The 57671-nt window shown below is 42.0% G+C and carries 51 protein-coding genes (1 of these 51 running past the window's edge); 22 read left to right on the forward strand and 29 right to left on the reverse strand.

What is annotated here, in order from left to right; genetic code table 11:
- Positions 1–134: 134 nt before the first annotated feature.
- Entirely contained in the window at positions 135–1331 is a 1197-nt protein-coding gene (gene gltS / locus ACHUGF_RS11715; RefSeq protein WP_394131388.1) for a sodium/glutamate symporter, read from the reverse strand.
- A 172-nt stretch (positions 1332–1503) separates the two neighbouring features.
- Here gltS and ACHUGF_RS11720 point away from each other — a divergent pair, with 172 nt between their 5' ends.
- Both ACHUGF_RS11720 and ACHUGF_RS11725 read left to right on the forward strand, forming a co-directional pair.
- Positions 1504–2436 carry a LysR family transcriptional regulator gene (locus ACHUGF_RS11720; RefSeq protein ID WP_394131389.1) on the forward strand — a complete coding sequence of 311 codons (933 nt, stop codon included), beginning with the start codon at positions 1504–1506 and terminating at the stop codon, positions 2434–2436.
- Between the two features lie 217 nt (positions 2437–2653).
- Positions 2654–3040: a hypothetical protein gene (locus ACHUGF_RS11725; protein ID WP_394131391.1), complete on the forward strand. Its 387-nt coding sequence runs from the start codon at positions 2654–2656 to the stop codon at positions 3038–3040.
- Between the two features lie 119 nt (positions 3041–3159).
- Here ACHUGF_RS11725 and ACHUGF_RS11730 read toward each other — a convergent pair whose 3' ends face one another.
- The 3 genes from ACHUGF_RS11730 to ACHUGF_RS11740 form a co-directional block, all read right to left on the reverse strand.
- Positions 3160–4407 (reverse strand): NADH:flavin oxidoreductase/NADH oxidase family protein, encoded by a 1248-nt coding sequence (locus tag ACHUGF_RS11730; protein WP_394131393.1) that lies wholly within the window; start codon positions 4405–4407, stop codon positions 3160–3162.
- A 131-nt stretch (positions 4408–4538) separates the two neighbouring features.
- Positions 4539–5207 carry a TetR/AcrR family transcriptional regulator gene (locus ACHUGF_RS11735; protein WP_394131395.1) on the reverse strand — a complete coding sequence of 223 codons (669 nt, stop codon included), beginning with the start codon at positions 5205–5207 and terminating at the stop codon, positions 4539–4541.
- A gap of 340 nt (positions 5208–5547) precedes the next feature.
- Positions 5548–8163, reverse strand: coding sequence for a TonB-dependent receptor plug domain-containing protein (locus ACHUGF_RS11740; RefSeq protein WP_394131397.1), 2616 nt, complete (start codon positions 8161–8163; stop codon positions 5548–5550).
- 458 nt (positions 8164–8621) lie between these two features.
- Here ACHUGF_RS11740 and ACHUGF_RS11745 point away from each other — a divergent pair, with 458 nt between their 5' ends.
- Positions 8622–10220, forward strand: coding sequence for an AMP-binding protein (locus tag ACHUGF_RS11745; RefSeq protein WP_394131399.1), 1599 nt, complete (start codon positions 8622–8624; stop codon positions 10218–10220).
- Positions 10221–10259: 39 nt separating this feature from the next.
- Here the strand turns inward: ACHUGF_RS11745 and ACHUGF_RS11750 are convergent, their stop codons facing one another.
- Together ACHUGF_RS11750 and ACHUGF_RS11755 are read right to left on the reverse strand one after the other, a co-directional pair.
- Entirely contained in the window at positions 10260–12143 is a 1884-nt protein-coding gene (locus tag ACHUGF_RS11750) for an ABC transporter transmembrane domain-containing protein (protein ID WP_394131400.1), read from the reverse strand.
- A gap of 81 nt (positions 12144–12224) precedes the next feature.
- The gene (locus ACHUGF_RS11755) at positions 12225–12638 is read right to left on the reverse strand and encodes a hypothetical protein (RefSeq protein WP_394131402.1); all 414 of its coding nucleotides are present in this window, start codon (positions 12636–12638) and stop codon (positions 12225–12227) included.
- A gap of 149 nt (positions 12639–12787) precedes the next feature.
- Between ACHUGF_RS11755 and ACHUGF_RS11760 the strand changes: the two genes are divergently transcribed.
- Positions 12788–13942, forward strand: a complete 1155-nt coding sequence (locus tag ACHUGF_RS11760; protein WP_394131404.1) for a methyltransferase — start codon at positions 12788–12790, stop codon at positions 13940–13942.
- A gap of 546 nt (positions 13943–14488) precedes the next feature.
- Here the strand turns inward: ACHUGF_RS11760 and ACHUGF_RS11765 are convergent.
- Positions 14489–15229 carry a FadR/GntR family transcriptional regulator gene (locus ACHUGF_RS11765; protein WP_394131405.1) on the reverse strand — a complete coding sequence of 247 codons (741 nt, stop codon included), beginning with the start codon at positions 15227–15229 and terminating at the stop codon, positions 14489–14491.
- Between the two features lie 455 nt (positions 15230–15684).
- Between ACHUGF_RS11765 and ACHUGF_RS11770 the strand changes: the two genes are divergently transcribed.
- Positions 15685–16956, forward strand: coding sequence for an MFS transporter (locus ACHUGF_RS11770; RefSeq protein WP_394131407.1), 1272 nt, complete (start codon positions 15685–15687; stop codon positions 16954–16956).
- Positions 16957–17005: 49 nt separating this feature from the next.
- Here ACHUGF_RS11770 and ACHUGF_RS11775 read toward each other — a convergent pair whose 3' ends face one another.
- Entirely contained in the window at positions 17006–17902 is an 897-nt protein-coding gene (locus tag ACHUGF_RS11775; RefSeq protein WP_394131409.1) for a sterol desaturase family protein, read from the reverse strand.
- Positions 17903–17938: 36 nt separating this feature from the next.
- Complete coding sequence (locus tag ACHUGF_RS11780) at positions 17939–18973, reverse strand: DUF2804 domain-containing protein (RefSeq protein WP_394131410.1); 1035 nt, start codon at positions 18971–18973, stop codon at positions 17939–17941.
- A gap of 203 nt (positions 18974–19176) precedes the next feature.
- On the opposite strand from ACHUGF_RS11780, the gene ACHUGF_RS11785 reads away from it, so the two are divergent.
- The 5 genes from ACHUGF_RS11785 to ACHUGF_RS11805 all read left to right on the forward strand — a co-directional run bounded on the left by ACHUGF_RS11785 (position 19177) and on the right by ACHUGF_RS11805 (position 23009).
- A complete protein-coding gene (locus tag ACHUGF_RS11785) occupies positions 19177–19749 on the forward strand; it encodes a YajG family lipoprotein (protein WP_394131412.1) in 573 nt (190 codons plus the stop codon).
- An 80-nt stretch (positions 19750–19829) separates the two neighbouring features.
- The gene (locus tag ACHUGF_RS11790) at positions 19830–20363 is read left to right on the forward strand and encodes a peptidylprolyl isomerase (RefSeq protein ID WP_394131579.1); all 534 of its coding nucleotides are present in this window, start codon (positions 19830–19832) and stop codon (positions 20361–20363) included.
- Positions 20364–20755: 392 nt separating this feature from the next.
- The gene (locus tag ACHUGF_RS11795; protein ID WP_394131581.1) at positions 20756–21088 is read left to right on the forward strand and encodes a hypothetical protein; all 333 of its coding nucleotides are present in this window, start codon (positions 20756–20758) and stop codon (positions 21086–21088) included.
- Positions 21089–21168: 80 nt separating this feature from the next.
- On the forward strand, positions 21169–22581 hold the full coding sequence (locus ACHUGF_RS11800; protein ID WP_394131414.1) for an AmpG family muropeptide MFS transporter: 1413 nt from the start codon (positions 21169–21171) through the stop codon (positions 22579–22581).
- Between the two features lie 194 nt (positions 22582–22775).
- Complete coding sequence (locus ACHUGF_RS11805; RefSeq protein WP_394131416.1) at positions 22776–23009, forward strand: hypothetical protein; 234 nt, start codon at positions 22776–22778, stop codon at positions 23007–23009.
- A 131-nt stretch (positions 23010–23140) separates the two neighbouring features.
- Here ACHUGF_RS11805 and ACHUGF_RS11810 read toward each other — a convergent pair whose 3' ends face one another.
- A complete protein-coding gene (locus tag ACHUGF_RS11810) occupies positions 23141–23626 on the reverse strand; it encodes a YajQ family cyclic di-GMP-binding protein (protein ID WP_394131418.1) in 486 nt (161 codons plus the stop codon).
- Positions 23627–24086: 460 nt separating this feature from the next.
- Between ACHUGF_RS11810 and ACHUGF_RS11815 the strand changes: the two genes are divergently transcribed.
- The 3 genes from ACHUGF_RS11815 (at position 24087) to ACHUGF_RS11825 (ending at position 26329) form a co-directional block, all read left to right on the forward strand.
- Positions 24087–24455, forward strand: coding sequence for a VanZ family protein (locus ACHUGF_RS11815; RefSeq protein WP_394131419.1), 369 nt, complete (start codon positions 24087–24089; stop codon positions 24453–24455).
- 79 nt (positions 24456–24534) lie between these two features.
- The gene (locus tag ACHUGF_RS11820; RefSeq protein WP_394131421.1) at positions 24535–25572 is read left to right on the forward strand and encodes a 2-dehydropantoate 2-reductase; all 1038 of its coding nucleotides are present in this window, start codon (positions 24535–24537) and stop codon (positions 25570–25572) included.
- Between the two features lie 79 nt (positions 25573–25651).
- A complete protein-coding gene (locus ACHUGF_RS11825; RefSeq protein WP_394131422.1) occupies positions 25652–26329 on the forward strand; it encodes a phosphatase PAP2 family protein in 678 nt (225 codons plus the stop codon).
- 82 nt (positions 26330–26411) lie between these two features.
- Here ACHUGF_RS11825 and ACHUGF_RS11830 read toward each other — a convergent pair whose 3' ends face one another.
- The 10 genes from ACHUGF_RS11830 to hemA all read right to left on the reverse strand — a co-directional run bounded on the left by ACHUGF_RS11830 (position 26412) and on the right by hemA (position 38125).
- Positions 26412–27284 (reverse strand): multidrug transporter, encoded by an 873-nt coding sequence (locus tag ACHUGF_RS11830; RefSeq protein ID WP_394131423.1) that lies wholly within the window; start codon positions 27282–27284, stop codon positions 26412–26414.
- Positions 27285–27557: 273 nt separating this feature from the next.
- Entirely contained in the window at positions 27558–28706 is a 1149-nt protein-coding gene (locus ACHUGF_RS11835) for an acetyltransferase domain-containing protein (RefSeq protein WP_394131425.1), read from the reverse strand.
- A 72-nt stretch (positions 28707–28778) separates the two neighbouring features.
- Entirely contained in the window at positions 28779–30884 is a 2106-nt protein-coding gene (locus ACHUGF_RS11840) for a TonB-dependent siderophore receptor (RefSeq protein ID WP_394131427.1), read from the reverse strand.
- Positions 30885–31175: 291 nt separating this feature from the next.
- Positions 31176–32024, reverse strand: a complete 849-nt coding sequence (gene kdsA, locus ACHUGF_RS11845) for a 3-deoxy-8-phosphooctulonate synthase (RefSeq protein ID WP_394131429.1) — start codon at positions 32022–32024, stop codon at positions 31176–31178.
- Positions 32025–32114: 90 nt separating this feature from the next.
- The gene (locus tag ACHUGF_RS11850) at positions 32115–33368 is read right to left on the reverse strand and encodes a DUF819 family protein (RefSeq protein ID WP_394131431.1); all 1254 of its coding nucleotides are present in this window, start codon (positions 33366–33368) and stop codon (positions 32115–32117) included.
- A 242-nt stretch (positions 33369–33610) separates the two neighbouring features.
- Positions 33611–34402 carry a SirB1 family protein gene (locus ACHUGF_RS11855; RefSeq protein ID WP_394131432.1) on the reverse strand — a complete coding sequence of 264 codons (792 nt, stop codon included), beginning with the start codon at positions 34400–34402 and terminating at the stop codon, positions 33611–33613.
- Between the two features lie 11 nt (positions 34403–34413).
- A complete protein-coding gene (locus ACHUGF_RS11860) occupies positions 34414–34809 on the reverse strand; it encodes a SirB2 family protein (protein ID WP_394131434.1) in 396 nt (131 codons plus the stop codon).
- A 76-nt stretch (positions 34810–34885) separates the two neighbouring features.
- Positions 34886–35764: a peptide chain release factor N(5)-glutamine methyltransferase gene (gene prmC, locus ACHUGF_RS11865; protein WP_394131436.1), complete on the reverse strand. Its 879-nt coding sequence runs from the start codon at positions 35762–35764 to the stop codon at positions 34886–34888.
- Positions 35765–35773: 9 nt separating this feature from the next.
- Positions 35774–36859, reverse strand: coding sequence for a peptide chain release factor 1 (prfA, locus tag ACHUGF_RS11870; protein ID WP_394131438.1), 1086 nt, complete (start codon positions 36857–36859; stop codon positions 35774–35776).
- A 15-nt stretch (positions 36860–36874) separates the two neighbouring features.
- Entirely contained in the window at positions 36875–38125 is a 1251-nt protein-coding gene (hemA, locus tag ACHUGF_RS11875) for a glutamyl-tRNA reductase (protein ID WP_394131439.1), read from the reverse strand.
- A 176-nt stretch (positions 38126–38301) separates the two neighbouring features.
- Between hemA and lolB the strand changes: the two genes are divergently transcribed.
- The 5 genes from lolB (at position 38302) to ACHUGF_RS11900 (ending at position 42610) form a co-directional block, all read left to right on the forward strand.
- Complete coding sequence (gene lolB / locus ACHUGF_RS11880) at positions 38302–38964, forward strand: lipoprotein insertase outer membrane protein LolB (RefSeq protein WP_394131441.1); 663 nt, start codon at positions 38302–38304, stop codon at positions 38962–38964.
- Between the two features lie 11 nt (positions 38965–38975).
- The gene (ispE, locus tag ACHUGF_RS11885; protein ID WP_394131443.1) at positions 38976–39830 is read left to right on the forward strand and encodes a 4-(cytidine 5'-diphospho)-2-C-methyl-D-erythritol kinase; all 855 of its coding nucleotides are present in this window, start codon (positions 38976–38978) and stop codon (positions 39828–39830) included.
- 69 nt (positions 39831–39899) lie between these two features.
- On the forward strand, positions 39900–40847 hold the full coding sequence (locus tag ACHUGF_RS11890) for a ribose-phosphate pyrophosphokinase (protein ID WP_394131445.1): 948 nt from the start codon (positions 39900–39902) through the stop codon (positions 40845–40847).
- Between the two features lie 183 nt (positions 40848–41030).
- Positions 41031–41684 carry a DNA-J related domain-containing protein gene (locus ACHUGF_RS11895; RefSeq protein ID WP_394131446.1) on the forward strand — a complete coding sequence of 218 codons (654 nt, stop codon included), beginning with the start codon at positions 41031–41033 and terminating at the stop codon, positions 41682–41684.
- A gap of 269 nt (positions 41685–41953) precedes the next feature.
- Positions 41954–42610 (forward strand): thiol:disulfide interchange protein DsbA/DsbL, encoded by a 657-nt coding sequence (locus ACHUGF_RS11900; protein ID WP_394131448.1) that lies wholly within the window; start codon positions 41954–41956, stop codon positions 42608–42610.
- Positions 42611–42669: 59 nt separating this feature from the next.
- Here ACHUGF_RS11900 and ACHUGF_RS11905 read toward each other — a convergent pair whose 3' ends face one another.
- Together ACHUGF_RS11905 and hemG are read right to left on the reverse strand one after the other, a co-directional pair.
- A complete protein-coding gene (locus tag ACHUGF_RS11905; RefSeq protein WP_394131449.1) occupies positions 42670–43194 on the reverse strand; it encodes a cytochrome b/b6 domain-containing protein in 525 nt (174 codons plus the stop codon).
- 10 nt (positions 43195–43204) lie between these two features.
- Complete coding sequence (gene hemG, locus ACHUGF_RS11910) at positions 43205–43726, reverse strand: menaquinone-dependent protoporphyrinogen IX dehydrogenase (RefSeq protein WP_394131450.1); 522 nt, start codon at positions 43724–43726, stop codon at positions 43205–43207.
- Positions 43727–44099: 373 nt separating this feature from the next.
- Between hemG and ACHUGF_RS11915 the strand changes: the two genes are divergently transcribed.
- The gene (locus tag ACHUGF_RS11915; protein ID WP_394131452.1) at positions 44100–46550 is read left to right on the forward strand and encodes an Ig-like domain-containing protein; all 2451 of its coding nucleotides are present in this window, start codon (positions 44100–44102) and stop codon (positions 46548–46550) included.
- Positions 46551–46648: 98 nt separating this feature from the next.
- Here ACHUGF_RS11915 and ACHUGF_RS11920 read toward each other — a convergent pair whose 3' ends face one another.
- From ACHUGF_RS11920 to ACHUGF_RS11935, 4 genes are all read right to left on the reverse strand, one after another.
- Positions 46649–47752: an alpha/beta hydrolase gene (locus ACHUGF_RS11920; protein WP_394131454.1), complete on the reverse strand. Its 1104-nt coding sequence runs from the start codon at positions 47750–47752 to the stop codon at positions 46649–46651.
- A 125-nt stretch (positions 47753–47877) separates the two neighbouring features.
- Positions 47878–48582, reverse strand: a complete 705-nt coding sequence (locus ACHUGF_RS11925) for a hypothetical protein (protein ID WP_394131455.1) — start codon at positions 48580–48582, stop codon at positions 47878–47880.
- A 63-nt stretch (positions 48583–48645) separates the two neighbouring features.
- Entirely contained in the window at positions 48646–49689 is a 1044-nt protein-coding gene (locus ACHUGF_RS11930) for a hypothetical protein (RefSeq protein WP_394131457.1), read from the reverse strand.
- 59 nt (positions 49690–49748) lie between these two features.
- Positions 49749–50249: a hypothetical protein gene (locus tag ACHUGF_RS11935; RefSeq protein ID WP_394131459.1), complete on the reverse strand. Its 501-nt coding sequence runs from the start codon at positions 50247–50249 to the stop codon at positions 49749–49751.
- Positions 50250–50623: 374 nt separating this feature from the next.
- On the opposite strand from ACHUGF_RS11935, the gene ACHUGF_RS11940 reads away from it, so the two are divergent.
- Together ACHUGF_RS11940 and ACHUGF_RS11945 are read left to right on the forward strand one after the other, a co-directional pair.
- On the forward strand, positions 50624–52432 hold the full coding sequence (locus ACHUGF_RS11940; RefSeq protein ID WP_394131460.1) for a hypothetical protein: 1809 nt from the start codon (positions 50624–50626) through the stop codon (positions 52430–52432).
- 48 nt (positions 52433–52480) lie between these two features.
- Positions 52481–53929: an OmpA family protein gene (locus ACHUGF_RS11945; RefSeq protein WP_394131461.1), complete on the forward strand. Its 1449-nt coding sequence runs from the start codon at positions 52481–52483 to the stop codon at positions 53927–53929.
- Positions 53930–53993: 64 nt separating this feature from the next.
- Here the strand turns inward: ACHUGF_RS11945 and pyrC are convergent, their stop codons facing one another.
- A complete protein-coding gene (gene pyrC / locus ACHUGF_RS11950) occupies positions 53994–55028 on the reverse strand; it encodes a dihydroorotase (protein WP_394131463.1) in 1035 nt (344 codons plus the stop codon).
- A gap of 291 nt (positions 55029–55319) precedes the next feature.
- On the opposite strand from pyrC, the gene ACHUGF_RS11955 reads away from it, so the two are divergent.
- Complete coding sequence (locus ACHUGF_RS11955) at positions 55320–56447, forward strand: PQQ-dependent sugar dehydrogenase (RefSeq protein WP_394131465.1); 1128 nt, start codon at positions 55320–55322, stop codon at positions 56445–56447.
- Positions 56448–56534: 87 nt separating this feature from the next.
- On the opposite strand, the gene ACHUGF_RS11960 is transcribed toward ACHUGF_RS11955, so the two are convergent.
- Together ACHUGF_RS11960 and ACHUGF_RS11965 are read right to left on the reverse strand one after the other, a co-directional pair.
- Positions 56535–57080: a hypothetical protein gene (locus tag ACHUGF_RS11960; RefSeq protein ID WP_394131467.1), complete on the reverse strand. Its 546-nt coding sequence runs from the start codon at positions 57078–57080 to the stop codon at positions 56535–56537.
- A gap of 12 nt (positions 57081–57092) precedes the next feature.
- Positions 57093–57671 carry the 3' portion of a S1 family peptidase gene (locus tag ACHUGF_RS11965; RefSeq protein WP_394131469.1) on the reverse strand. Its footprint extends 642 nt past the window's final position, so the window shows 579 of its 1221 coding nt (coding positions 643–1221); the start codon falls outside the window, past its right edge; the stop codon is at positions 57093–57095.

Raw genomic sequence — 57671 nt, forward strand, 5'->3', positions numbered from 1 at the left:
CCATACAAACAAAGATACAGGCAAACCCTAATTGATGATAACCACCTACTGAAGTAGGTGGTTTAGGGCTGAAAACATAAAACGCCTTAGCGGTTATCCGCTAAGGCGTTTTATTATCTCGATTTTACTAATAATTACAGGTATTGAATAAAGCTATTAATAATTAATGCATTGGCAATATCAATAAAGAAACCACACACTAATGGCACAATAATAAAGGCTTTATGAGCCGCACCATATTGTTGAGTAACTGCAGTCATGTTCACAATCGCGGTCGCTGTGGAACCTAGTGTGATACCACCAAAACCAGAGCTTATTACTGCAGCTTCATAGTCTTTGCCCATCATTCGAAATACCACAAAGATGGTAAAAGCAATGGATATGCCTATTTGCAAGAACATCACAATACTTAGGAAAACTATAGAGCTTTGTAATTCCCAAAGCTTTAAGCCCATCAATGCCATGGTAAGGAACATTCCCAAACAAATATCGGAAATCAACGCCTGCCCCTGCTGCGCATTATGACTGGTTTCTTTCTTCAAAACTGCGGATTTAAAGTTACCGATTAAGATACCAGCAATTAAACAGGATACGAACATGGGTAGCTGTAACCCCATGCTGCTGATACCAATATCGATAAAATGGCCCAGAATCAAGCTTAAGTTGAGCATTAACCAAGCATAAAGGTAACCGAAATGATCCAATTTCAATGTTTCATCATGGCAAACACCAATATCAAGATCATGGTCCTGGTTGGCTTTAAGCTTATGTTTATTAATTAAGTAATTGGCTATCGGACCACCCACTAAACAGGCTGCTATCAAACCTATGGTGTTGCTGGCAATACCAATTTCTGCGGCGCCTTCAATACCCATTTCAGCAAAGGTCGGTGACCATGCCATCGTGGTACCTACGCCGCCGATCAAGGAAATCGAGCCAGACATTAAACCAATAATGGGTTCAAGTCCTAACATAGTCGCTACGCTCACGCCTACCACGTTTTGCAAAATGATATAAACAATCGCCAGTACTAGCAAAATCAATAACGGTTTTCCACCAGCTATTAATGTTTTAAAGCTTGCACTCAAACCAATGCCAGCAAAAAAATACAGCAATAAAGTATCACGTATTTCCAAATCAAAACTTATCGTGACATCGAAAATCCAATACACCAGCGCCACAGTCAATGCACAAACAAAACCACCGATCACAGGTTCTGGTATACTGTATTTTCTTAACATTTCGTAACGCATTGTGGCAAACTTACCGACGAACAGCAGCACTATGGCAAAGGTGAATGCTAAAAAAGCATCAATTTCTAATACTTGCATTGTGTATAAAACTCCTGAAGTTTTACGATTCAATTTAAAAAGTATCGTGAAATTTTCCATAGCTGCGGCATTTCACGAATATTGATCTTGTTTACATTTCACTTATTTAGACTATTAAATAGCTATGCTAAGATGAGTTCAAGTCTCTGATCCATTTGGAATTACCTACTTCATGTCAAATCAATTAGAACAGCTGGACTTAAATCTACTGAAACTGCTTAAAATTGTAGTTGAAACTCGCAACACCTCACAGGCTGCAGAAGTTTTAGGTGTCTCGCAAACCAGTGTTAGTCGAGGTATGGCAAAACTGCGCGAAACCTTCGGTGATCAACTATTTATTCGTAAAGCCCACGGCGTTGAGCCATCAGAGCTTGCTGAAAAACTGGCTGAAGCCGCTGAAAATATGCTCACACCTTTTGCTAATGTTTTAGCTTCTTACCAAAATTTTGATCCACTCAACTACAGTGACAAAATTGTTATTAGTGCTGAAATCAGCATAATTTCAACTTTCGGCAATGGCCTCTATCAAGCACTTGATGCAGCATTACCCAATGCTACGATAAAGCTGGTACATTGGCATTCTTCCTCACTTGAACAGGTAATTAACCGAGAAGTCGACTACATGATCCACTACTCGCTCTTACCATTACCTCAAGATATCTACACTCACCACTTATCAGATATAAAACTAAGCTTAGTCGCTCGAAAAGATCATCCCGTATTAAGTCAATCAAGTGAATGGCAAGATATTCATCAACTGCCACTGATTATTTTGGTGTCTGATAATTCTTCGCAATTGCACGAGCCATTTGAAGATATCTTTTTAGATAAAGGCTACAAAGCCAATACAATTTTAGTGACTCACAACGAAAACATTGCCATGTCAAAACTTGAATCGTCTGATGCAATTATGTTTAGCAGTAGCTACATGGTAAATAACAATGACAAGCTAGCTTGCTATCCACTACCGAAAACAATGCCAGTAGAACTTAAAAGGGTCAGTGTGTCTGGCGGCTATTTACAGTCTAAACGTGGGTACCCACTAAACCAGCAAATCCACCAAACTGTTCAATCATTTTTCAACTCAATCATTCAGCCAGATTAGCATTCACGAGGCAGTATTCATCAAGGTTTACTGCCATTTATTTCCACGGTTTTCACCATAAAAGCAGCAACTGAAAGCCACATTATTTAGCAGCAACACTGTAAACAAACCAGATCCACATATTTAGTGACCCATTCAAAAATGAATATCTCTAATTCATAGTTTCTCCACCATAAAATCACTACATTATCCTCATTCCAATACGAGGGTGAAGACATTGAATATCGAAAAATCATTAAAAGAAGATTACGGCCAAAAAAAGGTATACCTTCACGACCGCCCATACCACGTATTTGATGTGGGAGAAGGCCTTTGTAATGTAGTCTTGGTAAATAAAACCGGTGCGGAAGAAATCGAGCGTATCACTATCGAACTTAATGGTCGTCTGATTATCGTCGATATCGCTCCAGCATGGGGCAACAGCGTCCTAAATATGACCAAGGAGCAACTCGATCAATTGGCAGAAGATATTCACCTATTAGTTGATATTTTCTGGCTTGAAGAGGTCAACTTTGAAAATAGAGTATCAGATTTAGATGCTGAACCTATTTACCAAGTGTTAAAAGTGCGTGATTATTGCCTAGAGCAATCCCGCGCAAGTTAATCACTCTGCAGCCTTGTGTTGGGTGCTAGCATAAACAAAAAACGAATACCTAAGGTATTCGTTTTTTAGTTTAATCGTCATGACTGCCTACTGGTTTGTATATTCAATAAGCCAACAAATTAAGCTCGGCGCTTTTTAAACGCTGCACTGCCCATACCTGCAAAGGTGCGCATCACAGACAACCATGCACTCATATTCGGATTAGGCGACTTACCACGACCAATCAAGTGAAGTTGTTGTTCATACCAAGTGATATTTAGCATCGCCATAAAATCGAGGGCTTTCACCCCCGTAGATAACGGCTTTAATGCGACTTTGTAGTGAACATCAGCCAATAAACGATTTGATAAATCTGGATCAACCGCCAATGGACGAGCGATACCAATCATATCAGTCGCTTGACTGCTTAATGCATCTTCCATCGCCTGACTAGAACGAAACCCACCCGTTACCACTAGTGGAATTGACAATAACCGCTTAGCTTTCTCTGCATATTCTAAGAAATAAGCTTCACGGGCGATGGTTGATGATTTTACTTTGGCCCCCATCATGCTTGGGTTTTCGTAGTTTCCGCCAGAAATCTCTAACAAATTAATCCCATCTTTCTCAAGGGTTTGCATCACTTGCATCGAGTCATCTTCGCTAAAACCACCTTTTTGGAAGTCAGCTGAATTAAGCTTAATACCAATAGGAAAACTGTCTCCCACCCGCTGGCGAATAGCGTGATATATTTCACGCACAAAACGCATACGATTTTCTAGGCTACCGCCCCATTTGTCTTCACGGCGATTATGATGTGGCGACAAGAACTGGCTAACAAGGTAACCATGAGCGCCGTGGATTTGCACACCAGTGAAGCCGGCTTGCATAGCGCGTTCTGCAGCAACAGCAAATCGTTCAATAGTGGCTTCAATTTCTTGCTCAGTCATCGCTCTAGGAGTATTGAAACTACTTTGTAATGCTTTGGCTAATGGAACCGCTGAAGGTGCCACAGGTTCTGGACTTAAAAACTTAGGTGTTTGCTTTCCAGGATGATTAAGCTGCATCCATAACTGAGTGTTATTTTGTGTACCGGCTTTCGCCCACTTTTTAAAATCTGCTAAATCAGATTTATCGTCAAGCACCACATTTTTAGGCTCACCTAACGCCGTTCTGTCTATCATGACATTACCCGTCACTAGCAACCCGGTGCCACCTTGCGCCCAAACTTGATATAAGTGAGCAAGTTCAGCTGTTGGTTGGTAATTGGCATCACCCATTTGCTCACTCATCGCAGATTTAAATAAACGATTTTTACTGCTTGATTGCGCTGTAACCGCAATTGCTTGTGGCAAGTGCACTGATTTTACATTTTCCGTTGAAGACATATTTATCCTTGTAAGTCATGGTTACTGACTAAAATGAACTCATCCGCTACTGCTTCACTTATCGACCCAGCTTTTGGCTAAAGTTTGTCGTAGCAAAAATAACAATCTAACGTGGTAAAAGTGATGAGTACTTAAGTTATGGCTTTAGTTGGCTCTGTAACTTGAACCGCTACCCTAGTTTGCTTCAGATTAATTACCCCTTGCTCAGTGGCGACTAGGCATAAGAAGTCATCCAAAGCCGTGATGATCACCTGCACATCATCACATACCTGATAGTGCAATAAACTCCCCTGCCAATGGTTGTAAAACAGTCGCGCCAATTGTTCAGGGCGCATATCTTGTCGAACATCCAACTGCAGTTGTGCTTGCATGAATTGGCCGCTAAGTTGGCTTAGCCACTGGGACTCAATCTCAACCAGAGCTTGTTGGCACACTTGGCTCGACTGGGCAATCTCTGAAGACATTGCCCCAATTAAACAAGCGCAGGTTGGGCTATCTGCCTGACGCCGAGCCACTTTACTCTTAAAAATTAACTGCAGCTGGCTCAGCTCGGGCAAATGAGCAACGTCGGCTTTAAGCGATTGATACTCTGTTGAGATCTGCTCGCCATAATAACGAATAATCGCAGCGACAAAATCCGCTTTACTGTCGAAGAAGTTGTAAAACGAACCTTTAGGCACATTTACTTCATCTAAGATTTGTTTAATGCCAGTACCGTGATAGCCCTTGAGCGTCAGCAAAGCCATGCCAGCTTGCAAAAGCGCTAATCGCGTTGGTTCACTTTTACGTGGTCTTGCCATAATTCAACTACCGTTTCACCCATATATTTAATGAGACTTGCAGACGAACATCCGCTTTATGACCGATCGTCTTTTAATAAACAGAGTTTACAGACGGTCGTCTTTTAATGCAACTAATGATGCTGAACACAACGACAACAGGCTTGTTGAAAGCAAGGTGAATCGGTTTTTGAAAGCTAGTCAGTAGACAAGTTGAATGAGTTGTTGATGGCTTATTTTGAATCATATTCTTAAGGGCAGGCATGCTGACAACTGTCTGACTTACATGAGCCAGAATACCCATTGCAGGGCAAAGAAAAGGCTGCGAGTGCAGCCTTAAAAATACTACTAAATAAAAATATTAGAAGCGGTAACTTAGCTTGCCGTAGTAATAGCCTCCATTGAAACCATAAGGAGAGGTTTCGTAATACTTGCCACCCCAGTTATTGTTCGGAATACCGGTTTGCTCTTCAAACGCTAACTTTTCTGCCTGTTGGTCGAAAATGTTTTGCGCACCAATAGCAATAGTAAATGCATCATTAATAAAGTAGCTCAACTCCATATCAACAGTAACAGCAGGATCCGCCATAATAGCCGTTGCATCATAGTCCACATGCACGCCTTGGTATTCCCCAAAGTAGTTTAAGCGAGTGAACATGCCTACACTTTCCCAGCTCTGCCCCCATGTAAATGTCGCGCGATGATTCGGTAAATCTTTCTCTAAACGGGCAACTTTAAAATCACCTGTAATTTCAGAGTAGCGGTCTACCTTAGTTTCGTTCCAGTTGTATGCCAACGAGAAAGTCGCATCACCGGCTAGTATTTCAGCAGTATAGTTAGCGACGACATCGATACCTTGAGTGGTTGTATCAAAGTCATTGGTAAAGAAGCTCACTTGGGATAAACCATCAACATTGGGCACTCCCGCAGCCTTGAGCGCATCCTTGTCACTTTCTGACAATTCAATTTTCTCAGATTGAGAAATACGATCTTCCACCTCAATGTTGTAGTAGTCCGCCGTTAAGAAGAAGTCACCTTGAGTATAGACAGCCCCAAATGTATAACTCATTGACTCTTCAGGCGTTAACTCTGTACCGCCAAGCTGTTGTGATATTGGGTTTGTCGGAGGTAATAACGCAGAGTCCACTAAAGCACCGTTTGATAAGTTTGTCTGTACATTACTCACATTACTTTGACCAACCGTTGGCGCTCTAAAACCTGTATTGAATGAACCGCGTAAGGCAAACTCATCAATAATGTTCCAGTTAGCGGCGACTTTGTAGTTTGTGGTTGAACCAAACGAGTCATAATCTTCGAATCGAACTGCAAATTCGGCAAGGAAATTATCCGTAAACGGGACACTTGAGTCTAAATAAATGGCTTTGTTTTTACGTTTAAATTCACCTGCCGCAGAAGGTTGATAACCTGGGAAACCATTCGAACCGATGCCGAATCCTTGGTCAAACAAAGGACCCACTTTAAATGATGCCTCATCACCGGCTACAATTTCATAGGTTTCATCATGCCATTCTAAACCCGCTGCAAAACTCACATCACCAGATAAGCCCATATCAACATACTTGACGAAGTCGGCATTTACATTCCACTCAGTTTGAATCGCTTTTCCAGGGCTAAAATCTCTTGGGGTATCAGGGCCTAGTGATGCATTGACGGTATTATAAATAAAGTAACGAGAGGCATTACTACCGTATGAACCACTAAAATCATAGGTAATGCCTTGTAACCAATCAATTTGAAACTCACCCTTGGTTCCCGCGACCAATGAAGTATCAACAATTTCACCACCAAAATTAGGCGTAAAACCCGCTGGGAGCATTTCATTAAAAGCAAAACAATTTGGGTTATTTTGAATACCATCAATGTAGTTTTGCTGTGTGGTTACATTTGCCGATGTGATTGGAATGACCGGACAATCAATTCCGTCTCCTATACCTAAGCCATCATTGATTTGACCGACGGGGCCTGGCGTTAAATCTCCCACTAGCAAAGTTGCACCATCATCATTTGAGTAAACACCCCCACGATTGTGCGGGTTACGATAGTAAAAACCACCTTTTACATCGCGCTTAGAATAGTTACCAAACAAATAAGCTTGAGAATGCTCATCTAAATCTAAGCCGAGGTTAGCAAACAGTGAAATATCATCTTTAATTTCAGGTGAACCCCACACTTGCGCAGGGTTATCGACATTTAAACCTGCATTAGCAAAAGCTGCAGCATCAGGGCGCTGCTCACTGCGACTAGTCGCATCTGCATTTTTATATTGAAAACTGAGGTTAGCAAAACCATTTTGAGTCAAAGGCATCCCCACATACCCTGACACTTCTGTCGCCGTACCATCACCTTCATAATATTGGCCGGTTTTCACCTCAATAGCACCACCATCCGCATCATCGCGTAATACAAAGTTCATTACCCCCGCAATGGCATCTGAACCATATTGTGCAGCTGCACCATCGCGCAGTACTTCTACCTGCTTTAGCGCGATACTAGGAAAAACTGAGATATCTGGGCCATGGGCACCATCATTGATCCCACCACCAAGAAAAGTGATCACTGAAGAACGGTGACGGCGCTTGCCATTGAGTAAGATTAATGTGCTATCAGCAGAGAGACCACGTAAATTAGCTGGTCTGACAAGCGTGGCGGCATCACTAATTGGATTTGAATGAACATTTAAAGAAGGTACTGAGCCTTTCAATAGCTCTAGCATGTCTGAATTACCCGACTTACGGATCTCATCACCACTAATAATATCAATAGGTACGGGGGAATCACCAATGGATCGAGGAGCAGAACGCGAACCGACAACGGCAATTTTCTCGACATTATCATCAACTGCGACTTCTTCCTCTGCAGCATAAGATGACATGCTCAACATCGACCCGGTCAAGGCCATTGAAATAGCAATACTGATGCTATTCAGTCCAAACTTCCTGTTTGTTAATTTCGTCATTATTATTATCTCTAATCATTATATTTTATGTTTTGACATCCTTTTACTTCTCGTCCGGAATATCTCTAAGGCTGATCGCCTAAAAACATTTCTATAACAATAATGAAACAAAAACTATTAATTTATAAGAAAAACCTAATTTAGCCAATACTTACTAGCTAGCACTGGTACCACCACCACACCTGCAAAGGTGTAGTGGCGCGAGCAGCTCAGTAAAACAAACAACTGCAGCAACACCAAAAGCCAGCACTTTAATTCACCACAACTCGATTGGATAAAAGATATAACTAAAACACCCCCTTAAACACTGTACATTTAAACTACAACCTCATATGAATTACATGATTTGCACCCAGTACGATTTCATTTGACCTGCCCCTAATAAACTCACTAATCTAAACGGGCGTTTAATTTATAACCTATTTCCAAAATAATAATTCATAACGAAGGAACTCAGCATGGCATATGACAAGGATGCATCTCTCAACCTCAATCAATACAGTTCAGTTGTTGATTTACTAGACAAAGCGTGTAAGAAATTCCCCGATAATATTGCTTATGCCTGTTTAAGACATAACTCAACCTTTGCAGACATAGACAAAGCATCAACCCAGTTTGCCGCATTTTTGCAAGCAGACCCTAGGCTAGAGGCCGGTGATAGAGTGGCGATTCAATTGCCAAACATTACCCAATTTGTCATTGCCGCCTATGGTGTTATGCGTGCTGGGTTAGTACTGGTAAACACCAACCCGCTTTATACGGAACGTGAGCTTATCCATCAATTTAATGACTCAGGTGCTAAAGCCCTAGTGGTACTGTCAGATTTACTTCCCACCCTTGAAAATGTTGTCAAACAAACTGAGTTAGAGCTGGTCATTGCGACTCATCCAGCAGATTTATTGAGCCCACAAGCCCAACCGGAAGTGAGCTTTGACACAGTGCCCTTTTTACAAGTATTAGCGCAAGGTGATGCTCTGCCCTACCAAACTGTCACGCCAAATAAACAAGATATTGTTGCTCTGCAATATACGGGGGGTACCACTGGATTATCCAAAGGCGCGGTGCTTAGCCATGAGAACTTACTCGCCAATTCAGCTCAAGTGAAATCACGCATTGCCAGTACCATGACCGAAGGCAAAGATGTGTTCGTTGCCCCGCTGCCGATTTATCATATTTATGCTTTCATGGTTAACCTCGTGCTGTATTTTGAATCAGGAAGCTGCTCAGTGTTGATCCCAAACCCAAGGGATATTGCAGGACTTATCAACACCATGGCGAGTTACCCTTTTACTGGTTTCGCCGGTCTCAACACCTTGTTTGTTGGTTTATGTCATCAGCCAGAATTTAAAGCGCTTGATTTTAGTCGCATGACCATCACCATCTCTGGTGGTACGGCGCTCACGAGTGCAGCAGCCGAGCTATGGCAAACGACAACAGGTTGCATGATCTCTGAAGGTTATGGCCTTTCTGAAACCTCACCAGTGGTTAGCCTTAATGCACCAGGGCATCAACGCCTGGGCACGATAGGTAAGCCAGTGCTGGGCACTGACGTTAAAATTCTGGATATGGATGATAATGAAGTCGCCATTGGTCAAGCAGGTGAGCTGGCAGTGAAAGGACCTCAAGTCATGCAAGGTTACTGGAACAAACCAGAAGAAACAGCCAAGGTGATGACTCAAGACGGTTACTTTAAAACGGGCGATATCGCGGTGGCATCTGATGATGGCTTCCATACTATTGTTGACCGCAAAAAAGACATGATTATCGTTTCCGGCTTTAACGTTTATCCAAATGAAGTTGAAGATGTCCTCGCCAAGCATGACAATGTGATGGAGTGTGCCGTGGTTGGTATTGAAGATACGCACTCAGGAGAGGCGGTAAAAGCCGTGCTAGTGTTAACCCATGCCGTGGATGATGAAGATGCTGCTAAGGCTGAAATTCGCCAGTACTGTAAAGGGTTACTTACCGCGTATAAAGTACCCAAAATCATTGAGTTTACTGAACAATTACCCAAAAGTACCGTCGGTAAAATCCTGCGCCGCGAACTGAGAAAGTAATTTACAGGTAAACCAGTTATAACAGCGGCACAATCCTACCTAGTTTTGTGCCGTTGAGGTTTGTGCCGTTGAGGTTTGTGCCGTTACTGTTGGTGTAGTTGCGGTTTCAGCAGTGTCTGTATCAGTAGCAGTTATATCGGTAGTTGTTATATCAGCCCCAGATTCCGACTGCGCTAAATCTAACAGCTGCAAACTAGCAAATTTACGGTATAAAGCATTGTGCTGCATCAATTGCTGGTGACTACCACTGGCCACAACCTGTCCTTGATCCATCACTAAAATTCTATCTACATTCACCACAGTGGCTAAACGGTGGGCAATAATCAAGGTAGTACGCCCTTGCATTAACGTATCTAATGCCAGTTTCACTTTTTGCTCATTTACTGCATCTAATGCACTGGTCGCTTCATCAAGCAGGAGAATAGGTCTATCGGCCAGTATTGCTCTGGCAATGGCAATCCGTTGTTTTTGCCCACCAGACAGTTTCACCCCACGCTCGCCAAGGTAAGTATCATACCCTTCTGAAAGCTGTTCAATAAATTCATCGGCTTTAGCCGCTGCACACGCTTGCTTCACTTGCTCCAACGTCGCATCTGGTCGGCCATAACGCACATTTTCCTGCACGCTCAACGCAAAAATAACCGACTCTTGCGGCACTAATGCATATTGCTGACGTAACTGCGCTAAATCCAACTGGGCAATATCAATGTCATCTAGTAATATTTGACCGTGCTGAGGCTGATAAAAACGCATAAGCAATTCAAACAACGTACTTTTGCCAGCTCCACTTGGCCCAACCAACGCCACTCTCTCTCCACTTTTAATATGCAGGTTTAATCCATCAATGGCATTGCTATCTACTTCAGATGGATAATGGAAATCAAGCTGATTGATTTTCACTTCGCCAGTCATTGGTTTGGTAAAAGGCACCGGGTGGGCAGGGCTTGGAATATCAACAGGGGTGTTAATTAAATCGGCTAAACGTTCAGCGGCTCCAAGGGCTTGCTGGATTTCACTATAAACCTCACTGATAGTGGCAACAGAACCAGCTACCATTACGGCATAAAACATAAAGGCAGATAGTTCACCTGCGCTAATATTGCCTTGCATTACATCTTGTGCGCCCACCCAAGTGACGCCTGCAATTGCCACAATACTGAGAAACATAACTGAAGCAATTAATATTGATCGAAACAAGATCCTTGCTTTTGCTGCAGCCATAACGGCTTCAACACGTTGGAAGAACAAGCTTCTATCAGTAGATTCATGGGTATAGGCTTGTACAGTGTGAATTTCATGTAAGGTTTCATCAATATAAGCCCCTAAATCCCCTACTTTATCTTGGCTTTTTCGTGCAAGCGAGCGCACTCGTCTGCCAAAAAAGCTCACAGGAACTAATACAAGAGGGACAGCTAACAACACCAACAAGGTTAATTTAACACTGGTAAACGCCATCATGATGATGCCGCCCAATACTGTGACACTGGAACGCAGCGCCATTGATAAACTAGAGCCCACCACTGACTGCAACAACGTACTGTCCGCAGTAAAGCGGGAGATCACTTCTCCAGTTCGTTGATCTGCAAAGTATCCCGGTGATAAGCGTAATAAGTGTTGATAAACCGCTTTACGAATATCACCACTGACTCGTTCACCTAACCATGTCATTAAGTAGAACCGGCAAAAAACAGCACTGGCACTAATGGCCGTAATGCCAATGATAAGCAAAATAATCTGATTTAATCGGTGGCTATTGTCACTAACAAAACCCTCATCGACCATCAGTTTCACCCCTTGACCGAGGGATAACCAAGCCAATGAGCCAATTAACAAGAAGATAATCGCAGCTATAACCCGTAGTTTATAGGGTGATAAGAAGGAAACTACCCAGCTAAAAACGGACTGAGGAGAGGAAGTCGACACGATAAATGGCCTCACAAATGATTTGATTATGCGTCACCATTGAAGTCACCCACTATGATGGATAATCGAGTAACCATCATTCTAGTTACTGTTACTATACTGCTTATCAATCGTCTTCAATGAGCGCAAAAATAGCCCTAGACCACCCACACTAAGTACTAAAATGACGATCAAGTCGAAGGCACTCATATGGGTGAACCTAAAGTTAATTGAACTGATCACCCCGAAGATTAAGCCGGTTAATGAGCCGAATGTCAGCACCCAAGCTAGGATATTCTTGGCATTATAGAACAGCAGTCCGACGCCAAACATGAAAGGGATCATGATCATACCACTGGTGAGGTTCATACCACCAAATTGATAAAGACTATAGCCAAAGCCAAACGTACTCGTGACCTTAATCGCTTTTAGTAGCATGTAAAAACCGCCACACATCATAATGAGACCGATAAAAAAGTGGCCAATACCGCCTGATGTTCCACCTGCACCTTGCATAATCATCCTTAATTGATTGAGTGAATACAATTGAAGCTTATCAAGCCTTGATGTTACTCAAGCCAAACTACAATAGCAATCAAGGCAGTACTCGCACCCCATAGTGATTTCTGAGATAATAGCGCGCTCTTTGATAGTAAGGCGTATATATGACCACTGGGTTTTCTTCATCAGGTATTGAGCTCACTCTTCACCGCTACCCTAAGCAACAAGTTTCGAATCTTCAAGCTTGGGATGCTGCTGATGAACATCTTATAAAGTACCTGAAAGAAACAGAGCAGGCTTGCGTAAATACCGCAGTAATCAATGACAGTTTTGGCGCATTAACCTGCGCACTTACCTCAATAAATGCTGATTGGCCCATCTCGGTAGAAACCGACACGAAAACCAGCCAATTAGGTATCAAAGAAAATTTGGCACTCAATCAGCTTTGCCACAGCCAGATCACTTGGTTAAATAGCCGCGATGCTTATCAAGCTGACCTTGGCTTGGTATTAATGAAACTGCCCAAGAATCTTAATTACTTTCAATATCAGCTCAAACGCTTATCTCAAATATTACCCCAAGGCACTAAGGTGTTAATCAGCGCTAAAGCCAAACTGATAAATAAAGCTTTACTGCAGACCATAAGTAGCCATTTCGGTCCAGCCAGCGCCAGCTTAACCTGGAAAAAAACACGCGTAATCGAGTGCATCAGCGATGGGATAAAACGAGACACGCCAGATGCCAGCACTTGGCAAGTCCCTAACTTAAACCTAACTATGAGTAACTTAGCTAATGTATTTTCTGCTACTAAGTTAGATATTGGTGCCCGCGCGATACTTGACCACTTTCCCGAAGGCGAGTTTAATCATGTTGTTGATTTAGGCTGTGGTAATGGCATTTTGGGGTTACACGCCAAACAGCGCTACCCGCAAGCCAAAATCTATTTTGTAGATGATTCAGATATGGCAGTCGCATCAGCAAAACATAACTGGCAACAAAATCAATCAACTCAGCCACTGTTTACTGATGAAGATGGCCACTTTGTGTGGTCTGATTGCCTGAGCCAACTAGACCAACATATCAGTCCTGATCTTATTTTGTGTAATCCACCGTTTCATCAAGGTGAAGCCATTACGGATCATATTGCTTGGCAGATGTTCAATGATGCTAACAAGCGACTTGCTGCTGGCGGGATCTTGCATGTTGTAGGTAACCGCCACTTGGGTTATCACATCAAACTAAAACGCATTTTTAAAAATTGTCAGACGATTGCTTCTAATGGCAAGTTTGTCATTTTACAAGCGCAAAAAACTAACTAGCCGATCTAACCAATTCAATATTACAAGCCTATACCAGACTAACTTAGTCAAGTATAAGCTTGCGTATATTTTGAACTCACTAACTCAGCCATTGGTATGACAGTGTGGATATATAATCACAAAAAAAGATCTTATTGACAGGCCAAAAATAACAATTGGTTGACAATAGTATCATTCCAATACTAGTATCAGTGTCATCATGTACGGTTTATTGATGGCTTTAGAGAGTATCAAGTTAATATTAACCACATTACAGTCAAATGCAGAGATCACTGACCACAACTAAGGTGATATCGGCCATGTAGTGACATGCACTGAAAGGGACAAATAGTGGGATGAGCTCAATAAAATCTCGCTCTTGGTAGCCTTGTAAAGACTCTCTGACCTTTTGTTTGCTCAAAAGGGTGTTGAATGGATTTAATGTACTTGCTGGTCGCTAACTATTAAATCCTTCCTTTGTCAGCCTCTTAAAGTCGTTTTAAGAGGCTTTTTTTCGGACTTTTTCTGGGATGTTTTCAGCGTTATAGCAGCTCATTCAACATGGCATTATGCACGCGTATTGAGCAGATTATCAATAGAGTATTGATCGCGATTAGCATTATTCTTACGACGCACCTCTTCCAAAGCCTGCGCTTCAATCTTGTCAAATAAGACATTGATTAATCTATTAAAATGCTCATGCATCGCCACACGAGCTCTCGGTGCATCATGGGCCAGTAAGGCCTGATAGATGGCGGTGTGTTCAGCTAAGGTTTTGGCATTATCTGTGCTGCATACCATGTCGTAATCATCGACAATTTCTCGACTGGAAGATCGTAGCGCCCACATATTATCAAAAGCGTTAATCAAAGCACCATTACGAGTGGCATGAGCAATAATCTGATGGAACTGTTGATCGGCTTCTTCAATATATTGCTTATTTTCCATCATAACTAAGGTGTGGTGCAGTTTAGCTAATTCTTGTTCAGTAATATTTTGCGCAGCCAAAGAGGCTATTTCCCCTTCAACCAAGGCTCTAGCTTGGGTTAGCTCAAAGGCATTAATTTTCTGCTTAAACACATCTTGCTGGTTGGTGTTTACCACATAAACACCTGAACCTGTTTTAACTTCAACACGCTCACGAACTTCAAGTGCAATAATGGCTTCACGGACAGTAGGGCGACTCACATCAAACTTTTCAGCCAGCTCACGCTCAGGTGGTAACCGGCTACCAACAGCGTACTCTCCCTGCTCTATCGCAGATTCAATTTTTTCAACTATGCGCCAAAATAATCGCCGGTTTTTCATATCTATTCCTTTACACCATCTAATAATCGCCATGATATCGACAAAATGACCACGGGCAAACATATTATTTAATGATAATAGCCAACTATATTAGTCAATGCCAGCCAATTGTCATACCAAAACAAAATAAATTCCCCAACACAATAGCAGCAAACCATCAACAATTGGCATAACAATATGGTTGACTTTGTAACACCTCTTGGTTAGTTTCTTTGAAGTGTCATGCCAATTTTAGAATATATAGACGACACATTGTTGCATAGCTTGAGCACAAAAAACTCAGCACAATCAAGAAAAGAGTTACGTGAATAACAAGAAGTCTGCAGCGTATTTGTTAATGAAACATGACGCTTAAATCAGAAATAGAAGAACGCCAAATTTCACTTAGCTCGCTAACATCGAAGCAATCATAGGTACGCTATACGCGTTATACCTTAGCCATTTTGAGAGTCACTATGAAAGTAAAACATCTACGTTGGTTCATTGTCAGTCTAGTCGCCATTGCCACCGTTATTAACTATATCGATCGTTCAGCGCTGGCCATTATGTGGCCCAGCATTTCAAAAGATCTAGGTTTAGACAAAAGTGATTATGCCAACATTATCAGTGTGTTTATGATTGCTTATGCCATTGGCCAGTCGTTATTTGGCCGCATATTCGATGCTATCGGCACTCGATTTGGCTTTGTGTTGTCGATTGTGGTTTGGTCCATATCCATCGCAATGCATGCCGTAGCAACTACCGTAACCAGTTTTGCCATTTTTAGAGCTATCTTAGGTATTGGTGAGGCTGGTAATTGGCCTGGGGCAACGAAAGCGAATGCTGAATGGTTTCCCGCAAAAGAGCGTGCACTTGCACAAGGTATTTTTAACTCTGGTGCATCCATAGGCTCCATTATTGCCCCGCCTCTTATTGCAATGTTATATGCATTTTTAGGCTGGCAAGCTACCTTCATCATTATTGCTGTACTGGGTTTTTTATGGATTATTCCTTGGTTGATAGTGTACAAGTCTGCGCCTGATACCCACCCTTGGATCACCGAAGAAGAAAGAGAGCACATATTGTCTGGTCAACTCGTCAAAGCGAACGATGATGAACAAGATGAATATGTACCAAACGTAAAACAGCTATTGCAGCATAAACAGGCATGGGGTGTGATTGCAGCGCGCTTTTTTATTGACCCAATCTGGTGGTTATTTGTCGCTTGGTTACCACTTTACCTGAATGAAAAGTTTGGCTTTGATGTAAAACAAATAGGTGCATTTGCATGGGTACCTTATGTTGGTGCAGCAATGGGGGCAATATTTGGTGGTTGGCTAAGTGGCCATTTAATTGCGCGACACAATAATATTGATCGTGCACGTAAAGCGGCCATCTTCTTAGGTTGTACCATTATGTTGCCTGCATTGTTATTCACTACACAAGCCAGCACGCCTATGATGGCGATGGGATTGATTGCCTTGATTCTATTTGGTTTTCAAACTGCCATTGGCAACATTCAAACCTTACCCAGCGATTACTTCTCAGGTAAAACAGTCGGCACACTAGCTGGCATAAGTGGTACTTCTGCGGTATTGAGTGTGATCATTACCATTCAGCTAGTGCCACAACTTACCCAAGGCGGTGACTATTCAGCCCTGTTTATCTTGGGTGCGATTCTTGTTCCTTTATGTGTGATATCTATTTTAATGAGCGGCAAAATCACCCCTGTTAAAGCCAAAACCTGAAGCTAAGATATAACCGTGCTAATGTTGTTAAAACATAAGCACGGTTATTTTAACCATCTAGTGACGACTTCGAAGTGCGCTTAACGTGCTCAGATTGATGAGTCGCTGGCGGTGAAAACAGTTGTATTATCTTCTGCTTCCGCGTCAGCTCTTTATTTTGAAAATCCCGCCACATATCACGCCATTCGGCAAAGGTTACCGTCAATGGGTTAAAGCTGTTAACTGGCTTAGTAATACCATAACGTACAGTGTCAACTTCTGGTTCAAACGTGCCAAATAGCTTGTCCCATATGATTAATATGCCAGCATAGTTTTTATCAATATATTGTGGGTTTTGACCATGATGCACACGGTGATGAGAAGGTGTGTTAAACACCCACTCAATTGGCCCCAAACGTTTAATGGCTTGAGTATGCACAAAGAACTGTAATCCAAGATTCAGCAATACGGCAAAGACCACCCATTGTGGATCGAAACCTATGACAACCAGTGGTAGCCAAAACAGCCACATCCCGGCAATGGGATACATTAAACTTTGCCTGAAAGCGGTAGTGAAATTCATATTCTCTGAACTATGGTGTACCACATGAGCAGCCCACATCCACCTAATTCTGTGACTAGCACGATGAAACCAGTAATAGAAAAAGTCCTGCAAAACCAATAATGCAACAAACCACAATGGCGACATCTCAATATCTAATAATCGCCAATCAAAAAATGCCAGATAAACAGAGGCAATAAATAACCCAGCGACAATATCACTCAACTGGTGCATAGCTGCCAATGCTAGATTGCATAATACTTCGGGGATTCTGTATTGTGCACTGTTAGGTAATTTGTTGCTTCTGACTCCAAACCACCACTCTGCAAAAATACAGATAAAAAATACTGGCGCCAGTAATAACAGCAATACTTCAGGATGCTGCATCAATTGAGAAAATGCCATTTACATATTCCTTAAGCTAAACATAGGTAAACCGTATTACCACTTTGCATAATGGTCTTCAGTTAACCCAAGTTGCTGCTGCACCAGATGTTTCTGGCCGTGATTATCAATAATATGCCCATCAAAGTAACCCATATACTGGCGAAAATTGCTTTTAAGCACATACAAATTTAGCTTTTCTTGGCGTAAATTGACGGGTTTAAAATTAAGGGAGACCTGACCATTTGCGCTGTTTACATGCCAATTGGCCATGGCATTTTCACGTTCAAAATCAAATTGCACTGCAGGCAACAAGTGGCGTTCGCCATTAACCCAAAACACATTTTCATTGGCGCCGGTTTCATTCACCCCTGCAGCTAAATTTAACCCTAGAACACCATGCTCACTTTGAGCATTAAAACTTGCCCAACGCCAACTGGTTTGACGGCGCATAAACCCTGCAGAAAAGTCATAACTGGCTAATGCATGCAGTAATGGTTGCGGTTCATGATTAACCTCTAATTCTCCCTGCACGCTCAAACCATTGTGCTTTTGCGTGTAGGTCCAACCGTTATATGCGGTCGGTGTGCATAAGCTCATAGGTAAACTGAGGCTTGGGGGACATAGACGAAGTTTTGCTACAACAGTTTTGGTTTGAATATCAATATGCCATTGAGCATCAATGATATTGATACTGACGCGCTTTTTACCGCCACCAATATAAGCTAGCCCTTGATAAGGCGACTCACTCATTTGATAACCTAATTGGGGTGGTTTAAGCCAAGTTTGCTCAACTAAATGGTTGGCAGAAATATCAAACACATAGAAAAAGCCGCTACCTAAATATCTGATATCAGCAATAGCGACACCAATTAAATAGCGTCCGCTGCGTATGCTGACAAATTGAAACTGTTTAAAGTCAAAATGTTTCTTTAAGGAGGAAGCAGGCTTATCCATGACATTAAAATAGTTAAAATCAGCTACGCCGAGGGATTTAATGACACCATCAAAGTGACCAAACTCAGGTTTTCCTGCTGTATTGATCAATTGCTCAGGCGCTATTTGAGTGCTAATTTGTGTGCTGTTTGCCATGTTATTACCCTAAATCACACTGTTTAGCTGGTATAACTAAAGTATGACTCTGCTTTGCCTATAATTAACTTGCAGTGGTTCGACCACAATGTCAAATGTCCCCTTAACTTGCATTTCATCGTAGGCATTGAAGGGCTGTTAGGCGGGGTGAAATCTGTTATGCTTTGGCTATCGTCGATCTAGCTTAAACCAATAATATCTACATGAAACACTACGCTATTCTAATGCTTTGTACGCTACTAACTGCATGCGCGACTTCTCAACCTAGCCATGTTGCTCTTAACCCTACACTTGGGGTAATCAATCAACAACCTTCAATGCTGACGCCACTTCGAATTGAAACAATTGATATTCGCAAAGCCAACTTTATCGTTCGTATTCATCAAAGTAATGGTGCTGCAGCAAAGCTGATCAGCCCGAGCGAACCAGTGAGACAGCAATTAGACGAGGTATTTCGCCAAGGTTTAATCGTCGCGGGCTACAGTACCTCGGCGAATGCAAGCCAGTCTGTACAATTTCAGTTGGATACCTTATTAACCGATGTCACTGAAACGACTTTTGGTTATGAAGCGAAAACTCAGGTGACGTTTAATGTCATTGCCAAATCGAACACGCTGGAATTTACCAAAATTTTTAATGGCCGCAGCACATTAACTGGTCCGTTTAGCTCTGACTTCGCAACATTAGAATTAGACATAAATAGCCTACTAGATAAGCTTACGACTGAAATTCTCAATGATGCAGAGCTTCATCAGTTTATTCAAAATAATCACTAAATAAGGATATTTGAGACATGCTTAATCGCCTTACTACATTATTATTGTCATTGACGCTGGCGTTAACTTCATTTACAGCCATGGCTAAGGTCGATATTCAACCAGACACCTTGTACCCCAAAGTGCAACTTGATACCAGCATGGGTAAAATTGTGGTTGAGCTAGATAGAACCCGCGCACCTATCACGGTCGATAACTTCCTAACATATGTGGTAAAAGGCGATTATGACAACACCATCTTCCACCGTATTATTCCTGAGTTTGTAGTGCAAGGCGGCGGACTCAACCCTAAGCTAGAAGAAGCACCGTCACTTGACCCAATCGTTAATGAAGCTGGCAATGGCTTATCTAATTCGTTGGGCACAATCGCCATGGCGCGAGATAATGATCCTCACTCAGCCACAAGGCAGTTCTACTTTAATGTGGCCGACAACAGCCGACTTGACCCGTCTAGACGTCGTTGGGGTTATGCGGTATTTGGTGAAGTCGTTGAAGGCATGGAAGTACTTGAAGCCATGTCACTGGTTGAGACAGAACAGAATAAGACACTAGATTGGCCAGATGTCCCCGTCACTAACATTATCTTAGAAAAAGCCACCTTACTGGCGAGATAATTAGCGCGAGTAATTCAATCACCGAATCTAGCAGCTGAAATACTTTGCTTTGTTCGGTGATTGATTCAATATGAAACACTTCCCCTGCTCCATTTTTCAAACTCGCTTTATTTTAATTACCCCCATAATTCATAAAACTCATTACCTTTCGCCGACGGCATTTTTAGAAAGCTGACACCAACAAGTAGTGAAATATTCTACCAAAGATAGCTTAACCAAATCCTCTACAGTATAAAAATTCAAATATCAACCACCACACAGACTTTCTACTTTTTTTGACATTTTTGCTTACAAAACCCGCGATATCGGCCAATCACAACTATACTTTAGAGCAGAAAAACTCCTTGCAGGACTTTTACCTTTAGGATTAAGCGCATAGGAAAATAATGATGATGACAGCAGATGACTTCATTGAAGAGAAAGCCCCACAGCTTGCTTTTTATGGCAAAGCTTTTCTCAACAATCAACTCGAATACACTGAAATAAAAACGTACATGTGGGATGTATTAGAAGAGTGGCAGGAGTTAACCGTCATTGATTCACCTAACCCTCCTTCATTGTCCGAAACTGAACAAGTATTTTGGCATTTATTGTACTGCTTCGATAAGTGGCCTGAGTGGGCAATTCGCGGTAACCAATACTTGCGCCAACAAGTTCATGATTGCTGTGACTTTATTAATATTGGAGGAAAAATCCCCACTAGCTGCATTGGCATAAGGCCATAAAATAATTATTTATTCTATTTGCTTGAACCCACATACATAGGCACTTAAGCTAGAGCTATCGCTAACTAACTTGCCTGTGTATGCATACCTACCTCTCCCGCTTTATTGACGCATTCTCAATCTATTACAACAGGCGTGTACTGGCTTTACTCCTTTTAGGCTTTTCAGCCGGCTTACCATTGATGTTAGTGTTTTCCACACTAAGCTTTTGGTTGCGAGAAGCGGGTGTTGATAGAGCCGCTATCGGCTACTTCAGCTGGATCGCTCTCACCTATGCTTTTAAGTGGGCATGGTCCCCCTTAGTTGACCGAATGTCATTGCCCATATTAACCCGCTTTTTGGGACGGCGACGCAGTTGGATGCTGTTTGCTCAGTTATGTTTGGTGGGCGCAATACTCGGCATGTCATTTAGCGACCCATTAGAAAACTTAGAGCGATTAGCCTTATGTGCGCTACTGCTCGCTTTTGCATCTGCAACGCAAGATATTGTGATTGATGCCTTTAGAATTGAGTCCGCGCCTGAGAAAATGCAAGCTGCACTCGCAGCAGCCTATCAAGTAGGCTATCGCGGCGCGATGATCATGGCGACAGCTGGTGCGTTAAGTATTGCCGCGTGGATCGCGCCCGGCAATGAGGGCTACAGTCTAGAGTCTTGGCAAACTGCTTACTTTGTCATGGCGTTAATGATGTCGGTGGGTATTATCACAACCTTGTGCTGTAAAGAGCCAGAAGTTGATACACGCAAGGCTGATGATGCCGAAATAGAGTTAAAGAAAAAATTTGAACAAAAGTACCCTACCAAAGTCGCGGCCGCTTTTGCATGGCTTTATAGCGCCAGTGTGGTGCCATTTCTCGACTTCTTTAAACGCTACGGTAAAAGCGCCATTTTAATCTTGTTGCTCATTTCATGCTATCGCATCTCAGATATTGTCATGGGGATCATGGCTAATGTGTTTTATGTAGATATGGGGTTCAGCAAGGAAGAAATTGCCTTTTTAAGTAAGGTTTATGGCTTAATCATGACGTTGGTCGGGGCTGGCGCAGGCGGTATCTTAATTTCCCGTTATGGCACCATGCGCATTTTATATTTAGGTGCGCTACTTGTTGCTGTGACGAACTTATTGTTTGCTTGGCAAGCATATATTGGCTACAACGTGCCATTTCTCACCTTTGCTATTTCAGTCGATAACTTCAGCGCAGGTATCGCCACAGCCGCCTTTATTGCTTACTTATCTAGCCTAACAAGTAGCGGCTACAGTGCTACCCAATATGCACTGCTATCTTCCATTATGCTGTTATTCCCTAAGTTCATTGCAGGCTTTTCAGGGGTATATGTTGATAGTTTTGGTTATGTGAATTTCTTTATCGCAGCAAGCTTAATTGGCTTCCCAGTATTATTACTAGTGAGCTTAGTCGAGCGCTCTCAAGCTAAAACGGCTCAAGCAAAAGTTGCTGATAACGCGGTGGTGGAGCAAACGACAAAAACAGATTGATCAAAAAACAAAGGCGGTCATAACCGCAGCAAGTAATATGGCGAAAAACGTCATTTAGTGATAAATATACTTACTAAAATGATGCCAACAGTGATAACGCTTCGCTTAAGGTACTGACAATAAATGATTTTCAATCTTGGTCAACATTTTGCTTATTAAGTGATAAATCAATACAGGGAATATAAAGGAATATTATGGATATCAGTCAGGTGCTCATCGTCGCTATCGTGTTCTTCGCCATTTTTGGTGCGGACTTTTTCAAGTACCGTCTTCGAATGAAGCAGTTAGAAGCTAAGATAGATGGCAGTGATAAAATGAAGCTTATTGACGAGGTTGAAAGTCTCAAGCACAGGCTGGTCGTGCTTGAGAGAATAGTGACCGATAAGGGTTATGAAGTCAGTGAAGACATTAACCGACTAAAAGATTAATCATAATTGTTGAGCAGCCCTTAGGTTGTTTTAAGGCTGCTCAATTCATATTTATCAATAGCACTTATCATCAACACTTATCACTAGCGTTTAACGATTGCACTTAACGAGGAATACCATCCTCAATATGCTTAGTCTCTGAAGTTATTAAATTGGAACGGCAGACCTAACTCGGCTTCTTTTGCGAGTCGCATCACAGCTTGTAAGTCATCACGTTTTTTACCCGTGACCCTCACTGAATCGCCCTGAATGGCCGACTGTACTTTCAATTTGCTAGCTTTAATGATTTTTACCAATTTTTTAGCAATTTCAGTATCAATACCTTCTTGAAATACCACTTTTAACGAAAAGGTTTTACCTGTATGCGTGGCTTTTTCGTCCACTTTCATCACACCAGGATCAACATTACGCTTACTCAAGTTCATGCGTAAAACATCGACCATTTGCTGGCAATAAAAATCGTCGTCAGCTGACAAGGTAACTTGCTTGTCTTTAAAATCAATTTCAACGTTTTTACCTCGAAAATCGTAACGGTTATCAACTTCTCTTCGTGTGTTAGCCACGGCATTACTTAGCTCAACAGCGTCGACTTCAGACACTATGTCCATTGATGGCATTGTTGTCACCCTCCTTTGGGTCTGTTGATCTTTGCTGATTAGAATTTGTTCTAATTAAAAACACTTTAATCGCGGCGTGAGCGATGACGTCTAGTCACCTAAATCTGTGGTTTTTAACCACAGCGCTCACAACAAACTGGACTCTTTGCAAAGAGCGTAGGTGCTTTTAAACGAACCTTACAGGTAGTACTTGTTGTCATTTCTAATGCGTTAACGACTTATCAAGTGGAATAACCACACATCAAAGTCGTTGCCTTGTATAAATTCCAACAAGTTGCTGCAAAAACAATCTTAAAAGATCAACAGCCCCTAATAATTTGTCATTGTTTAAGGCGTTAGTGTAAACCCAATTATCATCAAAATGATGAACAAAGCTAAGTTTATATGAATATGAGTGACTTTAGGTCTGAGTTTTTCTATGATGACCACAACTTTTTGACTCACAATAGACCTAACGCCTGTGATTAATTATCGAAACACCTTTAAACTCGCGTTAATCATTGCCGTGTTCATTGTCAGCTATCTGGTTTTCTCAAAGCCAAACTACCCCATCAACTTTACCCATATGGATAAACTGGGTCACTTTGGTATGTTTTTCGGGCTATCTTATTTAGCCTACTATGCGTTTAAACCTAGATGGTATTATCTGGCCTCTATACTCACTTTTTACGCGATTATGATTGAAGTCATTCAATCACAGCTACCCTACCGTAGCGCGACAGTCGCTGATGTGATTGCAGACGTCTTGGGCATTGCTTTTTTCTACGTATGCCTATTAATTTATAATCGATTTAAACTCATGCGCAGCCCAGCCAAAATTAACAACTAAGCTCAATATTGAGCTGGCAAGCCTGGTTAATACTTATGGTTAGCATGCTCCTGTAACCGACAGTAGAGTAATATTTATCATGCCTGAATTACCTAGCCCAAATGACACTGTAGCGACTCAGTTTGATGCATCAAACGTAGCGATTTTAGGTGCAGGCGCAATTGGGCAACTTATTTGGCATCAACTCACTGCAGCTTGCGGCGCTCAGTCACCACTATTAATCACTCGCCAATTACCAACTAACCAAAGCTTGCCAATAACTTTGCAGATAACGCCACACATGACATTTCAAAATGCACAAAGGCAAGATGCACAAAGGCAAAGTACCGCTAGCGTAACCGCTAGAGCAAATGTTGTAGAAACTCGTTCTCTTGAAGCAAGTCAGCTAGCGCATATCCGTTTATTGATTGTATGCGTTAAGGCTTATCAGGTAACGGCTGCAGTGACATCACTGCTTGATAAACTGCCCAAGCACTGTCACATCCTGTTGCTGCATAACGGCATGGGGCCGCATTTGGAAGTACAACAGCTAATATCTGACAATCTAAGTGCTAATCTCGGATTATCTTTAGGTACCACATCACAAGCTGCGTTGAAGGTTTCTGAGCAACATATTCAGCACACAGGCACAGGGAAAACGGTCATAGGCCACATGGCTGGTAGTCACTGCCCGCAAGACTTATTGTTGTTATTAACTCATGCCATTCCACAGTTAAGCGTTCAGCAAAACATTATCGAGGCACTATGGCATAAGTTACTGATTAATTGTGCCATTAATCCATTAACTGCAATTGAGCAGTGCCGAAACGGCCAGCTTGCCCTACCGCACTATCAACAACAAATTAACGCCATCATTGATGAATGTATTCTTGTCGCAAAGGCAGACGGGATAATATTACCAGCCGATCACATGCAAGCGACCGTGATGCAAGTAATCCATGCCACGGCGGAGAATTACTCCTCAATGCGTCAAGATGTGCATTTCCAACGTCCAACTGAAATTGCACAGATTAATGGCTATGTGGTCAACCGTGCTCAAGCTCATCAACTAGAGGTGCGACACAACCAAAAACTTGCGAATCGCATTAATAAAATTACCCAATTACAGCAGCTTTAACTAAATGAGACTGAGATATTGCGCCTCGGCTAAGATATCGTGCTGATGCTCGCAATACGCATCAATCCACAGGAGAATCATGCCACACATACACACACCTAAAGTCATCCCGTTTAATCGCAACGTGTTAGTTTGCTATGGGATAGCTCTGCTCTGTGTTTGTGGCAGTATTTTTTGGCTAGATACCAAACTTGCCACTTGGTTGCACCAACATGTTCAGCCTAATTGGCTGCTTAAATTACTTTCACAAGCTCCCATATTGCTGGAATCTATTGCGGCAATGTTGATTGTTTTACCGTTACTGATGCACTTTTGGCCACGACTGAGTACGCGTCTAAATCAGCAGCACCAGTCACTGCAATTTCTTGCCAAGCTATTAGTGATGACCATAGTACTGGCAACATTTGTGAGAGTCAGCGCAAAGTTTATTTTTGGCAGAACATGGCCTGAAACCTGGACCAATGATAACCCTTCATGGATAGCTCACTCAGTGATGGAGTTCCATCCATTTAGCAGCTCACTTAGCTTTCATTCTTTTCCATCAGGGCATGCATTGTTCACCTTTGCCCTAGCCAGCATATTCTGGCGCTGTATCCCGCAATATCGACTGTTATGGCTTGCTTGTATGTTAACAGTATTGGTTGGACAATTAGGGCAAAACTATCACTACCTTGGGGATGTAATGGCGGGTGCAACCTTAGGTTTACTGGTGGCTCAATGCAGCCACCATTTGATTAATCAGTACTTTGTGAAGTGATAGCATTCTATTAGAAACACCTTTTATTAGTGCTCTTTTTAGCATCTTAGCCACTACCGTGGCATAAATTCTACGCGACAAGTTAGCCCCACATCACCAAAATAGCGGCTATGGCGATCAGCACTAAACCAAGCACATCATCTTTACTGTTACCTTGTTTAAGCCAATATTTGCCAATTAACAGCATAAAGAATACTTCAATTTGCCCAAGGGTTTTCACCAATGGTACTGACTCTAACGCCATGGCACTGAACCAGCCAATAGAGCCTATACAACTACTCACGCTAATCGCCAGTGTTAACCGCCTAAACTGCCAAAGCTTGACCAATGTTTGTCTATCTTTGAGCAAAAGGTAACTCACTAACAAGGTTGTCTGCACACTGATAACACTCAACAATACCCATGCAGCTCGCACCACAAAAGGGCCATCAAGCTGTAAACTGGCCTCCCTGACACTTAACGAAGTAAGTGCAAAGGCACTACCGCAGGCTAAACCAAGTAATACTGTGGCCAAAGAGACACCTTGATTGCTATTGACACCACTAAGCACTAATACCGCCAACGCACCAATAATCACACCTACCCATGCAAGTGGCGATAATAAGGTGCCGAAAAACAACAGGCCTAGAACAGCCGCAACTATTGCCTCACTTTTTGCTAGCCCGGCTCCAATGGCATAATTTTTTAGTGTAAATAACTTCACCATCAATGCCGTTGCAATAATCTGCATCACTGAGGCTTGTATCACATACAGGTAAAAGGACTGATTAAACGCTATGGGAGGAACAGTATTGAGTTGATAAAGCACACCTAAATAACACGCTGCAATTGGCCCTGCCACAATAAACCGGGCTAAGGTGACCCCTGCAACATTGACATCTCGGCTGAGTTTAGACTGGAAGGCATTTCGCCAAGCCTGCATAAATGCCGCAAGAAAGGTAAAAGCTATCCACATAATCGTTAAACTCCCCCCATTATCTCGTAGGGTAAATGTAATGAACCCTCACAATAATACCTCGTTCAATAACACAGCCTAGCATTAGACGTTACCATATTTTACCTCGTTAACTCAGGGTTTTAAGCTGAGTAGTTTTCACTTTTCAGTAGCTAGCTTTATGCAATTTTGACAGGTTAGACAGCATTGATTGAACAATCTCACATCACCAATAAAAAAGCCTCAGAGGATAGTATGAGGCTTTAAATTGCTAGTTTAACAATCTGGGCACAGCTACAGGTATTTAACCCACTTTAATTGGGTTGTTTTCTTAAAATTGGAAAACCTTTTGGTCGGGAAATATAGTACAAAGCCAAGCGAAACCGAGATTGCCCATACCTGCCACACACTGTCTACGCCAAAATAAATACCTTTATTTGTGCCGTATATGCTGACCAACACCCAATAAAGTACCAACAACACATACAAATGCAGCAAATAGAAAAACATCGGTGCGGAGCCAAAATGACGTAAAAAGTGTAGTTTAGTTGAGTTGAACTTCTCTAACATGGCCAGCACAACAAACGCCACACCAAGTGTTAGCAGCAGAAAGTTCAATGAAGGAGGGTACTTAGTAAAGTTAATAAATGATTGAAGTGTTAATAGCCAATGATCAAATGTGTTCCAAGGTACAGGCTCACCATAAACATTGATCATGCGAATGACCACCAATGCAACCAAGCTGAATGCACCAAGTATCAATAGTGTATTTATTCTGCGATTCGCTTCAACCTTTGCACAAAACAATGGCGCAATAAAATAACCCAAACAAATTACACCGATCCAAGGTAAAGTCGGGTACGACACTCTTATGAAAAAGTGTTCGCTGACAAATAAATTGCCCCTGTCATGTAATATTGTCCACAAAGAGTAACCCCACTCTCCAGGTGCAAAATGCACAAAATCTAAGGCATTGTGACCAAAGATGATGCTGACTCCAATCACGCCGATTAACTTATGCGGTAATGCCGACAGAACGGCTAGCGAGATCATGCATAACCCAATCGCCCACATCACTTGCAAATACAAAGCATCATAGCTGCCAAACCATGAAAAATTTACCAAGGTCACTTCAAGGAAAATAATAAATAGGCCTCGCTTCAATAAGAAGCCCTGCACATCTCTTGGTGGTTTGTTGCTAGGATTTGCATACAACCAAGCACTGACACCCGTTAAAAATATAAACACAGGCGCACAAAAATGTGCCAGTACGCGGGTAAAAAATAATGCCGATCCAGTTTCATCAATATTCATTGGATCGCCCACTTGATGATGCAAGAAGACGCGCTCTCTAACGTGATCAATCAACATGAGTAGGATAACCATGCCTCGAAGTATATCGATGGAGGGAACACGGTTTTTGAGATGTTGCAGGTTATTCATGGTTATCTCTTAAAATAGAAACAGCCTGAGGCAATCACCTCAAGCCGTTTTGTCGGTACTTAACTTGTGTGTTTAGAATTGGTATTTCATGCTCACGTTGAAGTTGATTGGCTCACCAGGCATGGTCCATAGCTTATGATATGAACTTTCAAAATACTTCTCGTTGAATAAGTTGTTAACGTCAAACTTCACGCTAAACTGTTGACTCAATTCAACTTCACCTGACAAATTGACTAAGGTATAAGCTGGTAAAATGTATTCTGGATCGGTGGTTTCACCCAACCGATCGCCTACATAATTCACCGTTGCACCGAAGTGCGCATTTTTCCCCATCACATTGGTATAATGCCTTAATGACACATGCCCTGAATGCTCTGCAACATTGATTAGGCGGGAACCTTTAGGAATTGGCCCCCCCCAGTCATTATCCACCAAATCTTTAGCTGTTTTAGCATCAGTATAAGCGTAGGCGACTTCTACGGTCGTATCATCAGTTAGGTAAGCCGACAACTGAAATTCAACACCTTGGCTTTCTACTTCACCTAGTGTTGCTGAAAGTCCAGTATCTGGCTCTGCTGTTAACATGTTCGTCTTTTCAGCATCAAATAAAGCAATACTACCGGAGAAACGATCGGCAATATTCTGCCATTTAACTCCAACTTCAAAAGACTTAGTTTGTTCAGGTTCAAATGCATTTCTATCTGAATCAAGACCTGGGTTCGGCCTAAAGCCTTCAGCATAACTCGTATACAAATTGATATTGTCGTTCAGCTCATAAACCAGACCAAACCTTGAAGACACTTCAGTCTGCTCTTGTGATTGATACTCATCATCTAATTTATTCCATATATCTTGCTTGAATCTATCGACTCTAACCCCGAGTAACAACTTGGTTCTATCAGTCAATTCAATCAAATCTTGAGCATAAAAGCCCAAACCGCGCTGTTCTTCAGAGGTCAAGGTTGTCGGTGTTGTTTCAGGTTGATCTAAAGTGTAATCAGGATTATTTGGATCAATGGCATAGGTAGGATCGCCTGAGCCCCAAGCCGTTCGCCATACGCGGTAATCGGTATCTAACTGGAAGTTATAATAATCTAAGCCGACTAAAAGATTATTTTTAACGCTACCGAGCATCACATCACCACTAAGTTCAAAGCGTCCTGATAAATCTTGTGCTTGATAATCGCGCTCTCTGCGTTGTCTTGATAAGAGATCTGGATTGGTATAAATCAACTGACGGCCGTCAGAAAGTTCCGTATCAGATGACTGACCTTTAAAAGACGAGTCACGATAAGCAAGCCCAGCCAATAAATGCCAATTGTCACTGAGTGAGTGATTTAATACCAACTGGTGTCCCAAAGCTTCAACTCTATGGTCGCCATCACGAGGATCACCGTAAAAATCTTTCACATTGACTGAATCAAAATCATTATCCAGTACATAAACACCACGTTCTAATGGCTTTCTCTGATCAAGAATCTCCATTTCATAGCTTACGCTTGTTCTATCAGAGATATTCCATAAAAGAGATGGGCTTAAGTGAAAGCTTTGAATATCAACATGATCACGGAAGGTGTCTGAATCTTCATAGAAACCATTTACGCGATAGGCGACATCGTCAGTGACACCACTCGTGTGATCAAATTCAACTTGCTTTTGATTGTAATTGCCTAGCGTACCTTGGATGTAACCTTGTTGTTCAAACTGCGGCTTTTTAGTGATGATATTAATGGTACCACCGGGCTCGCCCTGTCCATATAACGCAGAGCCGGGTCCCTTCATGACTTCAATGGTTTCTATGTTCGCTGTATTGCGATTACCATTGTAGCCACGTGAATTAAAACCATTTACTAGGTAGCCCGTTGGGTTATTTTCATCGCCTGAAAAACCACGGATTGCGAAACTATCAAATAAACCACCCGAGTTATTTTGTCTAACAATGCTTGGTGAGAAATCCAATGCATCCATAAAACGTGTAATGCCTTCTTGCTCAATGACATCTGCGCTGATGCGGTCCACCGCTTGCGGCGTCTCAATCAATGGCACATTGCCACGGTAAGGTTGCCATAACCTGTTAACTTGAATACGTTCAATGTCTTCAGGCTCTGAAATATCAGTACCTTGTGCAAGTGCATTATGGGAAACAAACAGTAATGAATATACAAACAACTTTTTCACGTGACTTCTCTAAGGGATCTTACAAAAAAATTAATGTTACGTTATAACATAACTTTATATATGTTTAAAGTTACCAATATTTTCAACAAGTAATAGTACGCATCACTCATTGAAATGCGGCACTAAATTAATGCCTAACTTAAGCCTTTGTAGCAGCCAATAAGGCAGTGATGCATATACAAAAAAGCTTCGAACCATTGTCCGAAGCTTCCAAATATAAAGTTCAGTCAACACAATATGCCTAGTGTACCTGCAAACTATGTCACTAAAGTTAAATGCTAAATAAAAATGCTATTTACTGGTATCGAGCGGTTCGAATGATTTTACTAACTCATCTAATGCTTTCATTTGAGTAAGATAGCCTTCTAGCTGCTTTAAAGGCAATGCACATGGGCCGTCGCACTTAGCGTTATCCGGATCTGGGTGCGCTTCAATGAACAAACCTGCAATACCAAGCGCCATTCCACTACGTGCCAACTCAGTGGCTTGAGCACGGCGTCCACCCGCACTATCAGCACGACCACCAGGACGTTGCAGTGCATGGGTTGCATCAAAAATAACGGGATATCCCGACTGCTTCATCTCATCCATACCTAGCATATCAACAACAAGATTATTGTAACCAAAGCTAGAACCACGCTCGCACAGCATAATATTGTCATTACCCGCTTCGTTAAACTTAGTAATGATGTGGCGCATTTCATGAGGAGCTAAGAATTGCGGTTTTTTCACATTAATCACCGCGCCAGTTTTAGCCATTGCTACGACTAAATCCGTTTGACGGGCAAGGAAAGCAGGAAGCTGAATAACATCGACAACGTCAGCAACCGGCTGGCACTGATGAGTCTCGTGCACATCGGTAATGATAGGCACATTAAACGTTGATTTAATTTCTTCAAAAATCTTCAAACCTTCATCCATACCAGGACCTCGGTAAGAATTGACTGAAGAGCGATTAGCTTTATCAAATGATGCTTTGAATACGTAAGGAATACCGAGTTTTTGGGTCACTTCAACATAATGCTCAGCAATTGACATGGCAAGGTCACGTGACTCCAGCACATTCATACCACCAAACAACACAAACGGTTTGTCGTTGGCAACCTCAATTGCATTAACGCCTATGATTTTTTGTTCCATAGTAAATAATCTCTTTAATCAACACTGGTCGCAATGCGACATGAATGGGCTCATTATACCGCGAATATTATTAAAGCTAAGGTTAATCTGTTATACGGCGATGATCTGTAACAATTGACCACATAACCATGCCATATATGTTCCCACAGCATAGCCTAGCACAGCTAACAACACACCAACCGGCGCTAATGCAGGATGGAACGCCGCAGCAACAACTGGCGCAGATGCTGCGCCACCGACATTGGCCTGACTGCCCACAGCCATATAAAATAATGGCGCTTTAATTAGCTTGGCCACAATTAACATAAAACTGGCGTGCACCAGCATCCAAATCATACCGATAGCGAAATACCATAAGTTTTGTTCATCAGCCAACTTAGACACATCCATATGTAAACCAATGGTGGCCACTAGAATATATAAAAACACCGATGCAACTTTTGAGGCACCAGCAGCTTCAATGTGCCTTACCTTGGTAAATGACAGTGCTAAACCAATAGAAGTGACGATGACCACCAACCAGAAAAACTTTGATGTCAGGCTGTAGTCACGAGTTTGTGGGTAGTTGGTTTCAAAAAATGGCCCCAAAAAGTCAGCGGCTAAATGAGCAAACCCTGTAACACCAAAACCAATAGCAACAATCAACATTAAATCACGTAACGAAGCTATACGAGAGTTCTCTGCATGGTACTGTTCAACCTTCACTTTTAAGGCTTCAATAGCACTGGTGTCAGCGCCCGTTTTCGCATCAATTTGTTTCGCTCGAGCTGCCATTAACAGTAAAACAGCCATCCAAATATTGGCGACAATCACATCAACCGTCACCATGACAGAGAAAATATCACCGCCAACTTCATAGATTTCTTTCATTGACGCCTGATTAGCACCACCGCCAATCCAGCTACCCGCAAGGGTTGTCATACCTCGCCAAACGGCATCTGGGCCATTACCGCCTAATACATCTGGGTTAATGGCAGAAATAATCAGTAATGCAATTGGTCCACCGATAACAATCCCCACTGTGCCGGTTAAAAACATCACAATTGCTTTAGGGCCAAGGCTTAAAATTGCTTTTAAATCAACACTGAGGATCAACAAGACTAAACACGCGGGAAGCAAGTAACGCGAGGCGACGTAATAAAGATTTGAGGTATGGCCATCGACGATGCCAAAAGTATTCAGTAAAGAAGGTAAGAAATAGCACAGCAACAACGCGGGGATAACTTTATAAAACTTTTTCCAAAATGGATGCGCTGAAGAGTAAGTATAAAATACTCCCCCCAAAATTACGGCCAATAAACCTAAAACCGTGGCGTCATTAGTGACCATTGCAGACGTTGTCATGCCTTATCTCCCTTGCAACACTACTGCTGTAGCATTTTTTATTATTTTGCCACCCAATATTAGTCTGAGTGGTAATCCATGTATATCAGTGAAGCTGCAACATTGTAGAGAAAAGCCCTTTGCTTTCCTGCAAAGCCTGTCACATTTGCGCCAAAGTGTTACACCGTGAGGGCGTTAACAACTTACTTGCGGCAATAAAACCGTAAGCCGATTAGATTAACCGGCTCGAATGATTGAAATAATTAGTGAATAACTTGAGGCACTTGGCTCAATTCTTTTAATTGAATTTTCACCAGCTCAGTGACAGGATCATGTGGACTGTTATCGATAAAATGCTGCAAGTCTGAAATAGCCACTTTAATACAACCTAGCTGCTGCGCAATGAAAGCACGTTCACGATTTAAATGTACATCGCCTGGGTGCCATTGCAGCATTAAGTTGCAACACTCCATTGCCGCTTCAAATTTTTGCGCCACAATACAGGCCGCCTTCAATTCGTTTAGCATGCGGCTGATCAGCTTTTTAACTGTACCCACTTTTATGTGTTTGGGGGTAAGCCTAGCTTCGTTGCCCAATTCACCGCGCACAAAATTGTGTAACTGTTTACGGCTGAGTTCCTGACCATTAAATGGGTCGTGGTAGACGATGTTGTCATTAATTTTGCTGCGAAGCACAGTATGCCCGGGCAATAGCACGGCCTCTAAGGGCAAATCTAATTGTTTAGCCAACAATACTAATAGTGTTGAAAGTGTGGTGCTGTTACCTTGGCGTTTGGTAATACAGGTCGCTAAGTCAGCTGCTTCCACAGTAAAATAGTCTTCTTTAGCACAGAAGCCTAAATCATTGTAAAACCAGTTAAATAACCCATCAAGACGTGCTTGTTGATCAACCACATACAGGCTCAGTACCGAACCTGACAGTTCGTACCAAGACCATAAAGCTGATTTTGCTGACGAGAACCCTAGGTGCTCAGATAGCTCAAATGCCGTTTCAGGTAGCGAAACAGCATTATCTAAATGTACATTTTTCGACATGGAAGAATCAATTAACCCATTAATACAACTTGTTTAAAATGAGCCAGCTTGGCCGCTAACACTAACCAACCGATCGCACCGAAAAAGGCGAAAAACTTAAATAGTTTATTACGGTTAGACTTCAGTGCCATGATCCCTAATAGAATGTACGCCACAACGCAGATAATTTTCTCGGTCATCCAAGCATCAACGAATGGGTACTGTCTAATCATAAAGCAAAGTGTAAAGCCTGACACTAATAAGAAAGTATCAATCACATGTGGTGCAACTTTAAGGAATTTCTTTTCCATTAAAGGAGACTGCTTCAAGTGCAGACCAAAACGCAATACAAAGAATGCGACGCTTAATGCAACGAACAATAAGTGAGTGTGTTTTACTGCAGGATATAAACTATAAAATGTTTCCATTTTTTAATTCTCAATTTCTTTTTGGAATACAAAATTGCCGCCAGTGTAGCGACAAACTGAGCAAAGGTAAAATTTGCTAAATTAGATTTTCGTTACCTTTAGCAGCAAACCACTGCCCTAAAGTACAACGTTCATTACTGCCAAAGTCACGCACTGTGGCGACATTTTCATAGCCTAAATCTGTTAACTTTTGTCTCACCGCCACCGCTTGTTGGTAACCGTGTTCTAGCAGAATGTAACCACCATCAGTGAGATAGCCACGCGCTTCGTCGGCAATTTGAAACAAGTCAGCAAAACCTTGCTGCGGTGCTGTTAAGGCACTTTTGGGTTCGAAACGCACATCCCCCATCAACAAGTGTTCATCGTCTTCTTCAATATACGGCGGATTAGACACAATTAAATCAAAACGCTGTTCAGACACCGAACTAAACCAATCAGATTGAATAATTTTCACCTGTTCAAGCTTTAATTGGCTGCGATTCAACTTTGCCAAAGCCACTGCATCATCCACTTTATCAACTGCTGTGATGCACCATTGTGGTTTTTCACTGGCTAGAGAAAGGGCAATAGCGCCGGTACCAGTACCTAAATCAAGCACATTAGCTTGATCTGATAATGGAAGATTCAGTGCTGTTTCAACCAATATTTCAGTATCAGGTCTTGGAATTAAGGTGGTGTCATTAACAATAAATGCCAATGACCAAAACTCTCGTTGACCAATGATATGTGCGACAGGTTGGCCTTGCTGACGTCGATGAATAAGTGCTTTGAATTGATGCAACACATCAATATGCAGCTCTTGTTCAGAAAACGCATACAAGTAAGCACGATTTTTATTTAAGCAATGCCCTAGCAATACTTCTGCATCTACTTGAGGAGATTCAGAAGTATCAGTTAAATTAGATTGGGCCCATTGCAGAGACTCTGCAATGGTTGAATTGATTGGCTCAGACAAGCAAACCCCTTAGTCGTTAGCCAGATCCGCAAGCTTATCAGCTTGCTCTTCTTGCATAAGAGGTTCGATGATGGCATTTAAATCCCCTTCCATGATCTCGCCTAAACGATACAAGGTAAGGTTAATTCGATGCTCACTCATGCGTCCTTGAGGGAAGTTATAAGTACGAATACGTTCAGAACGATCACCACTTGCAACTAAGTTACGGCGAGTAGACTCTTCTTCACTACGTCGTTTCTCATCTTCTACCGCTTGCAGACGAGCAGAAAGTACACTCATCGCTTGAGCACGGTTTTTGTGTTGTGAACGTTGGTCCTGACATTCCACGACAATGCCAGAAGGCACGTGGGTGATACGAATGGCTGAATCGGTTTTGTTAACGTGCTGACCACCTGCGCCTGACGCGCGGAAAGTGTCGACTTTTAAGTCAGCAGGGTTAATCGAAATTTGTTCAGCTTCTGGTACTTCAGGTAACACCACAACCGTTACCGCTGAAGTATGTACACGCCCCTGAGATTCAGTCTCTGGTACACGTTGCACGCGGTGTCCGCCAGACTCAAATTTAAGCTTCCCGTATACACCATCACCGGTGACTTGTACGATCAGCTCTTTATAGCCACCATGCTCACCTTCATTGGCATTCATGATTTCCATTTGCCATTTATTTGCTTCACAGTAACGGCTGTACATGCGGAATAAGTCACCGGCAAAAATAGCGGCTTCATCACCACCAGCACCTGCACGAATTTCAATGAAGGCGTTACGGTCGTCATTTGGATCTTTAGGTAGCAATAGAATCTGTAATTGATCTTCTAATTCAGCAAGGCTTTGTTTGGCTTCTTTTATTTCTTCTTGCGCCATTTCACGCATTTCTGCGTCGTCTTCTTCCAACATCATTTCAGCCGACTCTAGGTCTTCTTGCGCTTGCTGGAATGCCTTAAAGCTTTTTACTACGTCTTCAAGTTGGGCATATTCTTTTGATAGGGTGCGAAAGCGGTCTTGATCCGCAATAACACTGGCATCACTGAGTAATGCTAAGACTTCTTCATTACGCTCAAGCAAGCCTTCAAGCTTGCGAATAACGGATTGTTTCATGTAGACAGCTAACCTTTAGTGTTTATCTAGGCCTAGCGCAATGCGTAATTGTCCTAAAGTATTCAAGTCACCTTGGCGGCTGGCTGATGTTAAAGCTTGAGTTGGTGCGTGGATCAAACGATTGGTTAACTTGTTCGCTAACTCTAAAATCACTTGCTCGCCATTGCCGCCTTGCTCAATTTTGTTCAACGCGCGCTCGACTAACTCATCTTTTATCGCCAAACTCTGGCTACGATATTCACGAATACTATCAACAGACTGTAAAGAACGAACCCACTCAATGAATAAGTGTGATTGTTCTTCTGCAATGAGCTCTGCTTGCTCTGCGGCTTCCTTACGAGAAGCCATATTTTGTTCAATGATACTATGTAGATCGTCAACAGTATAAAGGAAAGCGTCGTCTAACTCACCGACTTCTGCTTCAATATCTCTCGGAACAGCAATATCCACCAACAACATGGGCTGATGACGACGCTGTTTGAGGGCTTTTTCTACCATACCTTTGCCTAAAATAGGTAAAGGGCTCGCAGTAGAAGAAATCACAATATCCGCTTTCGGTAAATGCTCTGGAATTTCCGGCAAGGTAATAGCCGTCGCGTTAAACTCTTCACACATTGCCTGTGCACGCTCAACGGTGCGGTTAGCAACGACTATCGATTCAACTTCTTGATCTTTTAAATGCTTAGCAACCAATTCGATGGTTTCACCGGCACCAATGAGTAACACTTTGGTGGTTTTTAGTGATGCAAAGATATGTTTCGCCATACTAACCGCAGCAAATGCCACAGATACAGCTGCCGCACCAATTTCAGTTTCGGTACGTACTTTTTTGGCTACCGCAAAAGTGGTTTGGAAAAAGCGATCGATTGTCACTGCCGTCGTACCCGCTTCTTTTGCTTTCACAAAAGCCTGCTTCACTTGGCCTAAGATTTGCGGCTCGCCCAATACTAATGAATCCAAACCAGAAGCAACGCGCATTAAGTGCTTCGCAGCAATCTGATCTTCATAGGCATAAACACAAGGCATCAGGGCTTCATGATCTAGCTCATGATATTCTTCTAGCCACTCAATGACATCTTCAACTTTCGCGTTATTACTGTATAGCTCAGTACGGTTACAAGTCGACACGATTACTGCTTCACCAGTCGCACTGCGACTCGCAAGACTTTTCATCGCATCGTGGATTCGGTCAGGAGAAAAGGCGACCTTCTCACGTAAATCTACCGTAGCTGTTTTATGGTTTATCCCAATGACTACTAAACTCATTCTAACTCGTTTTAAAGTTGTTCTTGATCACGTTAATTAGGCTATTCTACTGAAATGCCCAAATTAAAAACACAATAGGGTTAACAAAACCGAATATATGTCTAACTTTTATTTTTTAAATATTAATTTCAATGGCTTTGAGTAAAAGCATTTTTACATCTTTATAATCCACCAGTATGATGAACAATAAATCTAGCTTAAACGCGAGCGCTATTTTGACGGTCTCTCACCTTAAACGCACCATTACTCATGCAATTTTAGTCATTTGTACAGCACTAATAGTTCAAGGCTGTGCCATAGCTCCTGCTCCTAATTTCAGCGCAATTGATGTCACCTCGGTAGAGCAAGCTAAAGCATGGGAACTGCAAGGCAAGATAGCAGTCCGTTCGGCCACTGACAAATTTAGTACTAACTTATATTGGTTTCATCAACCGTTAGGCGATGACTTAAGACTCACTACCTTTATTGGTACCACATTATTAACCCTAAAAAGCAATCAGCAGGGCGCAATACTCGAAGCGGATGGCAAGACTTATCAAAATGACAATGCGCAAGCGCTATTAGATAGCATGCTACAAATTAGCATCCCGCTAGACAGTCTACCTTTATGGATAACTGGCCAAGCCAATATTACAGATGAAATTGTCAGCTATAATGCAGATGGTACTATTGAAGCATTAGTTAGTAATGATGTTAATGGTACTTGGCAAGTGGCATTTACTCGTTGGCAACAACAAAGTGGCACGCAAGTCCCAAGACTGATTACAGTAAAACGTAACGATGTCAGTATTCGAATACAAACAAATCAATGGCAAGCAATGCAAGCTGATGAAAAATAGCAGGATAAACCATGAAACTGCCCATTTCTAAAAGTTGGCCAGCCCCAGCTAAGTTGAATCTTTTTTTGCACATTACTGGGCAACGACAAGATGGCTATCATAACTTACAAACGTTATTTCAGTTTATCGATTGCTGTGACTATCTCGATTTTCATATTACCGAATCCAGTGAGATACATTTACACTCAAATATGTCTAATGTTGTCGCTGATAGCGATAACTTAATTCTTAAAGCTGCAAAATCCCTGCAAAAATACACTGGATTTTCTGGTGGTGCAGAAATTTGGCTCGAAAAACTGCTGCCAATGGGCGGCGGTTTAGGTGGCGGCTCTTCAGATGCGGCGACCACTTTAGTCGCCTTAAACGAGTTATGGCATACCAATTTACCTGTAGAAAAATTGTGCGAAATTGGTTTAGCATTAGGTGCGGATGTCCCTGTTTTTATTAGAGGTTATGCGGCATTTGCTGAAGGTGTTGGTGAACAATTACAAACCGTTCACCCACCTGAAAAGTACTACCTTGTCATTACACCTGACGTGCATGTTTCCACCCAAAAGATATTTCAACATCCCGACCTACCACGTAATACACCCAAGCTAGATATGTATTCTTTAATGAGCAATACATGGAGTAATGACTGCCAAAAGCTTGTCGCAAAAATCTACCCTCAAGTTGGCAATGCATTACAGTGGCTGCTAGAATATGCGCCGTCTCGAATGACAGGTACTGGAGCATGCGTCTTTGGTATCTTCGAAGCTAAGCAACAAGCACTTGATACTTTGGCTAATTTGCCAAAACCAATGCAAGGCTTTGTTGCTAAAGGTTTAAACAAGTCACCGTTAATGACACGACTTGAGCAACCGTAACAAATTTCTTCTAATTCGACTAAGTTGTCGTTTTAGTTATTCTTAAAGCCAACACCTGAGGTTCATAAAGTGCCCGACATCAAGCTCTTTGCTGGTAACGCTACCCCAAAATTAGCCGAAAAAATTGCTGACCGTTTATTCTGCAAGCTTGGCGATGCAGTTGTAGGCCGTTTCAGCGACGGTGAAATCAGTGTTCAGATCAATGAGAACGTACGTGGTGCGGATGTTTTCATCATCCAATCTACCTGTGCTCCTACCAATGATAATCTAATGGAATTGATTGTTATGGTTGACGCATTACGTCGTGCATCTGCTGGCCGTATCACTGCGGTAATTCCATACTTTGGTTATGCCCGTCAAGATCGCCGCGTACGCAGTGCCCGTGTACCGATTACTGCGAAAGTTGTTGCTGACTTCTTATCAAGTGTTGGCGTTGACCGTGTATTGACTTGTGATTTACACGCTGAGCAAATTCAAGGCTTCTTTGATGTGCCAGTAGACAACGTTTTCGGTAGCCCAGTGTTACTTGAAGATATGCTAGCTAAGAAACTAGACAACCCAGTGGTGGTATCACCTGACATTGGTGGTGTAGTACGCGCTCGCGCAGTAGCTAAGCTACTTGATGATACTGATTTAGCCATCATCGATAAGCGTCGTCCTCAAGCTAACGTTGCCCAAGTTATGCACATCATTGGTGATGTTCAAGGTCGCGACTGTATCATCGTTGATGACATGATTGATACTGGTGGCACACTGTCTAAAGCAGCTGAAGCACTAAAAGAACATGGTGCTAACCGCGTATTTGCTTACGCTACTCACCCAGTATTTTCTGGTTCAGCACCACAAAACATCGCTAACTCTGTTATCGATGAAGTGATTGTGACTGACACGGTACCGCTAAGTGAAGAAATGCTTAAAGTCGGTAAAGTATCACAGTTGACCATGTCTGCTGTGTTAGCTGAAGCGATTCGTCGCGTCAGCAACGAAGAGTCAATCTCTGCAATGTTCCGTCACTAATCAGATGTAACATGATGAAAACGCACTCAATTGAGTGCGTTTTTTTATGGCTGAAAATCATTACTTGCCGATACAACTTCTGCTTGCCTACTCCCACGTAACAAATTGAGCAATATTTATACTTGCCATTGCTGATCGCTATGGCATAGTAGAATTATTGCCAACGCGACCACAAATGATCTTATGTTAATGACCAACACTGCGGTGATTGCTCAGCCAGCAAATTCAGATGTCAAAGCGCTCAAGGGAGACAACCCTCTCATTTGGCCCCTTCTAAGCCTTCTCAAATCCTCAAACCACAGCTGGAAAGTACATCACCTTGCCAGTGAATTACAGGCAAAAGGCTTAATGCACGATTTAGATCCAGAGCCTGAAAAAGATTTATTCAAACGTAACTTCTTGCTGATGAATGCCTTGTATGAATTACAAGACATCTTGCTTCCACGCCAATGGTTGCAAGTTCAGGCCATGGAGATCCAGCTGTTTCGCATCGTCCCAAATAACGCTGATGTATTACATCAACAAGACGCGGCTTTAAGAGAGTACTATCTTGATTGGCAACATTACGACACTTGCAGCAATGTTGTACGCGAAATGCTTGATGCTTTCTGGAGCAGTTACCAAGAATATATCGGTATTAATCCCAGCTTGATGAATAAAACACAAGCGCTTAATGTGTTTGAGTTAGATGCCAGCGCCAGTAACAAAGATATCCGCAAGCAGTGGCGCAAACTCGCATTAAAATGGCACCCTGACCGTGATGAGGGTAATGCTGAACAGTTCCGAGCTATATGCGAAGCTTGGCAAACCCTTAGACCAAATCCTCAAACTGAGTGACACCTTGCTTTTAATATACTCAACTTGATATCCAAGATTGAAAACTTAATTCACCTTGCACACCTTGGTGTTGATTCAAGGTGTTAGATCAATCAAGCCCGACAAGTGTGAAGGAACATTAGTGCAAATATTTGAATGGGATCTCATTCAAATGTCACAAAATAATCATAGATAAGTCACTCAGGTCTTTTAATCTTTTGTAGATCAGCCATAATTTAGCAATCCCTTTTGTAACTCATTTTGAGTTGCTTATTTAAACTGAGGTCCATATGTTCAAACATGTCGCATTAGCGCTTACATTAGCCGTTGCTCCATTTACCAGCTTTGCCGCACAATTTGTTGAAGGTCAGCATTACGTTCAGGTTTCGAACCAGGTTGCCCCGAGTGAACCAAAGGTCAGTGAGTACTTCTCATTCTACTGCCACAACTGTTACAACATGGAAACCCAATACCTGCCATTTATCAAATCACACATCAACAAAGATGTGGCGTTTGAAAACAAGCACGTTGACTTCATGAATAGCGATATTGGCACAGAAGTGATGCGTTCTTTAGCCGTAATGAACGAGTCAGACAAAAAGCATGAGCTTACACTCGCTATGTTTGCCGCTATCCAAGGTAGCGACGATGGTCACCACGATCACGGTTCTCACGGCCACAAGCACGAATCAAAAATCAATTCTCGTGACGACATCAAAAAAGTGTTTGCCGAGTATGGTATTGACGGAGCTGCATACGACAAAGCTGCTGACAGCGAAGCGACCAATGCCACTATTTCAAAATGGCGCCAAGAGCAAGTCATGTTCCGTATTCAAAGCGTACCTAGCTTCTTAGTTAACGATAAATACCTAGTTAACATGAGTGAAATGCGTAGCCTTGAGCAAATGGTAGAACTAATTAACTACCTCGCGCTTGAGAAAAAATAACCGCTAGTTCCCATTAAAAAAGGCGCTCAATGAGCGCCTTTTTTGTATCTACATAACAGCTATGAATTTCTCACCATCTCAATCACATGGACAACGGCAAACAAACAATGGACCACAATGAAGCCAGTAAATCCCTGAGCAAATAGAAGATGGTATTTACGCCATGTCACAGCATCTGTTTGCCCCTGAAAAGCTAACCATAACAATCCAGTAATACACACACCAGCAAGCAAAATTAACCCAAAGCCTTCAACAAAGCTAAATAGGCCCTTACCACCAGAACTAGGTAACTTTCCTTGAAAAAAACCTTTAATGTCAGCAATTAACTGTGAAAAATCGAGAGTTAACCAAGGGAAAAACTGTCGCCAGCCGCCATTTAGACAACACTTAATAACAAACAGTAAACCAAGGATGGCAGCCACAGTGCCTAAATAGACATGTAATTGGTCCCAGAAAGATGCGTTTGAACGTAATCGACGGCCAATAATAATCCAAGGACTGCTCACCACTAAAATCACACACAACGAAAGCACGATAATGTGTAGCTTTTCAGCAAGAGAATGAACAACAGAAGGAAGCTTCACTTACACCACCTTATGCATCGATCATGCGCTGCACATAATTATCGACTTTATCCCAGTCGGTGTACTCAACTTTAGTATGTGGATCAGTTGGCCCTTTGGTTATCCACATGATAAAGCGGATGATGTTACGATCGACAGGGCCATAGAATTGATAATCTAAGTTCCCACCAAATACTTCTTGCACTTGGGGCTGCCAAACACTTTGTTTTAAAAATGCTTGATAGTACATATTCGTTTCTGGTGTATTTTTCATTGGCTTACGGGCCACCAAGCTCACCGAGAAAAAGCCATTGGGCACTGCTTCTAGTTTCTCTTTATTCGCTTCAATAAATTGATAAAGCGCTGGGCGATGCTTACCATGACGAATACTCGCTCCGATAAACACCTTATCAAAACCTTCAACAGACGGATTGTCAGCTAGTGTCGCCAAGGTCACTTTCACACCTTGGGATTCGGCTTTTTGCTTCATGTATTCGCAGATTTTCACGGTTTGACCATGAACGCTTGAATGAATTAATAAAATGTGGCTCATTTGCTCTCAATGTTACAAACAATAAAGTGATAAAGCATAATAGCTTACTCTTATAAACTTGTACTTGAAACAGATCACGGCCTGTTATTCGAGCAAACGCTTCTCACCTTTTACTGAATTCATCACAACACCTTTCCATTTCTATCTGAAATAACAAAAGGCATCTAATTGAAGTTGATCGCCGGTAACAATATGTCACACGAAACCCACCACCAAAACCTATACATAACGTTAACTAGAAAGTAATATCTGCAACAAATTTAACCTTTAAAAACATAGTGTTAGATTTCAATTATTTAGCTCAATCTTAATTATGTCGAGCTAATTTTCTCCAAAAAAATATCTCTATTTGCAATCTAAAAGGAGTTTTTTGATGATAGTGGATAACTTAAAAATAACTGTAATCTTAGGAAGTATTACATTGTTAACGGCCTGCGGAGGCAGCTCAGACTCCCCTGCACCTATTGAACCGCCTGTAGAGCCACCTGTTGAAGAAGTCACTTTAAACGACATTTCCCTATCAACCTCTCAAACAGAGGTGATGTATGGTGACACAGTTTCAACCACCCTAAGTGCAAATTGGTCTGACGGCTCATCTACCGATGTCGCATTTAATAACATTACCTGGAGTAGCATTCCGGCTGATAGCTTCAGTATTTCCGCAGGTAGTCTGCAGCTGCAATCAATTGGTGATGTGACTCTAATTGCTAGCTATCAAAACAAAACATCGCAAGTTAATGTCAGCGTTATGGATATGGTAAATAGCTTCTCAATCTCTGGAGAAGTAACAGCCATCGTTAACGACAGCTTCACCTTTATGGCTGAAGCGAAGTATTTAAGTGACACCATTGAAGATGTCACTCAACAAACTAACTGGCTATCGAGTAATGATGCAATTATCAGCATCTCCGCTGATGGTGCAGCAACGGCGCACAGTGCTGGTTCTGTTCAAATTACCGCCACATATCAAGACTTCAGTGAAATAGTGACAGTGACTGTAGCTGATCCATTACAATCCATTACCATTACTAACCAAGACACAAGGTTAGATATTGGCGACAGCTTACAACTCGCCGTTCAAGGTCAATACGCCTCAGGCAACACAATAATTTCAGATGATATCAACTGGTCAAGTACCAACGACACCATTGCCCTTGTTACTCAAACAGGCTTAGTTTCTGCAATCAAAGATGGGATGGTTAGTATCACTGCACAATACGATGGTAAAGAGGCGCAAATTAGTCTAGAAGTGCTGCCTCCAGTCATTACTGGAACCCACCCAAGTATCGCCAATGGCACTTTGCAATTAACAGAAGGGGAAGTGCTACCTGATCACTTAACCATTGAGTATTCAGATAATTCAACAGTAAGCTTCAACTGGCAAAACAACATCAGTCATGTCGGCGCCGACAGTGATGAATCTAACCTGTCAATTTTGATAAAGAGTGCCGACAACGCCGATAGAGTACGTGCAATCCGAGCGGGAGATTCGTCCTTCACAATGAGTGGAATAGAAGATGAGTTTCAGCAAATTTTGCTTGATTTATCGCTGATTGACGACTTAACGACAACACCAAAACTTAACGTGACAGTGACAGATAACCCTGAGGTATACCAATGGCATCTTCAACAACCGCATAGTATTGCAGCCCAAAGTACTTTAGTACAAAGCTTCCAATCAGGTAACAATATCCATCAAATATGGCATGCTGCCAGCACAGATAATATTTATCTCACCACTGTTGGGAGCTCTGCAGACGCAATATTAATTAGTCAAGGTCAGGTTGAGCATAACCAACAGTATAACGGCGGTGGCAATGGCTACTATTTATTAACCATTAAAAATGCTGTCAATGACTATAGTCATTTCAGATACAACTTGAGTACAGGAGACCTAAACTCAATTGACTTAACTGGCTATCACTCAGCGTTTTTCAATATCAATTTTAGTAGCTATATGTTTGATCAAAACGGGGACTTATTTGTAGCGTATACGTTTAATAAGCAGCTGACGCCATATAAATATACCTTTGCAGACAAAAGCTGGACTAATTATGAAACAAAATATGGCATCTTCACGCAAATACCAGGGTTAACCGATCAGATTATTGCTCTAGATACTCGCTCGCTGACTTCATCTCCGTTATATCAAGAAGCACAAATACATCGTTTCTCAATTACATCTGCTAGCTGGGAAGAATCTCAAGTGATAAGTTATGGTAATGACGATGTCTATTGTCATGACAAATTTAGCTTCATCGCTTCAAACGATAACAGCCTAGCTTCAATGGGTGCTTCTTGCCCAGTGTTAAATAAGTCAGATGTAACAACAACGGCAGGGGCATATATTTGGCAACATGGCTTAAGCAACACTCCGACTTATGTTGCCAACACTTCAGGCTCAATGGTGTACAGTCATGCAGCAGCAGACTGGCCAATCATAGGGCAATTTGAAGATAGTTCTTTCTTTACTATTTTTGGCAGAACACAGCTAAGCGATAATAGCTATGTTATTGACGTTTACACTGCAGATGGAAAAGATGAAATCACACCTTTATCTACCCGTAATAAACAATCTTATTCAGATTACTTTATGGTAAAGCAGGGAGATATTTCGACAATTGCTAATCCAAATAAGCAGCAGGAATTATTTTCAATTTTTGACTTTGGTATTGCCTACCATAATGAGCAAGAAGGTTGGATTACCGATTTAGAAATGTTTGCAGTCCCTAGCAGCATCAGCATTGTTACGCCAATATTTAGTATAGACGGCACAATTTATATCGTTGGTAGTAATATTTGGACATTACAATTACGTCAATAATTCATAATTATCGGCTTCAGTAAACCTAAAAGCTCTCTTCACGCAAAGTGATTGAGAGCTTTTTCATAAATTATGTAGCTAGCAATATTTAAGATGAGCTAGTCACTCTCCGGCTTTTTTAGCAGAAATGATAATGGCACTGCAACCCGCTTAGCCCAGGCCTTTTCAGTATGAGCTTCTCCTTTATAGAAATGGCTTTGCCACAATGTCGTTGGATAACTTGCGCGAAAGATTGCGTCAACTTGCTTTTGTAATGGTGGATACATGGCATCAAGCGTTTGGTCACCATAATCAAAGTACAACTTTACTTGCGGATTGGTTGATAACTTTTTCACGAGATAATTGTTAAACGCTTCAGGAATCGGGTTATTTTCACTGAAAAATGCGCCCGGCCAATGAGTAGATAAGCAGGCAGCGCCACCAAACACAGTAGGATACTCTAACGCGGTATACCATGAAATTAACCCACCCATACTGGACCCCATAACGAAGGTGTTGGATTTGTCACTGGCGACTTCAAACTGGCTATCAATATAAGGCTTTAACGACTTAGCTAAAAAGGCGGCATACTTATCGGAATAGATACGCTGATGAAATAAGTCTTCTGACTCACTGCGCTTATCTTTATAGAGCTCGGCTTGAATATTTGCTGTTAACGACTCAAAGGGCTTTTGCGGGAAATACTCGCTATGACGCGACGGTCCCGCATTGTGCACACCGACAACAATAAACGGTTTGACTTCGCCAGACTGATTAAGCTTTGCCGATGCTTCATCCATCTCCCATGACGTTTTATTCCAAGATTGCTCTGCATCGTATAGCATCTGGCCATCATGCATATACACCACTGCATAAGGGGCTTTTGCAGGGTAATCCTCAGGCAGCCATACATCGATTGGTCTTCGTGTAATACCTGCAAAATCGATATCAGCGCTATTAAGCCTTTGGATCTGCCCTTGTGATACGTTTGGCATAGGCACTTTGAGTAACTCATTGGCCATTGGGCTAGACTGAATATCTTGCTCACCCTGCTGCGCCTTGCTTATTGCATGAACATGAGCACTAAATAAGGTGCCACCAGCAAGAAGTAAAGCCATTACAGTTCCTAGTAGCACAACAGGATTAAACATCGCAGCCTTAACCATCTTCTTTGTAGTAAAAGGTGAATGAGTAGAAGTCGTTTCATCATTATCGTTAGTCATATAACCCTCTTGACAATCATGGTCAGCCCAACGGCTTATTAACTTTATGATTGGCGAGCACGCCTGCTTTAGCAAGCAAGGAATTGATGCAAACGTATGCACAAGTACTAAGCTAATAAAAGAATCTAGAGGTAAGACTCAACCACAGCTGCGTAAATAACCATGCTTGCCAGCACCGGAAATACAGTAAATACAATTGCTATAAGTGATTTAAAAGAATATTGACCATGAACAGTGCTAATCGGATAGCCAAAGAAAAGCAGCATATAAAATAGCTGTTTTAACGGAAAATAGAGGGCATCAAGGTAGACTGTTTCGCCCGATAGCAATATAAACTCAGTGCCAACAATGTGGTTACGAATACCAAAAACGCGCGCATGCCTAGACTTATATATGACTTTTACCTGCTTTATTTGCTCACGCTCAATAACATACTTGCCTTTTGGTTTATTGATAACCGCACTACCAGGCAGAATAAGCTTATCGCGACTGACGATACACTGCTTAGATAGCTTGCTGCCATAGTGAAGTCGTACCAAAACCCAGCGGGCAATAAAGTAAATCGGTACTATAGCAAAATTGACCAAGGCAAACATTCGCGCAAGTCCATCATCTGCAATACTCAAAGGCGCAGCAGCTATACCAAGCATGACAATGAGAATGACTAACGAAGTGATAAACGGCAAAGGATAAAACAATCTGGTGATTGCGAGATTAACAATAGAGCTGTCATCAAACTCGCTCATTCCTTTGATACGGAAATCAAAAAACCATCGTTTATCATCCAATGCAACAGCATCCACGTTGCCATCACCTGACTCTTGTTTCAATCTACACTCCTTAAAATTACTCACTTTGCTTTGTTCACCATAAGATCAATGCAAAGCAAATCATTAAAAACGGAAACTACCTCTTAATGAATGGCAGCAACCAGGTGTGAATAGCATAACTATGCGAGGCGGGAGGTTATACGCTAGTCTTTCTACACCATGCTTAGTTAGCAAAAAAGTGATGTTGAGGAAGTTTACGGCTCCAATCACATCAGCCAAGGGGTAGCGTCTCGCTTTCAATAAGCTATTTTTCACAATCAACTGACCGTGATCGATTTTAAGCGTCGCAGGAAAGCTAGCGTTTATATACAAGCTACTCAACACTGCGACGAATACAAACACTGCCACTTGCAACACTGGTGTAGGAATACTGCCAATATCCTCAAGCACATCTGTATACAGCACAAGCCATAGTGCAATGAAAATCCAGCTAATGCTCATTAATGAGGCTAACCAGAATTTAAAACGAGCAAAACCACCAAAGTCAACACCTAATTGTTGAAACCCAGTTTCCGCGACCATCGAACACTCTGGCAAGTCGACCTTTTGATAGTTTTTCAATAAACCAAGCGCACTAAATTGATGCCTAGTTCCCTCAGTTTTGATTGCAATATTTGCATCAAAATTCCGCTCAATAAATAAGGCGACATTTAGCATAGTAGGCAGATCACGAATGAGCAGTTGCCATTCCGGTTTGCTAAAAAAGGTCAACAAATAATGAACTCTGACTAGGCTTGAGTGCTCAGTCAAACCCTCGATTTTTTCATAGGAAAAGCCCGACATTTCCAGCATGGATAAGTTACTGTTGGTCACAACTTCTTTCTCTGAGGTTACCCCAAACCAAGATTTAGTTTTAATAATCTGCTTATTGCTCGCATCTACCACCAAACGATTTACTTTAAATGTTGGTAGGAAAAGGCAGCAACCAATCATAGCGATGACAACTGATACCCAAAGCTTGTCAGTTTCCTGATAGCCATACCACGCAAGGTAAAATGCTCCGATTCCTAAAGCCGCGAGGAAAAGACTAAAAAGGAAATCAAAAATACCACCTGTGTCTTTTAATAAGATACATTCATCCGTTTGCTTACAAATTTTATAGCTCATTACATCCCTTTAATGCCATTATGAAACAAGGCCTATAAACATAGGCCTTGTTGTGTTGTTTACGGTTTTTTCCCAAAATACCAACGCCCATCTTCATGGCGTTTAAAGTAACAGGAAGACCCTTTATTCTGTTTCATGATCCCTGCTTTATACCTTACTTTGATACTTTTTGTTTTTAGTCCTTTATATTCTGAATGTTTAATATTATCTTTCATCTCAAAAAAATCATACTGAGTTAAAGGCTCAGGACCAAAACGCTTTAAATGCCCTTCGTACCATTTCCTCTCAAGTCGCTCTGCTCTGCTAATCATTGATTTGGGTAGTAAATGAAAGAAAAGCTCAGGGTCATTCTTCAAAAAACTATTCACCATATAGTCTCTACAGACTGCTCTTAGGTTGTCATCTGAGCCATCTTCTAAACCAGCGAACCGCTCAAGGGCATTGGCATTTATACATATCAACAATGAACTCACAATAGTCAGTTTTATTATTAACGCCTTCATTTCTCCAACTAAAAAATCAATGCTACTCTGTATAGCGTTATGTAAAATATCTTTCACTCCCATCCCTTTAAGTTGCCTTTCATTCAAAATAAATCTAACGAAAACCAAGTGTGACTAAATCCATCAAGTCACGACGTTAAATATTTGCTGAAGCTATCAAACGACTAATTGGATTACAATTAGCCACATAGGTAAGGAGAGCGCTATTACTATGCCTGTTTGGATGTATCCCGCCAACACGATGGCTTAAGCAACTCAAAGCCATCACTCATATATATCAACCTCTATCTTGTTCGCATTTTGGGATCATGTTTCCCATTGAAATTGGTATATCAAAATAAGGCCAATACACCCATGTTGATAATATTAAATCACACTAAGTACATCCATAATATCGCCTGACATTCATTTATTGCCCGTAAGGATACAAAGTGCAATTTAACCTTAATCGTTCAAAATCTATTATTGCTTCTCTTCTCTCTATTTACCTACTTAGCGGTTGTGACAACTTATCGGAAATGGATATTTTTGATACAGATGACGACACCCCCTCTGGCAACACTTTCGACAGGCAAGTTAAAGGGGTTGTTACCTACCATGACGTAGTGGTTGGTGCCGAAGTATGTGTGGATATCAACCAAAATCAGGTTTGTGAAAGTGATGAGCCAACAGCTATCACAGATAGCCAAGGGGCTTACCAAATTGATTGGGTGAGTAACACTGAAGTATTTGAATATCAGCTTATTGCATCTTGGACTCAAGCCAGCGCTGCTGCACTTACTCCAGGTAAGTTCACTTTCAGTGGCGCAGCAAAACAATCTTTAACAGCGAATAAAATCAGTGCAATGCCTGTGGTCAATACGGACGGTGAAGCCACATTATTTGCTAGGCAAGCCCATGAAGGCGCCATTAACTATTTCACTAATCTTGAGCATCGTCGTTATTTAGAAATGGTCGCCCAAGACCTTTCTGATGCACAAGTAGAGGCTTTATTAGTTAAGCTTGAAACCACATTAAAAGCCCTGATAGGCGAAGTTGAAGGCAATGTTTATCTGATTGCAAATGAAGAGTATGTGCTCAGTAGAACAGTCATTATTGAGCAGTTAATTGATTATTTAGAGTTAATTTTTACTGATATCGCATTCGAGACCTTAGTTGTTGAAGAGCTGCTTGCAAATATTTTTACCCAGCTTACCGATTTGATCGATGGATCTGAGATGAGCACGCTAGAGTACTTAGCAAGCAACTCAATTGAAGCCAGCTTTTTGATCAATAACTCACTGACAATGCTTGGTTATATTGACAACCCATATGACGATCGCATCATGAGTGAAAGCGATTGGCAGGTGATAGAGAATAACTTCTTTAGTGATGCGGAATCACTGAGTCACACTGTCGGCCTTAGCATCACCCCAAGTTTGTCTTTTGCCACTCTTGCAGATGAAAGCAAGATGTTATTCGGCACCCTGTCTGCTGACGGCTTTAACCATGTCACTTTTGACTTTGAACAAGAAAATGAAGCTGGTGAAGTACTCGAAGAATGTTGGAATCAGACAACGCAATCATGGGATTTCGACGACGGAACCTCGCCAGTTGTCCCGATAGCCCCTTACCAATATGAGAACAACACCCGCTCAGCCCAATTTATGGTTGATGATGCCATGGTCAATTTCACCTTTAGCAAAGTTGATACTCAATCAACCTATTGGGCGTCTGTTTTAGCTGCAACGCCACCAGAGTTAGCGCTGGCTGATGTCTCTTGGCCAAATGTGGTGTACACCTTTAGTGCAGAGCAAGATATCGATGTCATGTGCCGAGTAAAAGATGATTACATGACCTATGCGTTAGAAACTATGATAAGCGATATACAGCAGCTGACCACTGCCATTGTCGCCAAAAGCTTGCTGCCTTTTGAAGACCCTACCGACCTCATGATTAATGAAGTCGATCAAACCTTCTACAACCCAGCCAATGAAGCGAGTTATAGCTGGTCATTAATTACCGGACCAAACGAAAGCGATATTGTTAAAGTTGACGAGGTCATTCTTCAACCAGCGCTTCAAGCCTTTACTAACCCAGATTTTTACAAGGTTGAACTTGGTATGGCAACAAACCAATTGGAAGAGGTTTCGCTATACCAAACAGCGGATTGGTCACAGAGCTACCCTGAATTTATCTACAGCTACGATAACAGTGATGGTTTTACTGAAACGCTATTCGAACACCTAAAAAGTCTATAACTCACATACGCCCATCATTGATGGGCGTGCTTTTAAACGGATTTATCTATGATACTCTCACGCATACTCGCATTAGCCTGTGCTAGCATCAGTTTATTAAGTGCTTCTACCTTTGCCAAAGAGTTAGAGGCTCCCCTTTTTGATGCGCCGGCAAACGTTCATGACACACAATCATTAGTTAGAAATTATTCACCATACAGCCTAATTTCTGCCACTGCCCCAAAAATTGAGTCCAGAGAAGTCAAAGGCAAACTTACTCGAATAAGCTACGAAATGGGGCCGGAAAATACTCCGCAAAACATGCTTAATAATTATATTCAGCATATACAACAATTAAATGGTGAAATCATTTTTACTTGTATAGACAAAGCCTGTGGAAAAGAATCAACACTCAATAAATTTATCAGTCCCCCAAGTAATGTAGCTTCAAAGTCTCCTGCTGTTGTTACAGCCCATATAAAGCTGGATAAAAAATCCCTCTATACTTCGGTGTATGTTGCGACATGGAAAAGAGAAACTATCGTGACCATCGATACGATTGAGCAAGTAGATGAACCACTTGATCTAATTAAATTAGATAATGATTACTTAACTTCTGAAATTACCGGCATTGAAGTAAAAGATCGTAGCGATAAAGATGAAAAAGGAAGTCAAGATCATCCCATGTTGTCTCGTATGCCCGGTGCTTATATTGATGAGTATGAGCAGTTTCAATTCGGACAGACGCAAGTTGTCACTGGTAAGCAAAATAAACACTTTTTAACTCAATCACTCGAAGGCAAAATAACCGATATTAGCTATAAGTTACCGCGGACATATTCAGAGTATGAAGTGGATGCAAACTACAAAGCTGCGCTGACAAAATTAGGCTTTGAGCAACTTTATAGATGTATAGGTAATGAATGTGGTAGTGAAAGTCGATTTCAGCAAAAGTTTAATGCTTTAGCACACATAGGCAGCCAAAAAAATCAGCACTATCGTTTATACCGACTGCAAAAGCCTTCTGGAAATGTACATGCGATGACCTATATCATTGGTTATATCAACGGCCTGTACAGTGAGATTAGGATCATTGAAGAAACCACTTTAAATGATCAGCAAATGGCCATTGATCTGGATGGCTTAACTGACAAAATAGCCCAAACAGGCCATGTGGCCTTAGATGGTTTATTATTTGAATTTGATAGTGACAAGCTACTACCAGAAGCCATACCTGTGGTTGAGGTTGTCGCCCAATACCTTAAAAAGCACCCTAAACAGCGATTTTATGTCGTTGGCCATACTGACGATCAAGGGCAACAGCACTACAACAAAACCTTGTCTGAAAAACGAGCCAAAACGGTAAGCACATTACTTGTCGAAAAGTATCAAATCACACAATCTCAAATTGAGGCGATTGGCCTAGGTGAACATGCTCCCGTTGCCAGTAATATGAATGATGCAGGGAAGAAACAAAACCGCCGTGTTGAACTGGTACTTCGCTCTGGTCAAAAATAAAGCACAAGTTTCACGCATAAAAAAGCCAGCTTTCGCTGGCTTTTTTATACTTAACCGTTAGGGTTTAGGCTTTGACTTTCCACTTGACGGTTTCACCGGCAAAGAAAGGCACAATTGGATTACCGTTTGGCAAAATAATTTGCTCCGGCACAGTCCAATCTTCTTTTACCAAGGTCACTGTACCTGTATTGCGAGGCAGACCATAAAAATCTGCACCGTGATGACTTGCAAAACCTTCAAGCTTATCTAGCACACCTAAGTCATCAAATACTTGAGCATAAAGCTCTAATGCTGACCATGCACTGTAGCAACCAGCACAGCCACAGGCTGATTCCTTACGGTGCTTCTCATGTGGCGCAGAATCAGTACCTAAGAAGAACTTACTCGAACCTGTTGCAACGGCTTTTTGCAGTGCTTCTTGGTGAATATTGCGCTTCAGTACTGGCAAGCAGAAGTTATGCGGGCGCACACCACCAACGAGTAAGTCGTTACGGTTTAGCAGTAAATGCTGCGGGGTGATTGTAGCGGCAATATTGTCAGCAGCATCGGCGACAAATTCAGCCGCATCTTTAGTGGTGATATGCTCAAACACCACTTTCAAGTTTGGCATGGCTTTCACAATGCGCACCATGTAACGATCGATAAATACCTTCTCACGATCGAAAATATCAATATGCGATTCGGTCACTTCACCGTGGATCAGCAGTAACATGCCTTGTTCGGCCATCACTTCAAAAATAGGGAATAATGCATCTAATGCTTTTACGGCCGCATCAGAGTTAGTTGTCGCACCAGCAGGGTACAACTTAGCCGCCACAACACCTGCGGCTTTGGCATCAATAATATCTTGAGCAGTGGTATTGTTTGTTAAAAATAGCGTCATTAATGGTTCAAATTGGCTACCTTGAGGTCGAGCGGCAAGAATTCGCTCACGGTAATCACTTGCCATTTTTGCATCAGTGACAGGCGGTACAAGGTTTGGCATCACAATCGCACGTTGGAACAAACGCGCCGTAGCAGGTACAGTTTCACCTAGCATGTCGCCATCGCGAAAATGTAAGTGCCAATCATCCGGTGTAGTAATGGTCAATTGTGTCATTATGAGCCCTTTTTTAGTTGTACCAATAAATTGCGCGCTATTGTGCCTGAAAAGCCCTCATCTTAATAGATGCGATAGTTAAACGCTGACTTTGCTCTAGCAAAAAGTATCCAAAGACTAATCCTTACCATTGCCATAAATCGATACACTTTTTAGCGACTTAAGCATTAAAAGTCATAGGCAAGTGATGATAGTCTGCACATAATAACTACCACATAGCAGTATTTGCGCACCGTGAGTTAAAGATGTTTAACTCGTTAACCAACCGTTTCTCGTTTCAAGGACGTTATTATGAACAAATCAGTTAACCCGCTGACTTACCTCACCACATGTGCGGCTACAGTGCTTAGCTTAAGCATGAGCTATCAAGCGACTGCTAGCGAACTGCCACTGGAGCAGATCAAACTACCGGCGGGATTTCAAATTGATACCTATGCAGAAAACGTCGAAAATGCCCGACAAATGGCCCTCGGCAATAAAGGCACAGTGTTTGTGGGCAGTCGCCGCGCGGGGAATGTTTATGCGCTCATTGATAGCAACAAGGATTTCAAAGCAGATAAGCAAATATTACTTGCCCAAGGGCTAAATATGCCATCGGGGTTGGCCTACCACCAAGGCAGTTTATACGTAGCTGAAGTCGATAAAATTTGGCGTTATCGCGATATTGAAAACAGTTTACCCAAGGTGCCACAGCCAGAATTGGTGTACAACAAGCTGCCTAGCGAACGCCACCATGGCTGGAAAAATATAAAATTTGGCCCTGACGGTTTACTGTATATTCCCGTTGGTGCACCCTGTAATGTGTGCGACGACCCACTGCCTTTCTCTTCCATCATGAAGCTAAATGTCGATACCAAAGAGGTTACGACTGTTGCTCAAGGGGTGCGCAATAGTGTCGGTTTTGACTTTCACCCTGAAACTGGTGAGCTATGGTTTACTGATAATGGCCGCGACATGATGGGCGATGATTTACCCGATGACGAGCTCAATAGAGTGACTCAGGAAGGGCAGCATTTTGGCTTCCCTTATGTGCATAATGCCGATATTAAAGATCCTGAGTTTTATGATGCCGAAAAAGCCAAACTAAACACACCACCCGCGCTCAACTTAGGCGCGCATGTAGCGGCGCTGGGCATGGAGTTTTATTTAGGAGAACAATTCCCTGAAGCCTATCGTGGCAATATTTTTATCGCCCAACATGGTTCTTGGAATCGTAGCAGTAAAGTCGGTTACCGCGTCATGCAAGTGGTGCTAAACGGCAGCGAAGTGGCTGGATATCTGCCTTTTGCCACTGGCTGGCTACAAGGCGAAGAAAGTTGGGGTAGACCAGTAGCAGTGTTAACGCTAGAAGATGGCTCGTTATTAGTATCAGATGATGCCGCTGATGAGGTTTATCGTATTAGTTATCAAGCCAAATAAACCATCACGCAAATAAATAAAAGCCACCGATAAAGGTGGCTTTTATTGCTTGCTATTCAAACTTAAGTGTCACTGAATATCAGTGACTTATTCTGCAAAATAGTAATCATACTCTTCTACTAACTCGGCTAATTCAGCGTCATCAGCAATGTCATTCACAAATTGATCAGTCGTCGAAATAGCCCACTCGAGAGCCTCACCATCAAGGTTATACAAACCTTTATTAGAATACATGTTGGTGGCTTCGGTGAAGTTTTCACGGTATTCACGTGAAGTAATCACCTGATCTTGTACTCTTAACTCATAACTCAATACAAAGTCGTTGTTGGTAACTACAGGCAAGATCCCCAATGAACCACCAGCCAAAATGGCAGATGTGAAGCCTGCAGCGCTACCGCCTGCGGTATTTTCCATTCGATAAGTCACCACTAATCTAATCGGTGTGCCATAGTTTTCCTTATCTAATTTTGACAATACCGCACTGCCTTTCAACTTATCGTAAAAGCTGTCTGAATCAACAAAACTAATATAGTGAAGTGGTGGTAAAACAAAGGAGCTTGTCGTTGCCGTTTCTGCGTGTACTGCTGGCACCATCAATGCTGCCAGTACTGAACCGAGTAATAATTTTTTCATCGTCATCCCTTACTATTGATAGCAGTTTAGTTGCACAACTGAGCCTAATGCCGCGTCATTGGCAATGGAAATATTGCCATCCATATTTGGCTCTACTGACTCAAAAGGGATTTGATGCTTAGTTAAAAACTTAGCCGCGTATTTTGCTTCTAACGCAAAGTTCACGTTTTGCGGTAATACCCCAGACTCGATCAACTTGGCAGAATTTAACGTACTCACCGTCACACCTAATAGCTCACCACCATCAGATACAACAGGGCCACCGCTTGACCCCGGTTGAATTGGCGCCGAGAACTGGAACTGCCCTACAGACCCTTTTAACGCACTGCGCGAACTAATATTACCGCGGGTTAAGTTAGGTGATGCCGCTAATAGTCCTTGTAATGGGTAACCCACATTAGTTACCGACTCGCCTAAAAATAGATTCACGTCTTTTCTAAAGGGTAAGAATTTATCGGTTTTCTGCTTCGTATCAATCACAGCTAAGTCCAAAAGTGTCGACTTGGCCGCTAAGGTCACATCTATGCTGTCATCACCACTGCCAGCTTTGGTAACCAAACAATTGTTCAGCACATGTGCAGCCGTTAATAG

Source organism: Shewanella maritima, assembly GCF_043643735.1.
Classification (GTDB): domain Bacteria; phylum Pseudomonadota; class Gammaproteobacteria; order Enterobacterales; family Shewanellaceae; genus Shewanella; species Shewanella maritima_A.

Excerpts from the sequence above, each read along its gene's own strand:
- ACHUGF_RS11775 (WP_394131409.1), bottom strand. The coding sequence starts at position 17,902 with ATGGCATTTTCTCAATTGATGCAGCATCCTGAAGTATTGCTGTTATTA.
- ACHUGF_RS11960 (WP_394131467.1), bottom strand. The coding sequence starts at position 57,080 with ATGAAAAAATTATTACTCGGTTCAGTACTGGCAGCATTGATGGTGCCA.
- ACHUGF_RS11920 (WP_394131454.1), bottom strand. The coding sequence starts at position 47,752 with ATGACTAACGATAATGATGAAACGACTTCTACTCATTCACCTTTTACT.
- ACHUGF_RS11830 (WP_394131423.1), bottom strand. The coding sequence starts at position 27,284 with ATGTGGATAGCTTTTACCTTTCTTGCGGCATTTATGCAGGCTTGGCGA.
- ACHUGF_RS11795 (WP_394131581.1), top strand. The coding sequence starts at position 20,756 with ATGACAGCAGATGACTTCATTGAAGAGAAAGCCCCACAGCTTGCTTTT.
- ACHUGF_RS11735 (WP_394131395.1), bottom strand. The coding sequence starts at position 5,207 with ATGGCAAGACCACGTAAAAGTGAACCAACGCGATTAGCGCTTTTGCAA.
- ACHUGF_RS11780 (WP_394131410.1), bottom strand. The coding sequence starts at position 18,973 with ATGGCAAACAGCACACAAATTAGCACTCAAATAGCGCCTGAGCAATTG.
- hemA (WP_394131439.1), bottom strand. The coding sequence starts at position 38,125 with ATGAGTTTAGTAGTCATTGGGATAAACCATAAAACAGCTACGGTAGAT.
- pyrC (WP_394131463.1), bottom strand. The coding sequence starts at position 55,028 with ATGACACAATTGACCATTACTACACCGGATGATTGGCACTTACATTTT.
- lolB (WP_394131441.1), top strand. The coding sequence starts at position 38,302 with ATGATGAACAATAAATCTAGCTTAAACGCGAGCGCTATTTTGACGGTC.
- hemG (WP_394131450.1), bottom strand. The coding sequence starts at position 43,726 with ATGAGCCACATTTTATTAATTCATTCAAGCGTTCATGGTCAAACCGTG.
- ACHUGF_RS11955 (WP_394131465.1), top strand. The coding sequence starts at position 55,320 with ATGAACAAATCAGTTAACCCGCTGACTTACCTCACCACATGTGCGGCT.
- ACHUGF_RS11930 (WP_394131457.1), bottom strand. The coding sequence starts at position 49,689 with ATGAGCTATAAAATTTGTAAGCAAACGGATGAATGTATCTTATTAAAA.
- ACHUGF_RS11760 (WP_394131404.1), top strand. The coding sequence starts at position 12,788 with ATGACCACTGGGTTTTCTTCATCAGGTATTGAGCTCACTCTTCACCGC.
- ispE (WP_394131443.1), top strand. The coding sequence starts at position 38,976 with ATGAAACTGCCCATTTCTAAAAGTTGGCCAGCCCCAGCTAAGTTGAAT.
- ACHUGF_RS11860 (WP_394131434.1), bottom strand. The coding sequence starts at position 34,809 with ATGGAAACATTTTATAGTTTATATCCTGCAGTAAAACACACTCACTTA.
- ACHUGF_RS11855 (WP_394131432.1), bottom strand. The coding sequence starts at position 34,402 with ATGTCGAAAAATGTACATTTAGATAATGCTGTTTCGCTACCTGAAACG.
- ACHUGF_RS11825 (WP_394131422.1), top strand. The coding sequence starts at position 25,652 with ATGCCACACATACACACACCTAAAGTCATCCCGTTTAATCGCAACGTG.
- ACHUGF_RS11945 (WP_394131461.1), top strand. The coding sequence starts at position 52,481 with ATGATACTCTCACGCATACTCGCATTAGCCTGTGCTAGCATCAGTTTA.
- ACHUGF_RS11900 (WP_394131448.1), top strand. The coding sequence starts at position 41,954 with ATGTTCAAACATGTCGCATTAGCGCTTACATTAGCCGTTGCTCCATTT.
- gltS (WP_394131388.1), bottom strand. The coding sequence starts at position 1,331 with ATGCAAGTATTAGAAATTGATGCTTTTTTAGCATTCACCTTTGCCATA.
- ACHUGF_RS11765 (WP_394131405.1), bottom strand. The coding sequence starts at position 15,229 with ATGAAAAACCGGCGATTATTTTGGCGCATAGTTGAAAAAATTGAATCT.
- ACHUGF_RS11915 (WP_394131452.1), top strand. The coding sequence starts at position 44,100 with ATGATAGTGGATAACTTAAAAATAACTGTAATCTTAGGAAGTATTACA.
- ACHUGF_RS11785 (WP_394131412.1), top strand. The coding sequence starts at position 19,177 with ATGAAACACTACGCTATTCTAATGCTTTGTACGCTACTAACTGCATGC.
- ACHUGF_RS11740 (WP_394131397.1), bottom strand. The coding sequence starts at position 8,163 with ATGACGAAATTAACAAACAGGAAGTTTGGACTGAATAGCATCAGTATT.
- ACHUGF_RS11850 (WP_394131431.1), bottom strand. The coding sequence starts at position 33,368 with ATGACAACGTCTGCAATGGTCACTAATGACGCCACGGTTTTAGGTTTA.
- ACHUGF_RS11770 (WP_394131407.1), top strand. The coding sequence starts at position 15,685 with ATGAAAGTAAAACATCTACGTTGGTTCATTGTCAGTCTAGTCGCCATT.
- ACHUGF_RS11720 (WP_394131389.1), top strand. The coding sequence starts at position 1,504 with ATGTCAAATCAATTAGAACAGCTGGACTTAAATCTACTGAAACTGCTT.
- ACHUGF_RS11790 (WP_394131579.1), top strand. The coding sequence starts at position 19,830 with ATGGCTAAGGTCGATATTCAACCAGACACCTTGTACCCCAAAGTGCAA.
- kdsA (WP_394131429.1), bottom strand. The coding sequence starts at position 32,024 with ATGGAACAAAAAATCATAGGCGTTAATGCAATTGAGGTTGCCAACGAC.
- ACHUGF_RS11835 (WP_394131425.1), bottom strand. The coding sequence starts at position 28,706 with ATGAATAACCTGCAACATCTCAAAAACCGTGTTCCCTCCATCGATATA.
- ACHUGF_RS11820 (WP_394131421.1), top strand. The coding sequence starts at position 24,535 with ATGCCTGAATTACCTAGCCCAAATGACACTGTAGCGACTCAGTTTGAT.
- ACHUGF_RS11730 (WP_394131393.1), bottom strand. The coding sequence starts at position 4,407 with ATGTCTTCAACGGAAAATGTAAAATCAGTGCACTTGCCACAAGCAATT.
- ACHUGF_RS11800 (WP_394131414.1), top strand. The coding sequence starts at position 21,169 with ATGCATACCTACCTCTCCCGCTTTATTGACGCATTCTCAATCTATTAC.
- ACHUGF_RS11755 (WP_394131402.1), bottom strand. The coding sequence starts at position 12,638 with ATGCAAGGTGCAGGTGGAACATCAGGCGGTATTGGCCACTTTTTTATC.
- ACHUGF_RS11805 (WP_394131416.1), top strand. The coding sequence starts at position 22,776 with ATGGATATCAGTCAGGTGCTCATCGTCGCTATCGTGTTCTTCGCCATT.
- ACHUGF_RS11745 (WP_394131399.1), top strand. The coding sequence starts at position 8,622 with ATGGCATATGACAAGGATGCATCTCTCAACCTCAATCAATACAGTTCA.
- prfA (WP_394131438.1), bottom strand. The coding sequence starts at position 36,859 with ATGAAACAATCCGTTATTCGCAAGCTTGAAGGCTTGCTTGAGCGTAAT.
- ACHUGF_RS11810 (WP_394131418.1), bottom strand. The coding sequence starts at position 23,626 with ATGCCATCAATGGACATAGTGTCTGAAGTCGACGCTGTTGAGCTAAGT.
- ACHUGF_RS11895 (WP_394131446.1), top strand. The coding sequence starts at position 41,031 with ATGTTAATGACCAACACTGCGGTGATTGCTCAGCCAGCAAATTCAGAT.